Raw genomic sequence first — 56,699 nt, forward strand, 5'->3', positions numbered from 1 at the left:
GGGGCTACGGCACGCACGGGCCTCCGACCCCAGCGGTCGGAGGCCCGTCGTCGTCCCGGCCCGGCCGCGGCTTCGAGTGGCCCATGATCAACATCCCCGTTAACGTCGTCCCCCGGCGGCCGCGCCGGCCGCCCGGCCGCCCGGCCGCTCCGGGACGGAGGTGCAGCGGGTGATCCGGACGGCCCGCCGGCTGGCCGACGGCCGCGAGCTCCTCTACTTCGACGCCGACGCCGACGCCGACGCCGACGCCGACGCCGGGTCCGGGCACGCCGACGCCGACGCCGCTCCCGGGTCCGGGCACGCCGCCGAGGGCGCGCCCGGGTCCGGGCACGCCGACGCCGACGCCCCGGCCGCTCCCGGGTCCGGGCACGGCGCCGCGGACGGCCGGGACCTGCCCGCGGTGAGCACGCGGTCGCAGCTGCGCCGCGACGCCCTGCTCGGCGAGTGGGTGACCGTCGCCGCGCACCGGCAGACCCGCACGTTCCTGCCGCCCCCCGACCAGTGCCCGCTGTGCCCCTCGCGCCCGGGACGGCCCACCGAGATCCCGGACGCCGACTACCAGGTCGTCGTCTTCGAGAACCGGTTCCCCTCGCTGGCCACCGGCGTCGAACGGGACGTCGCGCCCACCGCTCCGGGTGCCCCGCTGGCCGAGCTGCGCCCGGGCTTCGGCCGCTGCGAGGTGGTGTGCTTCACCAGCGACCACGACCGGATCTTCGCCGAGCTCGGTCCGGAGCGGGCGCGCCTGGTGGTCGACGTCTGGGCGGAGCGCACCGAGGAGTTGAGCCGGCTCGCGGGCGTCGAGCAGGTCTTCTGCTTCGAGAACCACGGCGAGGAGATCGGCGTCACGCTGTCGCACCCGCACGGTCAGATCTACGCCTACCCGTTCGTGACGCCGCGCGTGGCGACGGTGCTCGCCTCCGTGCGCCGCCACCGGGAGGCCACCGGCCGGGACCTGTTCGCCGATGTCGTCGAGGCCGAGCGTGCCGGGCCCCGCGTCGTGCGCGCGAACCGGCACTGGACGGCGTTCGTGCCCGCCGCGGCCCGCTGGCCGTACGAGGTGATGCTCTACCCGCACCGCAGGGTGCCCGACCTGCCGGCGCTCCACGGCGCCGAGCGCGACGCCTTCGTCGAGGTCTACCTCGACGTCCTCGGCCGGTTCGCGCGCCGGTTCGACACCCCGATGCCCTACATCGCGGCGTGGAACCAGGCGCCGGTGCGCGACGGTCGGAACGACTGGTGGCTGCACCTGCAGCTGTTCTCGCTGCGCCGGGCGCCGGGCAAGCTCAAGTACCTGGCCGGCTCGGAGTCCGGCATGGGCTCGTTCGTCACCGACACCGATCCGGAGGACGTCGCCGAGCAGCTGCGCGCCGTGGTGGTCGAGGGGTGAGGAGCGACGACCACGCGGCCGCGCGGGCGCGGGACGCCTTCCTCGCCCGCTTCGGCGCCGAGCCGGAGGGGGTCTGGGCCGCGCCCGGCCGGGTCAACGTCATCGGGGAGCACACCGACTACAACGGCGGCTTCGTGCTGCCGGTGGCGCTGCCGCACACGACCCGCGCCGCTGTGGCGCGCCGCCGCGACGGCCGGCTCGTCCTCGGCTCGCTGCAGGACGCCGCCGGCCCGGTCGAGGTGCCGCTGACCGACCTGGCGCCCGGCGTCCCGCCCGGCTGGGGCGCCTACCCGGCCGGCGTCGTCGCGGAGCTGCGCGAGGCGGTCACGGCCGCGGGGGGTGTCACGGTCCTCGTCGACGGCGACGTGCCGCTCGGTGCCGGCCTGTCCAGCTCCGCCGCGCTGGAGTGCGCGGTGGCGCTGGCCCTGCGCGACGTGCTCGAGCTCGACCTCGCCGCGACCGACCTGGTTGACGTCGCCCGCCGGGCGGAGAACGACCACGTCGGCGCCCCGACCGGCATCCTCGACCAGTCCGCCGCGATGCTCTGCCGCGAGGGCCACGCGCTGTTCCTCGACACCCGGGACCGCAGCGCCGAGCAGGTCCCCTTCGACCTGGCGGCGACCGGCCTGGCGCTGCTCGTCGTCGACAGCGGCGTGACGCACGACCATGCCGAGGGCGGCTACGGCGACCGCCGCCGCGAGTGCGAGGAGGCGGCACGCCGCCTGGGGGTCCGGCTGCTGCGGGAGGTCGACGACGTCGGGCGGGTCGACGAGCTGGCCGACGGTTCCGCCGAGGGGCAGGTGCTGGCCCGCCGCGCCCGGCACGTGGTCACCGAGGACACCCGCGTCCTCGCGGTGGTCGACGCGCTGCGCTCCGGTGCCGACCCGCGGTCGATCGGGCCCGTCCTGACCGCTGGCCACGCGTCGCTGCGCGACGACTTCGAGATCTCCGTGCCGGCCCTCGACGCCATCGTCGACACCGCCCTCGCCGCCGGAGCCCACGGCGCCCGGATGGTCGGCGGCGGCTTCGGCGGCAGCGCCCTCGCCCTCGTCGACGCCGACCGGGTCGACGCCGTCGTCACCTCCGTGACCGAGCGCTTCGCGACCGAGCACCGCGACCCGCCGCGCACGTTCACCGCCGTCCCCTCCGCGGGGGCCCGGCGGATCGCCTGAACCGCAGCCTTCCGGAGCGAGGGAGCCCCGTGGACGACACCCTGAGACTCGACGCAGCGTTCGTCGACTACGCCCTGGTCGCGGTCTACTTCGCCGTCGTCCTGCTCATCGGCGTCGCCGCCCGGCGCAGCGTCTCCGACAGCCTGGACTTCTTCCTCTCCGGCCGCTCGCTGCCCGCGTGGGTCACCGGCCTGGCGTTCATCTCGGCCAACCTCGGCGCGGTCGAGATCATCGGCATGTCGGCCAACGGCGCGCAGTACGGCATGCCGACCATGCACTACTTCTGGATCGGCGCCGTACCGGCGATGCTCTTCCTGGGCGTCGTGATGATGCCCTTCTACTACGGCTCGAAGGTCCGCAGCGTCCCGGAGTTCATGCGGCGGCGGTTCGGCACCGGCGCGCACCTGGTCAACGCGCTCAGCTTCGCCACAGCGCAGGTGCTCATCGCCGGCATCAACCTCTACCTGCTGGCCACCATCGTCGAGGCGCTGCTCGGCCTGCCGCTGTGGGTGTCGCTGATCGTCGCAGCGGCGGTCGTGCTCGGCTACATCACCCTCGGCGGCCTGTCGGCGGCGATCTACAACGAGGTGCTGCAGTTCTTCGTCATCGTCGCCGCGCTGCTGCCGCTGACGCTCATCGGGTTGGACCGGGTGGGCGGCATCAGCGGGCTGGTCGAGGGGGTCACCGACGGGCCCGGCGGGACCGCTGAGCTGTCGACCTGGCCGGCCACCGACCTGTCCGGCTTCGAGAACCCGGTGTGGTCGGTGGTCGGCGTCGTGTTCGGGCTCGGCTTCGTGCTCTCCTTCGGCTACTGGACGACGAACTTCGTCGAGGTGCAGCGGGCGATGGCGACCAACTCCATGTCGGCCGCCCGGAGCACGCCGATCATCGGCGCCTTCCCCAAGATGTTCATCCCGTTCCTCGTCGTCGTCCCGGGCATGATCGCCGCCGTCCTGGTCGAGGAGGTGGTGGCGCTCAAGGCGGACACCGGCGAGGCGCCGCCCGGCGTCGACTACAACGACGCAATCCTGCTGCTCATCCGCGACGTGCTGCCCAACGGCCTGCTCGGGGTGGCGATCGCGGGGCTGCTGGCCTCGTTCATGGCCGGGATGGCGGCGAACATCTCCAGCTTCAACACGGTCTTCAGCTACGACCTGTGGCAGCAGTACGTGATCAAGGACCGGCCGGACGAGTACTACCTGCGGGTCGGCCGCTGGGCGACGGTCGGCGCCACCGTGGCCGCGATCGGCACGGCGCTGATCGCCGCCGGCTACAGCAACCTGATGGACTACCTGCAGACGCTGTTCGGCTTCTTCAACGCGCCGCTGTTCGCCACGTTCATCCTCGGCATGTTCTGGAAGCGGATGACGCCGACCGCCGGGTGGATGGGGCTGGTGTCGGGGACCCTCGCGGCGATCGCGGTGTTCGTCGCCAACGAGGTCGGCATCCTCGACTTCCCCGGTCAGGGTGGCGCCTTTGTGGCGGCCGGCGCGGCCTTCGTGGTCGACATCGCGGTGAGCGTCGGGGTCAGCCGGGTGACCGCCCCCAAGCCGGCGCGCGAGCTGGTCGGTCTGGTCTACTCGGAGACACCGGAGGCGGACCGGACCGACCCGGACGCGGCGAAGCTGCCGTGGTACCGGTCGCCGACGAAGCTGGCCGGGATCGCGCTGGTCCTGGTCATCGCGCTGAACGTGGTCTTCGCATGAACGCCGGTCCGGTGGAGGAGGAGCTCCGGTGAGCAGCAGCGGGAAGGGCCGGCCCGGGCGGCGACGCTCGGCCGGCGCGTTCGACGTGCGCAACGTGATCGCCGAGCTGATCGGGCTCTACGGGCTCGTCCTCGTGGTGGTCGGTCTGATCGACCGGTCGGAGGCGACGCTGGCCAAGACCGACGGCGTGAACGCCAACCTGTGGGCGGGTCTGGGCATGCTCGTGTTCGCGGCCGCGTTCGCGCTGTGGTCGCGGCTGCGCCCGGTCGTGGTCGACCGCGGCCGCGACGACCGGCCGGGGGAGCAGGGCGGGGCGTAGCCGCGGAGCCCGGCGGAGCCGCGCCCGCCGGAGCTGCGGAGCCCGGGGAGCAGGGGGTGGCCGCGGAGCCCGGTGGAGCCGCGCCCGCCGGAGCCGCGGTCAGGGCAGCACGGTCACCGGCACGCGCTGCACCAGGTTGTTGGCCATGCCCTGCCGGTTCCACTCCTGCTCGACCGGCTGCCCGCCCTCGGCGTCGGCGGCCCGCACGACCAGCTCGGCGCTGCCGGGCCGCGCCGTCCACTCGAACCGCCACGCACGCCAGGCGAACGGGTGCGCCGGGTCGGCCGGTGCCAGCTCGGCGGCCGCCCACGTCGCGCCGCCGTCCGTGCTGACCTCCACCGACGTCAACGGCGCCCGGCCCGACCAGGCGCGGCCGGTCAGCGGCACCGGGCCGGCGTGCACGAACCGCTCGCGGGTCATGAAGTCCGGCCAGCCGGGCGGTGCCAGGAGCGCGCGCGGGCGGATGCGGGTGACCGGCACGCCGCCGTCGTCCGCGTCGGCCTTGAGGCGGTAGGCGGTCGCGTTCTGGAAGCCGTCGAACGGCCGGTCGAGCACCTCGATCCGGCGCAGCCACTTGACCTGCGCCATGCCGTACCAGCCGGGCACCACCAGGCGCAGCGGCGCGCCGTGCTGCGGCGGCAGCGGCGCGCCGTTCATCGCGTGCACGAGCAGGGTCTCCGGGCGCATCGCCTCGGCGAGCGGGAGCCCGCGGGCGTAGTCCTGCTCGACGCCGCGCTCCACGCCGTGGTCGGCGCCGGTGAAGACGACGTCGACGGCGCGGGGGGAGACGCCGGCCTCCTCCAGCAGCGGAGCCAGCGGCGTCCCGGTCCACTCCGCCGTCCCGACCGCCTCCAGCAGCCACGGCTGGCTGACCGGCCGCGGTTCGTAGCGCGCCCGCCCGTTGCCGGCGCACTCCAGCAGCACCCGGGAGGTGACCGACGGGCGGGCCGTCAGGTCGGCCAGCGACAGCCGCAGCGGCCGCTCGACCGCCCCGGTGATCTCCAGCTCCCACGTCGCGGCCTCGGTGGCGGGGATGTCGTAGTGCACCAGGACGTAGTGCAGCCCGGGCGGCGTGACGTCGTAGCGCAGCGCCTCCAGCGGCATCCCGTGGTTGCGGGTGGCCAGCGCGAGCTCGTCGAGCCCGATGCCCTCGCCCGGCTCGGCGATGCGGGCCCGCCCGCGGTAGGTGCTCTCGGTGGCGGTCATGCGCGCCAGTCTCCGCCCGGGCCGTCGGCGGAGGGAAGACGAGCACCGTCACCGAGGTGGCGCGAGGCGACCCGCCGCCCGCAGTGCCCGACCTCGTGCTGCAGGGTGAGGTCGGGCACCGCGCGGCGAGGGTGACCGTGCGCCCGGACGCGCGGCGCGCGACTCGGGCGCCCCCCGACGGGGCATAGGAAGCTTTGCCTGCACATCGGGCCCCGAAAACGGGGGCAAAGCTTCCTATGCCCTGGTCAGCGGGGGGCGGCGCGGGCGATCGCGGCCGCGGCGTCGAGCACGGCGCCGATCACCTCGGACGACGGCCGCCGGCCCAGCCGCTCCAGCGGACCGGACACCGACACCGCCCCGAGGACCGCGCCGGAGGCGTCGCGCACCGGGGCCGACAGCGAGGCGACACCCGGCTCGCGCTCGGCCACGCTGTGCGCCCAACCGCGGCGGCGCACGTCGAGCAGCGTCCGCGCGGTGAAGCTGGCGTTGGGCAGCAGCCGGTTGACCTCGTCGGCGGGGGTGAAGGCCAGCAGCGCGTGGGCCGCCGACCCCGCGGTCATCGGCAACCGGGCGCCGACGGGCACCGTGTCGCGCAGTCCGCTGGCCCGCTCCGCGACGGCGATGCACACCCGCGTGGCGCCGTCCCGCACGTAGAACTGGGCGCTCTCGCCGCTGGTGTCGCGCAGCACGGCGAGGTGCCGGCCGACCAGGCCGGCCAGGTCGGGGGCGGCGCGGTTCAGCTCGGCCAGCGCCGGTCCGGGCGCCCAGGCGCCGGCCGCCGTGCGCCGGACCAGCCGGTGCCCCTCGAGGGCGACGGCCAGGCGGTGCGCGGTCGCGCGGGGCAGGCCGGTCCGCTCGACCAGCTCGGCGAGGGTCGCCGGCTCGTCGGCGACGGCGTGCAGGATGGCAATCGCTTTGTCCAGTACGGCGACCGGGTTAGGCTGTCCCACACAGCAATACTGACATCCCACTCTGTGAGATGGCCAGCCCGATGCGGAGGGACGAGAGCCCGTGCCCAAGACCCTGGCGGAGAAGGTCTACGAAGCCCACGTGGTGCGCCGCGCCGACGGCGAGCCCGACCTGCTCTACATCGACCTGCACCTGGTGCACGAGGTCACCAGCCCGCAGGCGTTCGACGGGCTCCGCGCCGCCGGCCGGACGGTGCGCCGTCCGGACCTGACGATGGCGACCGAGGACCACAACGTGCCGACGCTGGACATCCTCGCCCCGATCGCCGACCCGGTGAGCCGCGCGCAGGTGGAGGCGCTGCGCCGCAACGCGGCGGAGTTCGGCATCCGGCTGGCCCCCATGGGCGACCGCGACCAGGGCATCGTGCACGTGATCGGCCCGCAGCTGGGGCTGACCCAGCCCGGCACGACCATCGTCTGCGGCGACAGCCACACCTCCACCCACGGCGCGTTCGGTGCGCTGGCGTTCGGCATCGGCACCAGCGAGGTCGAGCACGTGCTGGCCACCCAGACGCTGCCGCAGTACCGGCCCAAGCAGATGGCGGTCACCGTCGACGGCGAGCTGCCCCCCGGCGTGTCGTCGAAGGACATCATCCTCGCGGTCATCGCGCGGATCGGCACCAACGGGGCCCAGGGGCACGTCATCGAGTACCGCGGCAGCGCCATCGAGGCGTTGTCCATGGAGGCCCGGATGACGATCTGCAACATGTCGATCGAGGCCGGCGCCCGCGCCGGCCTGGTCGCCCCCGACGAGACGACGTTCGCCTACCTGCAGGGGCGCCCGCACGCGCCGCAGGGCGCGGACTGGGACGCCGCGCTCGAGCACTGGCGCACGCTGCGCACCGACGAGGACGCCGTCTTCGACCGCGAGGTGCGCATCGACGCCGCCTCGCTGACGCCCTACGTCACCTGGGGCACCAACCCCGGCCAGGGCCTGCCCATCAGCGAGCGGGTGCCCGACCCGGCCGACCTCACCGACGAGGACGAGCGCCGCGCCGCCGAGCAGGCGCTGGCCTACATGGGGCTGACCCCGGGCACCCCGCTGCGCGAGATCGAGGTGGACACGGTCTTCCTCGGCTCGTGCACCAACGGCCGCATCGAGGACCTGCGGATCGCCGCCGAGCTGCTCCGCGGCCGGCGGATCGACCCGGGCACCCGGATGCTCGTCGTCCCCGGCTCGGTCGGCGTCAAGACGCAGGCCGAGGCCGAGGGGCTGGACCGGGTGTTCGTCGAGGCCGGCGCCGAGTGGCGCGGCGCCGGCTGCTCCATGTGCCTGGGCATGAACCCCGACCAGCTCTCGCCGGGGGAGCGGTCGGCCTCGACCAGCAACCGCAACTTCCAGGGCCGGCAGGGCAAGGGCGGGCGCACCCACCTGGTCTCGCCGTCGGTCGCCGCGGCGACCGCGTTGACCGGGAAGCTGACCGCTCCGGCCGACCTCGACTTCACCGCCCAGCTCGAGACCGCGGGGGTCTGACACCGATGGACGCCTTCACCACGCACACCGGCACCGCCGCCCCGCTGCGCCGCAGCGCCGTCGACACCGACCAGATCATCCCGGCGGAGTACCTCAAGCGGATCACCCGCACCGGGTTCGAGGACGGCCTGTTCTCCGCCCTGCGGCGCAACGAGCCCGACTTCGTGCTCAACCGCCCGGAGCACGCCGGTGCCTCGATCCTCGTGGCCGGGCCAGACTTCGGCACCGGTTCCTCTCGCGAGCACGCCGTCTGGGCGCTGCTGGACGGCGGCTTCCGGGTGGTGATCAGCTCGCGGTTCGGCGACATCTTCCGCAACAACTCGACCAAGTCGGGGCTGCTGACCGTGCTCCTCCCGCAGGAGGAGGTCGAGCGCCTGCAGGCCGCGGTCGAGGCCGACCCGGCGCTGCCGGTGACCGTCGACCTGCAGGACAGGGCGGTCTCCTACAGCGGGACGACGGTGCCGTTCGAGATCGAGGACTACACCCGGTGGCGGCTGCTGGAGGGGCTCGACGACGTCGGCCTGACCGAGCGGCACCTGTCCGACGTCGAGGCCTACGAGGCCGATCGCCCGTCCTGGCTGCCGCGGGTGCTCCCCGTCCCCTGATCCGCCGCGACGGGATACGGCGCGTCCGGGCGCGCCGCCACGGGGGAGGGCGCGTCGGAGGACGGCGCGTCGGGGGACGGCGCGTCGGGGTCGGCGCGGAAGTTGCGGTAGTAGTCGGCCGCCAGCGCGCCGGGCCGGCCGCCGAGCACCCAGACGCTGCCCTTGGCCGCGGGCGGGTGCAGCCGGCCGGCCACCTCCTCCCGCCGGACGCCGAGCGCCAGCAGCAACGACGGGATGGCGCCGCCCTGGCTGCAGACCACGGTCACCCCGGGCGCGCCGTCCCCGGCCCGGTCGAGCAGCCGTTCGACGGCCGCCAGCCCGGACCGGGGGTCGGCGGCGAACTCCTCCTCGCCCATCTCCGGCAGCGGCTCCACCGGCAGGCCGAGGCGCTCGGCCAGCGGGGCGACGGTGTCACGGCAGCGGGTCCGCTCGGCGGACATCACGGCCACCGGCGCGAACAGCGGCAGCACCTCGGCGAGCCGCCGGGCCTGGTCGCGCCCCTTGCGGTCCAGCGGGCGGGTGTCGTCCGGCCCGTCCCAGCCGGACCTGTCGCCGGCGCTGCCGTGCCGCACCAGCAGCAGCGCCGGCTCCCGGGGGACGTCGGTCCGCGCCAGATCGGCGATCACCGCGCGGTCGTGCTCGTGGGTGCACCGCTCGGCGGCGGCCTGCGGCGCGAGCCAGTCCAGCTCGTCGACCTCGTGGTTGGCCGTGAACCCGCCGCCGGACGCCCGCATCAGCCAGTAGTCGACCCGCTTCTCGCCCGCCTCGACCGGGTAGTGCGTGCGCAGGCTGCGCCGTCCGACGACGACCGACAGCCCGGTCTCCTCCTCGACCTCCCGGACGGCGGCGACGAGCGCGTGCTCCCCGGCGTCGAGCTTGCCCTTGGGCAGCGACCAGTCGTCGTACTTGGGGCGGTGCACCAGCGCCGCCTCGATGCCGCCGTCCGGCCCCGGCCGCCAGACCACCCCGCCCGCCGCGGCGACGGTGCGGACGGCGGTCGCGGCCTCGCCGGCGGCGGCCTCAGACAGCGCCCTCACCGGCCCACGCCATGAGCCCGGCCTGGTAGTCGCGCTCGCCGGCCCGGGTCCAGACCGCGTCGCTGCCCAGCTCCCAGCAGCGGACGCCGGCGGCCATGGCGGCGTCCAGGACGGCGCACAGCCGGTCGCGCAGCGCCTCGTCGCCCACGCGGAGCAGCACCTCGACGCGGCGGTCGAGGTTGCGGTGCATGAGGTCGGCGCTGCCCAGCCAGATCTCCGGGTCACCGCCGTTGACGAACGACAGCACCCGCGAGTGCTCGAGGAAGCGGCCGACGATCGAGCGCACGGTGATGTTCTCCGACAGCCCGGGCACGCCGGGACGCAGGGAGCAGATGCCGCGGATCAGCAGCTCCACCGGGACGCCCGCGCACGAGGCGGCGTAGAGCGCGTCGATGACCTTCTCGTCGACGAGCGAGTTGACCTTGATGCGGATGCCGGCGGGCCGGCCCTCGGAGGCGTGCCGGACCTCACGGTTGATCTTGTCGATGAGGCCGGTGCGGACCCCGTGCGGGGCGACCATCAGGGTGCGGTACGCGGTCTGCCGCGAGTAACCGGTCAGGGTGTTGAACAGGTCGGTGAGGTCGGCCCCCACCCGGGGGTCGGCGGTGAGGATGCCCAGGTCCTCGTAGACCCGCGCCGTCTTGGGGTTGTAGTTGCCGGTGCCGATGTGGCAGTAGCGCCGGATGACACCCTGCTCGCGCCGCACCACCAGCGCGGTCTTGCAGTGCGTCTTCAGGCCCACGAGCCCGTAGACGACGTGGCAGCCGGCCCGCTCCAGCGAGCGGGCCCAGGTGATGTTGGCCTCCTCATCGAAGCGGGCCTTGATCTCGACCAGGACGACGACCTGCTTGCCGGCCTCGGCCGCCTCGATCAGCGCGTTGACGATCGGCGAGTCGCCGGACGTGCGGTAGAGCGTCTGCTTGATCGCGAGCACGTGCGGGTCGGCGGCGGCCTGCTCGATGAAGCGCTGCACGCTGGTGGCGAACGAGTGGTAGGGGTGGTGCACCAGCACGTCGCCGTCGCGCAGGGTGGCGAACACGCTCTTGGGCGTCTCGCCCTCAGACAGCCGCGGGTGGGTGGCCGGCACGAACGGGTCGTCCTTCAGCTCCGGCCGGTCGAGGCCGTACAGCGCCCACAGCGCCGCGAGGTCGAGCAGCCCCGGCACCGTCAGGACGTCGTCGGCGGCCACCTCCAGCTCCGACAGCAGCACCTCGAGGATCGCCGGGTCCATCGACTCGGTGACCTCCAGCCGCACCGCCGGGCCGAACCGCCGCCGCGCCAGCTCCCGCTCCAGCGCCTGCAGGAGGTCCTCGTCGCGGTCCTCCTCGACCTCCATGTCGGCGTTGCGGGTGACCCGGAACAGGTGGTGCTCGAGCACGTCGAGGCCCGGGAACAGCTGGGTGAGGTGCGCGGCGATGAGGTCCTCGAGGGGGAGGAACCCGGTCTCGGCGCCGGGCACGCTGACCGGCACGAACCGCGGCACGTTGTTGGGCACCTTGACGCGGGCGAAGCGGGGCACCCCGGTGTCGGGGTCGCGCACGGAGACGGCGAGGTTGAGCGAGAGCCCGCTGATGTAGGGGAACGGGTGCGCCGGGTCGACGGCCAGCGGGGTCAGCACGGGGAACACCTGGTCGCGGAAGTACTCGCGCAGCCGCATGGCCTCGGCGTCGGCCAGGTCGTCCCAGTGCACGATGCGGATGCCGGCGTCCTCCAGGCGCGGGGTGACGTCCTTGGTGAACGTGTCGGCGTGCCGCTGCACCAGCTCCTGGGTGCGCGCGTTGACCAGCGCGAGCTGCTCCTTGATGGTCAGCCCGTCGGGCGAGCGGACCGACAGGCCGGTGCTCTGCCGCCGCTTCAGCCCGGCGATGCGGACCATGTAGAACTCGTCGAGGTTGCTGGCGAAGATGGCGAGGAACTTGACCCGTTCCAGCAGCGGCAGCGTGTCGTCCTCCGCGAGCTCGAGCACCCGGGCGTTGAAGTCCAGCCAGGAGAGCTCCCGGTTCAGGAATCGGTCGGCGGGCAGCCGCTCGGCCGGCCCGGTCGCCGTCCGGGACACCATGTCGGAGACCACCGGGCCATCGTGCCGCACCGGGGGAACCCGCGGTGGGTCGGCGCCGGGCCGCCGGGGTCGGCTCCGGCGTGCCCGGTGCCAGCACGCCGCGTGGTCCCGGCCGGCCGAGCGGCCGACCCCGGCGGTACGCGCACGCCACGGAGGGCAGCCGGTCGCGGCCGCCACGCCCGGTACGTCCCAGCGGGCGGTCGTCAGGCCGTCGGTCGGGACCCGCGGGCCCGGGTCCCCCGGACGGGGTGGGCACCCCACCGGCCGAGCACGGCGGCGGTCCGCGGCCCCAGCCCGAGCCGGGCGGCGGTGGCGAGATCATCGGGGGAGTCGACGTCGCGACGCAGACCGGGCCAGCCGCCGCCCAGCGCGAGGGCGCCGCTGGCGGCGTGCGCGGCCGCCGATCCGCGGCCGAAGCGCGGGTCGAGGTCTCCGCCCGCGGCAGCGAGCAGCGTCGTCCCGGTGCCCTGCGCGTCGGCGACGAACGAGCGCCGCACCGGGACCACGCCGGCGGCGCCGAGCGCGCCGGCCAGCTCCTCCGGCCGCAGCGCCGGGAGGTCCGAGGAGAGCGCGGCGACCGCCGCGCTCCCGGTCAGCGCGGTGGCCGCCGCGGCGCCGTGGGCCAGCGCCGGGTTGAGGCCCCGGTCCGGGACGTCGGGCACCGGGACGGCCCCGAGGCCGCGCGCGAGGTCGGCGGCGGCCGGGTCGTCGGTCACCACGACCAGGGCGGCGACGGCGGGGCACGCCAGCGCCGCGGCCAGCGTGTCGGCGAGCAGCGCGAGCACCAGGTCGGCGTGCGGGTCGGCGGGCGCCGGACCGGCGTCGCCGCCCGTCCGGGCGGTCAGCGGCCGCAGCCGCGTCTTGGCGGCGGGCAGCCGTTTCGCCGGGACGACGACCGACCACGGACCCACGCCGACAATGTCAGCACACCGCCGGGCCGCCGTCCCCGTCGCAGGCCGGACGGCCGGGGCCGCCGTCCCCGTCGCGGGCCGGACGGCCGGGGCCGCCGTCCGGCTCCTCGCCCGGTCGGAGGACCCGGTGCGGCCGGGCGGACCGGTCAGGGTCGATCATGAGCGCATCCGACGACGAGGGAGGTGGGCCGGTGACGCCGCAGGACACGTCGCCGCGACGTGCTCGGCGGGCGGGTCGGCCCGGGCAGCGGCGCGCGCGCGGACGGCTGCCGTTCGCCCTGTGGCTGTGCGTCCTCGTCGTCCTGCCGCTGTCGTCGCTGCTGTTCCGGTTGCGCTACCGGCACGGCGAGCGCATCCCGGCGGAGGGGCCGGTGCTGCTGGTCGCCAACCACGTGTCCGTCCTCGACCCGCTGGCCTGCGCCCGGCTGGCGTGGGACAACGGCCGGGTGCCGCACTTCCTGGCCAAGCAGTCGGTGTTCACCGGCCCGGCGGGCACCATCCTGCGGGCGGCCGGGCAGATCCCCGTGGCCCGCTTCTCCGCCGACGCCCACGAGGCCCTCGACGCGGCCCGGGCCGACCTCGCGGCGGGCAACGTCGTCGTCATCTACCCCGAGGGGTCGGTCACCCGTGATCCGGCGTGGTGGCCGATGCAGGCGCGCACCGGGGTCGCCCGCCTGGCGCTGACCACCGACGCCGTGGTGGTCCCGGTCGCTCAGTGGGGGCCGCAGCGGGTGCACGACTACCACGCGAAGAAGCTGCACCTGCGGCTGCGGACACCCGCCGACTACATGGTCGGCGAGCCGGTCGACCTGTCCGCGCTGCGGGCCGAGGTGCGCGCCGGCCGCCCGCTCAGCGGCGACCTGCTGCGACAGACGACGGACCTGATCATGGTCCGGGTGCGCGACCAGCTGGCCGAGCTGCGCGGCGAGCCGGCCCCGACGACCTTCCACCCCCGGCCGGCGCGCGAGCTGCCGGGCGACGTGTCGGGGAGCGCGGCGTGACGGGGCCGACGCGGCTGCTCCGGAGCGTCCGCGGGTCGGGCCCGGCGACCGGGGAGCACCCGTGATCCGGGCCGCGGTGCTCGGCGCGGGGTCGTGGGGCACGACGTTCGCCAAGGTGCTCGCCGACGCCGGCTGCCGGGTCACCCTGCTCGCCCGGCGGCCGGAGCTGGCGACGGCGATCTGCGACGTCCGGGAGAACCGCGACTACCTGCCCGGCATCCGCCTGCCCGCCGCGGTCATGGCGACCGCCGAGGCCGCCGAGGCGCTCGCCGGTGCCGACGTCGTGGTCCTCGCGGTGCCTTCGCAGCTGCTGCGGGAGAACCTCGGTCGCTGGGCGCCGCTGCTGCCCCCCGACGCGACCCTGCTGTCGCTGATGAAGGGCATCGAGCTCGGCACGACCAAGCGGATGAGCGAGGTCATCTGCGAGGTCACCGGTGCGGGACCGGACCGGGTGGCCGCCCTGACCGGCCCGAACCTCGCCCGCGAGATCGCCGAGGAGCAGCCGGCGGCCACGGTGATCGCCTGCACCGACACCGACCGCGCCGCGGCGCTGCAGGCGGCGTGCCACACGCCCTACTTCCGGCCCTACACCAATCCCGACCTCGTCGGCTGCGAGCTCGGCGGCGCGGTCAAGAACGTGATCGCGCTCGCCTGCGGGGTCGCCGAGGGGCTCGGCTTCGGCGACAACACCCGGGCCTCGCTGATCACCCGCGGGCTGGCCGAGACCGCCCGGCTGGGCCTGGCCCTGGGCGCCGAGGCCGCCACGTTCGCCGGACTGGCCGGCCTGGGCGACCTGGTGGCCACCTGCAGCTCGCCGCTGTCGCGCAACCGCACCTTCGGCGAGAAGCTCGGCCGCGGGATGACCCTCGAGGAGGTGCAGCGGAGCACGCGGCAGACCGCCGAGGGCGTCAAGAGCTGCCGGTCGGTGCTCGACCTGGCCCGCGCGCACGACGTCGACGTCCCGATCACCGAGGCCGTCGTGCGGGTGTGCCACGAGGGCGTGCCGGCCGCGGCGCTGGTGAAGGAGATCATGACCCGCGAGGCGAAGCCGGAGTGACCGCCGGCGGGCCGGCCCGGCCGTGGGGTGACGGCACGCGGTCGGTGCGGGCCGGCGAGGCCGCGCCCGTGCCGGGCGCGCCGCTGCGCCCGTCCCCGGTGTTCGCCGCGCCGTTCCACCTCGGGGACCGGCCGCCGGGTGCCGACGGCGCCGACGGCTACGCGCGCACCGGCCAGCCCACGCTGCGCGCCTTCGAGGCGGCGGTCGGCGAGCTCGACGGCGGCCGCTGCCTGTCCTTCGCCACCGGCATGGCGGCGATCACGGCGGTGCTGCTGGCCTGCGCCGGGGCCGGCGACCGGGTCGTGCTGCCGTCGGACGGCTACTACACGACCCGGCTGCTGGCCCGCGACGAGCTCGCCCGGCTGGGGCTTCGCGTCGACCTCGTGCCCACCCCCGAGGTGGAGGCCGTGGCCGCCCGCGGCGACCTGGGAGGAGCGCGCCTGGTGGTGCTGGAGACGCCCAGCAACCCGCAGCTGGACGTGTGCGACATCGCCGCCGTCGCGCGGGCGACGCGGGCGGCCGGGGCGCTGCTCGCCGTCGACAACACGACGGCCAGCCCGCTGGGCCAGCGCCCGCTCGCCCTCGGCGCCCAGGTGACCGTGGGCAGCGACACCAAGGCGCTGACCGGGCACAGCGACCTGCTGCTCGGCCACGTGAGCACCACCGACGAGGAGGTGCTCGCCCGGCTGCGCTCCTGGCGCGACCACACCGGCAGCACCCCGGGGCCGTTCGAGGCCTGGCTCGGTCACCGGTCGCTGAGCACCTTCGACCTCCGGCTCGCCCGCCAGGCCGCCAACGCCGCCGCGGTCGCCGAGCTGCTCGCCGCCCACCCGGCGGTGTCCGGCCTCCGCTGGCCCTGGCGGCCGGGGGACCCCTCCCACGCGGTCGCCTCGCGGCAGATGCTGCGCCCCGGCGGCGTCCTCTCGGCGGAGCTGCCCGACGCGGCGGCGGTCGGCCGCATGCTCGGCGCCGCCCGGCTCTGGACGGCGGCGACCAGCTTCGGCGGTGTGCACAGCACCGTCGACCGGCGCGCCCAGTGGGGCGGCGACGACGTGCCGCCGGGGTTCGTCCGCTTCTCCTGCGGCATCGAGGACACCGACGACCTGGTCGACGACCTGCGGGCGGCGCTGGACCGGGTGTGACCGGCCGAGCCCGGCGTCGGCGGCGGCGCCCCGGCCGTCGCCTCGGCGGCACGCGCCGGGCGCTCGATTAGTGTCAGCCGCGATGAGCGGGAACCCGGAGAAGCTGCGCGTCGCCGTCCTCTTCGGGGGGCGCAGCGCCGAGCACGCGATCTCCTGCGTGTCGGCGGGCAGCGTCATCGCCGCCCTGGACCCACAGCGCTACGAGGTCGTGCCGGTCGGCATCGCGCCCGACGGCCGGTGGGTGCTGCCCGATCCGGACCAGCGGATGACCATCACCGACGGCCGGCTGCCCGAGGTGTCCGGGGGGACGGCGGTGTCGCTGGTGGGCGACCCGGCGGCGCGCGGGCTGGCCGTGCTCGACCCCGGCGCGGCCATCGGTCCGGCGCTCACCGAGGTCGACGTCGTGTTCCCGGTGCTGCACGGCGCCTACGGCGAGGACGGCACCGTGCAGGGCCTGCTGGAGATGGCCGGCGTGCCCTACGTCGGCTCGGGCGTCTTCGCCAGCGCGGCCTCCATGGACAAGGAGTTCACCAAGAAGCTGCTCGCCGCGGCGGGGCTCCCGCAGGGCGACCACGTGGTGCTGCGCGACGCCACCGGAGCGGTGCGGGCCGACCCGGCGCTGCTGTCGGCGGCCGACCGGGACCGGCTGGGCCTGCCGGTGTTCGTCAAGCCCGCGCGGGCGGGGTCGAGCATCGGCATCACCAAGGTCACCGACTGGGAGCAGTTCCCTGCCGCGGTGGCCGCGGCGGCCGGCGTCGACCCCAAGGTCATCGTCGAGGCCGCCGTCCCCGGGCGGGAGATCGAGTGCGGCGTCCTGGCCGGGCGCTGCGACGCGGCGCCCGAGGCGAGCCTGCCGGCGGAGATCCGGCTGCGGAAGGGCGTCGAGTGGTACGACTTCGCCGCCAAGTACCTCGACGACGCCGCCGACTTCGACGTGCCGGCCGAGCTGACCCCCGGCCAGACCGCGGCGGTGCAGGAGGCCGCCCGCCGGGCCTACCTCGCGCTGGACTGCCGAGGGCTGGCCCGTGTCGACTTCTTCCTCGGCGCCGGCCCCGACGGCGGCGACCGGCTGGTGATCAACGAGGTGAACACGATGCCGGGCTTCACGCCCATCTCGATGTTCGCGCGCATGTGGGCGGCCAGCGGCGTCGACTTCGCCGAGCTGGTCGACCGGCTGGTCGCCAGCGCGCTGCCGGTCGGTGGCGCGTCCTCCGCCGCCCGCGCCGGCGACGCGGGCAGGCCGGCCGCGCGGTGAGCCGCCGGCGGCCCTCGCGGGGGGTGTGGGCCGCCGCTGCCGTGCTGCTGCTGCCGGCGACCGGCTGCGACCGGGCCGTGGACGGCGTCGCGTCCGCCGCGCCGGTGGACGACGTGCCGGAGGCGCCGGCGGACCTGGAACCGCTGATCGTGTCCCACGTCCCCTCCGAGCTGCCGCGCCTGGCCGACACCGAGGTCGAGCCGCCGGCCGGCCCCAAGACGGTGGAGGACGTCGCCCAGTACGCCGACGACCCGGCGCGGGAGCGCGCGGTGCTCGCCGAGTACGGCTACCGGTGGGGCTGGGAGCGGTTCTGGGGGACCGGTAGCGGCGCGCTGACCGGTGTCTTCGTCGACCAGTTCGCGCACCGCGTGGGCGCGGACGCCTACGCCGCGGACCTCGCCGCCAACGAGGCCGACCGGTACGGCGGCCTGCTGCAGGACGACCCACCGGAGCTCCCCGGGGGGTGCTGGCTGCTCGTCGTGGACGGCGACCCGCCGCCGCCGGGCCTGACCGGCCCGGCCGCGCTGTCGTGGTGCGGGCACGGGGTGTTCAGCGTCTCGGTCACCGCGGTCGCCGGGACGACCGACGCGGCGCGGGAGGAGGTGCGCGCGGTCCTGCGCGCCCAGCTGCAGCGGCTGCCGCCGCGCTGAGCCGAGCAGCCGCTCAGCCGGCCGGCGCCGGCTCGCGCGCCTCCAGCGTCCGGCCGATCGGCACGGTCAGCTGGGTGACCCCGGCGCTGTCGACGGCCGCCGGCACCTGCACCTCGACGTAGACCGGCCGGTCGACGGCCGTCCAGACGGTGAGGTCGGGGTCGTCGGTGTCGACGAACCACTGGACGCCGTTGATCTGGATGAGGCTCGCGCCCAGGTCGAAGCCCTCCGGCCGGTCGACGCCGCAGACCAGCACGAGCGGCGGCTCGCCCCAGGCGTAGGCGTAGGGCGTGTCGGAGTCGACCCGCCGGGACGGTTCCCCGGCCAGCTCCAGCGGCAGCTCGGCCATGAGCCCCGGGCAGGCCGCCTCGGCCTCGGGCGTGACGGGCGGCACCGGGACCGGCAGCACCGGCAGCTCCGCCCGTGGCGTCGGCACGGTGCCCCCGACCTCGGCCGGCGCGCCGTCGCCGGCGGGCCGCGCGTCGCCGTCCGGGCCGAGCACGTTGACCAGGACGGCGACCACCACGACGACGGGCAGCACCACGGCGGTGGCGATCAGCGCGGCGCGGCGGAGCGGGTCGTCGGTCCGCCGGGCGCCGTTCCCGGCGCCTTTCCCGGCACCGGGGCCGGCGCCGGGGCCGTCCCTGGCGCCGTCGCCGGGATCGTCGCCCGCGCCCGGGGGGTGCTGCTCGGTCAGCGGCTCAGAGGTTGACGACGGGGCAGGTCAGCGTGCGGGTGATCCCGTCGACCGACTGGACCCGGGCCACGACCAGCCGGCCCAGCTCGTCGACGGTCTCGGCCTCGGCGCGGACGATGACGTCGTACGGGCCGGTGACGTCCTCGGCCTTCGTCACGCCGTCGATCTCGCTGATGGTCGCCGCCACCTGGGCGGCCTTGCCGACTTCGGTCTGGATGAGGATGTAGGCGTGGACCACGGGAGACCCTTCCTCGGGCAGCGCTGCCGGTACGTCGTCCCCGCCGGGTGGCGGACCGATCGGGAACCTACCCCAGCGGCGGGAGGGCGCCGGTGACTCGGCCCCGCCCGCTGCTGCCGCGGGACGACCCGGCCGACAGCGTGCGCGTCGTGGGCGAGTTCGGCGTCATCGCGCGGGTGCTCGCCCGGTCCGGCGCGGCCGCGGTCAGCGAGGTGGGACCGGGGGACGACGCCGCTGTGCTGCGCGCGCCGGACGGCCGGGTGGTGGCCACCACCGACGTCCTCGTGGAGGGCCGGCACTTCCGCCGCGACTGGTCCTCGCCGGAGGACATCGGGCACAAGGCGGCGGCGGCCAACCTCGCCGACGTCGCGGCCATGGGCGGCACCGCCACCGCGCTGCTGGTCGGGCTGGCCTGCCCGCCCGACACTTCGACCACGTGGCTGGAGGGCGTGGCGGCCGGGCTCGCGGCCGAGTGCGCGCCGCTGGGGGCGGCCGTGGTCGGTGGCGACACCGTCGGGGCGGCCCCGGGCAGCGACGCGGTCGTCCTGTCGGTGACCGCGCTGGGCGACCTCGGCGGCCGCGCGCCGGTGCTGCGCTCGGGCGCGCGGCCGGGTGACGTGGTGGCGCTGGCCGGGCGGCTGGGCTGGTCCGCGTGCGGGCTGGCCGTGCTCCGGCGGGGCTTCACCAGCCCGCTCGCGGCGGTGGCCGCGCACCGCCGTCCGGAGCCCCCGTACGCCGCCGGCCCGGCCGCCGCGCTGGCCGGTGCCACCGCCATGTGCGACGTGAGCGACGGTCTGCTCGCCGACGTCGGGCACCTGGCCGCGGGCAGCGGGGTGGACGTCGACCTGGACCGCGCCGCGCTGGTGCGCGCCTGCCTGGAGCCGGTCGGACCGCTGCAGCACGTGGCCGCGGCGCTCGGCGGCGACCCGATGGCCTGGGTGCTGACCGGTGGTGAGGACCACGCCCTGGTGGCCGCCTTCCCGCCCGGGGCCGAGCTGCCCGACGGGTGGACGGCGGTGGGCGCGGTGCGGGAGGCGCGGCAGGATCCGGCCGTGACGGTGAGCGGTGAGCCGGCCGCGGCGGTGCTGCGGTCGGTCGGTGCGGAGAGGGCGGGCCATGTCCACTTCGGCTGAGCGGGTGCTCCGCGACGAGCGGGGCCTGCGCGACGGTGCGCGGGTGGTGCTGCGGGCGCTGCCCTACGCCGACCCGCTGGCGCAGCACCTCGTCGAGCAGGTGCAGCAGGAGTACGTCGTCCGGTACGGCGGCCGGGACGCGGCCGTGGTCGACGCCGCGGAGTTCGACCCGCCGGCGGGGTTGTTCCTCGTCGCCGAGGTCGACGGCGTGCCCGCGGGCTGCGGGGCCTGGCGCGCCGTCGACGGGGAGGTCGCCGAGATCAAGCGGGTGTACGTGGCGCCCGGCTTCCGCCGGCGGGGGATCGCGCAGGTGGTCGTCGACGCGCTGGAGCGCAGCGCGCGCGGGGCGGGGCACCGTCGGATGGTGCTCAACTCGGGCGACCGGCAGCCCGAGGCGCTCGCGCTCTACGCCGGCCGCGGGTACCGGCCGGTGCCCGGCTACGGCGTGTACGCCTGCGCGCCCGGCGCGGTGTTCCTGGGCAGGGAGCTGGCCCCGCCCGTCACGCAGGCGGGCCGGGCGGACGCCGTCCCGGCCGGATCGGACGCGCCGGGCACGATCGGCGAGGAGGGGCGACCGTGGGCGTGGTGACCGTCTCGGCGTCGTACGGCGCCGGCGGGGCCGAGGTGGCGCCCGCCGTCGCCGAACGGCTCGGTCTGCCGTTCCACGACCGGGCCATCCCGGCCCAGGTGGCCGGCCGCCTCGGCGTGCCGGTCGCCGATGCGGAGGCCAACGACGAGACCGTGGTCCGGGGGTTGTGGCGGCTGGTGGCGTCGCTGGGTTCGATGCCCGACCCGGTCGGCGGGATGATGCCGACGACGGCCATCCCCGACGAGCGGGCCTACCGGCAGCAGACCGAGCGGGTGCTGGCCGAGATCGCCGACGGCGGCGGCGTGGTGCTCGGGCGCGCGGCCGCGCTGGTGCTCGGCCGCCGGGCCGACACCCTGCACGTGCGGCTCGACGGGCCGGAGGAGCGTCGGCTCGAGGCGGCGGTCGCCCGGTCGGGCCGGCCGTGGGAGGAGGTGCGCGGCGAGATGGTGGCCAACGACCGGGCCCGGCAGGCCTACGTGCGGCACTTCTACCGGTGCGACCCGGCCGAGGCGCGGCACTACCACCTGGTGGTGGACAGCACCGCGCTGCCGCTCGGGACCGTCGTCGACCTCGTCGTCACCGCAGCGCGGGCCCGTGGCATCGGCCGGGCCTGATCCGTCCGCGGGCCGCCGGACCGTGCCGTCGGGACCGGTGGCCGGAGGCGGCCGGAGGCGTGGGGAAGGGTGGTCCTCCCTCAGGCGCGGACGACCTTGCCCGCCCGGATGCACGAGGTGCAGGCGTGGATGCGCTTGCGGTTGCCGGGGGCGACCAGCGCCCGCACGGACTGGATGTTCGGGTTCCAGCGGCGCGACGTCCGCCGGTGCGAGTGCGACACCGACATGCCGAAACTCGGCCTCTTGCCACAGACATCGCACACGGCAGCCACGGTGGATCACTCCTAGGGTTTCGCTCACGGACGGCGGGGCAGACGGACACCCGCGTCAGGACCGCCCAGCAGTCTAACCGCTCGCGTGGTCACCCGCCCTCGCGGCCCTGCCTGCCGGGCCGGGCTGCCGCCGCCCGCCCGGCGGGCAACGCGCGCGGCCCGGGTCGGTCGTCCCCGCCGGGTAACCTCCGCCCGTGCTGCCGGCGCTGGACGACGCCGCGGTCGGCGCGTGGTGCCGGGCCGCGGTCACCGCGCTGTCCGCGGGTCGCGCGCGCCTCGACGACCTCAACGTCTTCCCGGTGCCCGACGGCGACACCGGCACCAACCTGCTGCTCACCGTCGAGGCCGCGCGCGACGCGCTCGACGCGGAGACCGGCGAGCCGGCCTGGGCGCTGGTCGCCCGCGGGGCCGTCCTCGGCGCCCGCGGCAACTCCGGCACCCTCCTCGCCGAGCTCGTGCGCGGCATGGCCGACCAGCTCGCCGACCAACCGCCGGCCGACGGACCCGCGGTCGCCGCCGCGATGCAGAAGGCCGCCGCCGGCGCCTACACCGCGGTCGCCGACCCCGAGGAGGGCACCTTCCTCACGGTCGCCCGCGCGGGCGCCGACGCCGCCGGCGCCGCGGTCGACGCCGGCCGCACCGGGCTCGACGAGGTCGTCCGCGCGGCGGCCGACGGTGCCCGTGCCGCGCTGGAGGGCACCGTCGACCAGCTCGACGTGCTGCGGGCCGCCGGGGTGGTCGACGCCGGCGGCGCCGGTCTCTGCGTGGTCCTCGACGCGCTGGTCACCACGGTCACCGGCGTCGAGCCCGCCCGCCCGCCGCTCCAGCGCCGGCGGGCCCGCCGCGCCGCCGCCGACCGCCCGCACCAGCCGCCCGCTGGTCCCGGCAGCGAGGTGCAGTACCTGCTCACCGACACCGACGAGGCCGCCGTCGCGCGGTTGCAGGAGCGGCTCGCCCGGCTCGGCGACAGCCTGGTGGTCGTCGGCGTCGACACGCCCGCCGGCCGCGCGTGGAACGTGCACGTGCACGCCGCCGACGTCGGTGCGGTCATCGAGGCCGGCATCGAGGCCGGGCGGCCCTACCGCATCACCGTCTCGCCGCTGGCCCCGGTCCGCCCGGCCGAGCCGGTCGCCGGGCGCCGTGCCGTGGTCGCCGTCGTCCCGGGCGACGGCCTCGCCGCGCTGTTCTCCGGCGAGGGCGTGCGGGCGGTCCCCTGCGGCCCGTCCGGGATCACCGAGGACGACGTGGTGCGGGCGGTGCTCGCCTCGGCGGCGCGGGACGTCGTCGTCCTCCCCAACGACGAGGCCCTCACCGCGGTCGCCGCCACCGCTGCCGAGCGGGCGCGGGAGACCGGGCGCGACGTCGTCGTCGTCCCCACCCGTGCCGCCGTGCAGGGGCTGGCGGCTGTCGCCGTCGCCGACCCGGGCCGCCGCTTCGCCGACGACGTCGTCGCGATGGCCGAGGCGGCCGCCGCAACCCGCTGGGCCGAGATACTGGTCGCCCGGCACGAGGCGCTGACCTCCGCGGGCCGCTGCCGCTCCGGCGACGTGCTCGGTCTCGTCGAGGGCGACGTCGTGGTCATCGGCCCGGCGCTCGACGCCGTCGCCTGCGACCTGCTCGACCGGCTGCTCGGGGCCGGCGGCGAGCTGGTCACCCTCGTCGTCGGCCACCCCGCGCTCGGGAACGCGGTCTGCGCGCACCTCGCCCGCGCGCACCCCACCGTCGAGGTCACCCGCTACGACGGGGGCCCGCCCGGCGTCCCGCTGCAGGTGGGCGTCGAGTGACCGTGAGCCTGGAGACCCCGCTCGACCGGGTGCTCGGCGCGCGGACGGCCGGGCCCATGGCCGAGTCGCTCGGGCTGCGCACCGTCCGCGACCTGCTCCGGCACTACCCGCGCCGGTACGCGAGGCGCGGCGAGATGGCCGACCTCACCAGTCTCGAGGTGGGCGACCGGGTCACCGTGCTGGCGCAGATCCGCAGCGTCGAGTCGCGGCGCATGCGCAACCGCAAGGGCACGCTCACCGAGGTCACCGTCGGCGACGGCCGGGGCCGCATGCGGCTGGTCTTCTTCAGCCACAAGCACGGCAAGCTGGTCCCGGGTGCCTGGGGGCTGTTCGCGGGCACGGTGAGCACGTACAAGGGCCAGCTGCAGTTCACCCACCCCGACATGCACCTGCTCGACGACCGCGACGCCGCCGACGACGACGAGTGGGCGCGCGCGCTCATCCCGATCTACCCGGCGAGCAAGGAGGTCTCGAGCTGGGTGGTGCAGCGCTCGCTGCGGACGCTGCTCGGCCCCGAGGGCCGCCTCGGCTCCCTCGTCGACGACCCGCTGCCCGAGGAGGTCCGCACCCGCCACGGGCTGCTGCCGCTCGCCGCCGCCCTGCTCGACATCCACCGCCCCACCTCGACCGAGGACGTCGCCCGTGCCCGCGAGCGGCTCAAGTGGGACGAGGCGCTGGTTCTCCAGCTCACCCTCGCCGCCCGCCGCCGCGCCGCCGCGCTGGAACCGGGCGTCGCCCGCCCCCGGCGGGCCGGCGGCCTGCTCGACGCCGTCGACGCCCGGCTGCCCTTCGCCCTCACCGACGGCCAGCGCGAGGTGGGCGAGCAGCTGGCCGCCGAGCTCGACCGGGAGCAGCCGATGCACCGGTTGCTGCAGGGAGAGGTGGGGGCCGGCAAGACGGTGGTCGCCCTGCGCGCGATGGCCCAGGTGGTCGACGCCGGGGGCCAGGCGGCGCTGCTCGCGCCGACCGAGGTGCTCGCGGCCCAGCACGTGCGGGGCATCCGCGCGCTGCTCGGCCCGCTCGGCCGGGCCGGCGAGCTCGATGGCGACCCCGCGGGCACCCGGGTCGTCCTGCTCACCGGCTCGCAGAGGGCCGCCGCCCGCCGGGAGGGCCGGGCCGACGTCGCCGAGGGCCGGGCCGGCATCGTCGTCGGCACGCACGCGCTGCTCCAGGAGGGTGTCGAGTTCGCCGACCTCGGCCTGGTCGTCGTCGACGAGCAGCACCGGTTCGGCGTCGAGCAGCGCGACGCCCTGCGCGCCAAGGGCGACCGACCGCCGCACGTGCTGGTCATGACCGCGACGCCGATCCCGCGCACCGTCGCGATGACCGTCTACGGCGACCTGGAGGTCTCCACGCTGCGCCAGCTGCCCGGCGGCCGCGGCGGCGTGGCGACCTCCGTCGTCCCGGTGTCGGACAGGCCGGCCTGGCTCGACCGGGCCTGGGAGCGGCTGCGGGAGGAGGTCTCCGCCGGGCGGCAGGCCTACGTCGTGTGCCCCCGGATCGGCGAGGGGGCCGACGCCGACGACGCGCCCGACGACGCAGACGGCGCCCCGGCCGACGGCGGTGACGACCGGCGCCCGCCGCTGGCCGTCCTCGACGTCGCCGAGCAGCTCCGCGAGGGCCCGCTCGCCGGCCTGCGGCTCGACGTCCTGCACGGCCGCCTGGCGCCGGACGAGAAGGACGCGCGCATGCGCGCGTTCGCCGCCGGGGAGACCGACGTGCTGGTCTCCACCACGGTCATCGAGGTGGGGGTCGACGTGCCCAACGCAACCGTGATGGTGGTCATGGACGCCGAGCGCTTCGGCGTCAGCCAGCTGCACCAGCTCCGCGGCCGGGTCGCCCGGGGCCGGCACCGCGGCCTGTGCCTGCTGGTCACCGAGGCGTCGGAGGGCTCGCCGTCCGGGCAGCGGCTGGCCGCGGTCGCCGCCACCTCCGACGGCTTCGAGCTCGCCCGCCTGGACTTGGAGACCCGGCGCGAGGGCGACGTGCTCGGCGCCGCCCAGTCGGGACGGCAGTCCACGGTGCGGATGCTGTCGCTGCTGGAGGACGAGGAGCTGATCGCCGCCGCCCGCGCCGAGGCCACCGCGCTGCTGGCCGGCGAGCGCGGCCTGGCCGACCACCCCGGCCTGGCCGCGGAGGTCGCCGCGCTCAACCTCGACGAGCGGGCGGACTGGCTCGAGAAGGCATGACCCGGCTGATCGCGGGGCTGGCCGGCGGCCGGCGCTTGCGGGTGCCGCCCGCCGGGGTGCGGCCCACGGGCGACCGGGCCCGCGAGGCCCTCTTCAACAGCCTGGGCACCCTGCTCGACCTCGAGGGCGCCCGCGTGCTCGACCTGTACGCCGGCTCCGGCGCGCTGGGCCTGGAGGCGCTGTCCCGCGGCGCGGTGGCGGCCGTCTTCGTCGAGAACGCGCCACGGGTGCTGCCGGTGCTGCGGGCCAACCTGGCCGCGGTCGGCCTGCCCGGCGGCCGGGTGGTGGCCCGCTCGGTCCCGGAGTACGTCGCCGGCCCGCCGCCCGGGCCGTTCGACCTCGTCCTCGCCGACCCGCCGTACGCCACGCCGGCCGCGGAGGTGCTCGGCGTGCTGGCGGGGCTGACCCGCGGCGGCTGGCTGGCGCCCGCGGCGGTCGTCGTGGTCGAGCGTTCCAGCCGCGAGCCGCCGTGGGAGTGGCCGACACCGCTCTCCGGGTTGCGCGAGCGCCGCTACGGGGAGGCCGTGCTCCGGTACGGTCGCTCCCCGTGAGGCGTGCCGTCTGCCCGGGTTCGTTCGACCCGGTCACCAACGGTCACGTCGACGTGATCACGCGGGCGGCGGCGCTGTACGACGAGCTGGTCGTCGCCGTCCTGGTCAACCCCGGCAAGGCCGGGCTGTTCGGGGTCGAGGAGCGCATGGAGCTGCTCCGCGACGCCGTCGCCGACCTGCCCAACGTGCGCGTGGACAGCTTCTCCGGCCTGCTCGTCGACTACTGCCGGGCGCACGACGTGCCGGTGATCGTCAAGGGCCTGCGCGCGGTCAGCGACTTCGAGTACGAGCTGCAGATGGCGCAGATGAACCGCGAGCTGGCCGGGATCGAGACGCTGTTCGTGCCGACCGCGCCGCAGGTCGGTCACCTGTCCTCCAGCCTGATCAAGCAGATCGCCGGCTTCGGTGGCGACGTGTCCCGGCTGGTGCCCAAGGCGGTCCTGGAGCGGCTGCTGGCCGCCCGCGACCGGTCCGGGGCGGCGGGGGAGGGGCCGTGACGGAGGTCGTCTACCGGCTGTACGAGACCGTCGACGAGCTGTCCACGGTCATCGAGAACGCCCGCAGCGTGCCCATGTCCGGCTCCTGCATGGTGCCCCGCGACCACCTGCTCGACCTGCTCGACGACCTGCGGGAGTCGCTGCCCGAGGACGTGCAGGCGGCCGGCGCAATCGTCGAGCAGCGCACCGAGATCCTGCAGCAGGCGCAGGAGGAGGCCGAGCGGATCGCCGGCCGCACCCGCGGCGAGAGCGAGCAGCTGGTCGCCCAGGCGCGCCGCCAGCGCGAGGAGATCCTCGGCACCGCCCGCCGTCAGCGCGACGAGCTGCTGACGTCGGCGCAGGGCGAGGCGGAGCGGCTGCTGGCCGAGGCCGAGGAGGAGGCCGGCCGGCTGGTCGCCGAGGGCCGCCGCCGCCGTGACGCGCTGATCGCCGAGGCGCGGGCCGAGCACGAGCGCCTGGTCACCGAGACCGAGGTGTACCAGCGGGCGCTGATCCAGGCCGACGAGCTGGGCGCGCAGACCCAGACCGAGGTCGCCCGCATGCGCGCGGAGGTCGACGAGTACGTCGACACCCGGCTGGCCGACTTCGGCGCGACGCTCGAGCGGATGCTGCGGTCGGTCGAGGCGGCCCGCAGCACGCTGCGCGACGGCTGATCCGGCGGGCTGCGGGGTCCGGCCCGTCCCCGGCGTCCGCCCGCCACGGCGACCGGGGAGGGCGATCGGGTAGTCTCGGCAACCGGTCCGACCGCCGGTGGCGCCCCGTCCCGGCCGACCACCCCCGCTCCCGACCGCGAGTACCGACATGCCTGCCGCTTCTCCGCACCGCCCCGGCGCCGCGCCCTCCGACGCGCGGCGTCCCCGGGGTGTGCCGTCGGGCGCCCGCCGGTCCGACAGCGCCGCGTCCGGCGCGCGGCCGGCCGGCGCCCGGCGCGCCGGGCCCCACCCGTGGGTCGTCGAGCTGCGCGAGCTCGGCCGCTGCGCCGGGTCGATGCAGCAGCTGGAGCGCACGCTGCCGGCACCCCCCGGATGGGGGGTCGAGCTGATCGGCGTCCCCGAGGGGGGTGAGGTGCGGCTGGACCTGCGGCTGGAGTCGGTCATGGAGGGCGTGCTCGTCTCCGGCGAGGTCGACGTCCCCGTCACCGGGTCCTGCGCCCGCTGCCTCGACGCGATCGAGGACTCGCTGGTCCTCGACGTGCAGGAGTTGTTCGCCTACGAGGGCAGCACCACCGAGGCCACCAGCGAGGAGGACGAGGTCCGGCTCGTCGAGGGCGAGCGGATCGACCTCGAGCCGATGGTCCGCGACGCCGTCGTCCTCGCCCTGCCGCTGGCCCCGTTGTGCACCGACGAGTGCGCGGGCCTGTGCGCCGACTGCGGCCAGCGGCTCGACGACCTGCCGCCCGACCACTCGCACGACCAGCTCGACCCCCGCTGGGCCGGGCTCGCCGCCCGCGTCCCCCCCTCGCCGGACGCCTCCGGCGGGGACAACCGATCCGAGGAGAACTGACCGTGGCCGTCCCGAAGCGGCGCATGTCGCGCAGCAACACCCGCTCCCGCCGGTCGCAGTGGAAGGCCACCGCCCCGACGCTGTCGCCCTGCCCCAACCGGGCCTGCGGCCAGCTGAAGCCGCCGCACCAGGCCTGCCCGAACTGCGGCCAGCACGCCGGTCGCCAGGTCCTCTCGGTCTGATCGCCACGACGCCGGTCCGCACGATCCCCGGCTCCGCGCCGATCCGGGACGTGACCGCGCCCCCGGACGACGTCGTCCCGGCCGAACCGCACTCGCCGGCCGGTCCGGAGCACGCCTCCCGCGCGGCCGCCTGGCTGCTCGACGCCCTCGGCGTCGCGCTGCCGGGCGGCCTGCTCGCGCTCGCGCTGACCCACCGGTCGTGGTCCTACGAGAACGGCGGGGTGCCCACCAACGAGCGGCTGGAATTCCTCGGCGACTCCGTGCTCGGCCTGGTCGTCACCGACGAGCTCTACCGCAGCCAGCCCGACCTGCCCGAGGGGCAGCTGGCCAAGCTGCGCGCGTCCGTGGTGAACATGGCCTCGCTGGCCGGCGTCGCCCGCCGCCTCGGCGCCGGGGGGATCGGCCCGCACCTGCTGCTCGGCCGGGGCGAGGAGGCGACCGGCGGCCGGGAGAAGGACTCCATCCTCGCCGACGCCCTCGAGGCGCTGCTCGGCGCCGTGCACCTCGGCCTCGGGCTGTCGGTCGCCGGTGACCTCGTGCACCGGCTCTTCGACCCGCTGCTGGCCGAGGCCGCCACCCGCGGGGCCGGCCTGGACTGGAAGACCAGCCTCCAGGAGCTGGGCGCCGCCCGGGGTCTCGGTGCGCCCACCTACGCGATCGAGGACGACGGTCCCGACCACGCCAAGACCTTCACCGCGGCCGTGCTGCTGTCCGGCACCGTCTACGGGACCGGCACCGGCCGCACCAAGAAGGCCGCCGAGCAGGTCGCCGCCGAGGCGGCCTGGCGGACGCTGTCGGCCGACGCGCCCGCCGCGGGGCCGGCCGCCCCACGCTGACGTGCCCGAGCTGCCCGAGGTCGAAGTCGTCCGGCGCGGCCTGGAGCGCTGGGTCGCCGGCCGCACCATCGCCTCCGTCGAGGTCCGCCACCCGCGCGCGGTCCGCCGCCACCTCGAGGGCGCCGACTCCTTCGTGGCACAGCTGACCGGCCGCACCCTCACCGCGGCCCGCCGCCGCGGCAAGTACCTCTGGCTGCCGCTCGCCGAACCCGGGGACGGCCCGGCCGGCACCGCCACGGGCACCGCGCTCGTCGCCCACCTCGGGATGAGCGGGCAGCTGCTCGTCGAGAAACCGTCGACGCCGGACGAGACCCACTTGCGCGCCCGCGTCACCTTCTCCGACGGCGGTCGCGAGCTGCGCTTCGTCGACCAGCGCACCTTCGGTGGGCTCGCGGTCGAGGAGGCCGGTCCCGGCGGAGCGCTGCCGCACCGACTGGCGCACATCGCCATCGACCCGCTCGACGGCTCCTTCGACGCGGCCGCCTTCAGCGCCGCCCTCCGCCGGCGGCGGACCGAGGTCAAGCGGGCGCTGCTGGACCAGACGCTGATCGGCGGCGTCGGCAACATCTACGCCGACGAGGCGCTCTGGCGGGCGCGGCTGCACGGCAGCCGGCCGACCGACCGGCTGACCCGCGCGCAGGTGCACGACCTGCTCGAGGGCGTCCGGGACGTGCTGGGGGAGGCCCTCGCCCAAGGCGGCACCTCGTTCGACTCGCTGTACGTCGACGTCAACGGGCAGAGCGGCTACTTCTCCCGCTTCCTCGCCGTCTACGGTCAGGCCGACCGGCCGTGCCCTCGCTGCGGGACCCCGATCCGACGGGAGTCGTTCATGAACCGCTCGAGCTACAGCTGCCCGCGCTGCCAGCCGCCGCCCCGCCGGCGGGCCCCGTGAGCGGGAGCAGCGGCGTCGTCCGGGTGGTCGCCCTGGTCGACGGCGTCGTCCAGGGCGTGGGCTACCGGTGGTTCGCCCGGCAGCGCGCCGAGGCCGCCGGGCTGTCGGGCACCGCGCGCAACCTCCCCGACGGCCGAGTCGAGGTCGTCCTCGAGGGACCGGAGGACCTCGTCCGCGCGACGGTCGGCGCGCTGAGCGGCCCGGACGCCCCGGGCGCCGTCCGCGACGTGCAGCAGCGGGACGAGCCGGCGCGCGGGGTGCGCGGGTTCACCACGGAGTGACGAAGACGACATCCCCCGGACACAGCAGCACGCCGGTCCCCGCGTTGACCTGCACGTCCAGGCCTGTCACCCTGGAGGTACCACAGCCCACGCCGACCCGTCGACCGGGGCGTCGGGCTCACCTCACGTCGTCGGAAAGGCCGCTTCCGCCATGGCCAAGGCCCTGTTCGGTCACGTCGTCGCACCCGCGGAGCTCCGAGTAGCCGAGGAGAACGCCGTCCTCCGCGCCCGGGTGCGTCGCCTGGAGCGCGAGCTCGAGCAGCTGCGCGCCGAACGGGACGCCGCCATCGCCCACGAGCTGCTGGCCTACGCCGGCGAGAAGGCCGAGCCCGCCCTGGCGTGACGGCCGCCTCGGCCGCCTCGGGAGCAGCGAGCGGGGCGTGGTCCGAGGCGCGGAGGTCCGCCGGCGGCATCGCGTGACGCCGCGGCGCCCTGTGACGGACGCCGCCGACCTGTCACCCCCGCACCACGCTGCACGGATGCCCCGCGGTTGCGCGGAACGGACCGCTCCGTCCGGTACCGTGCCTGATCCGTGCACCTGTCCAGCCTGACGCTGAAGGGCTTCAAGTCCTTCGCGTCCGCGACCACGCTCCGGCTCGAACCGGGCATCACCGCCGTGGTCGGCCCCAACGGCTCGGGCAAGTCCAACGTCGTCGACGCCATCGCCTGGGTCCTGGGCGAACAGGGCGCCAAGAGCCTGCGCGGCGGCAAGATGGAGGACGTCGTCTTCGCCGGCACGGCCGGGCGCCCGCCGCTCGGCCGGGCCGAGGTCACCCTCACCATCGACAACACCGACGGCGCCCTGCCGATCGACTACACCGAGGTGTCGATCACCCGCCGGATGTACCGCTCCGGCGAGAGCGAGTACGAGCTCAACGGCGACAAGGTCCGGCTCCTCGACGTCCAGGAGCTGCTCAGCGACGCGGGCATCGGCCGGGAGATGCACGTCATCGTCGGGCAGGGGCAGCTCGACGCCGTCCTCTCCGGCCGCCCGGAGGACCGCCGCGCCTTCGTCGAGGAGGCCGCCGGCGTCCTCAAGCACCGCAAGCGCAAGGAGAAGGCGCTCCGCAAGCTCGACGCGATGCAGGCCAACCTCGACCGGCTGGCCGACCTCACCACCGAGCTGCGCCGCCAGCTCAAGCCCCTGGGCAAGCAGGCCGAGGTGGCCCGCCGCGCCGCGTCGGTGCAGGCCGACCTCCGCGACGCCCGGCTGCGGTTGCTCGCCGACGACCTCGTGCAGCTGCGGGAGGCCCTCGACCGGGACGTCGCCGACGAGGCCGCGGCGCGGCAGCGGCGGGCGGCGGTCGAGGGCGAGCTGGCCGAGGCCTCCCGGCGCGAGGCCGAGCTGGAGCGGGAGCTGGCCGACGGCGCGCCACGGCTGCAGACCGCGTCGGACACCTGGTACCGGTTGTCCGCCCTGGCCGAGCGGTTCCGGGGGACCGGCCAGCTCGCCGCCGAGCGGCACCGGCACCTGTCCGCCGCCGCGCCGGCCGCGGCGGCACCCGGCCGCGACCCCGACCAGCTGGACGCCGAGGCCGACCGCGTCGCCGCCACCGAGGGCGAGCTCGCGGCCGGGCTGGACGCCGAGCGTGCCCGGCTGACCGCCGCCGTGCGGGACCGCGGCGAGCTGGAGACCGGCCTCGCGGCGGCCGAGAAGGCCTGGGTGGCCGCCGCCCGCGCGCTGGCCGACCGCCGGGAGGAGCTCGCCCGGCTGTCCGGGTCGGTCGAGGCGGCCCGGTCGCGCGCCGTCGCGGGTCGCGCCGAGGTCGAGCGGCTGGCGCTGGCCGCCGGCGAGGCCACCGACCGCGCCGAGGTCGCGGCCGATCGATTGGCGCAGCGCCGCGACGCCGCCGGCGAGCAGGAGGACGCCGACCTGGCCCTCGTCGCCGCGCACGAGGAGGCCCTCGCCGCCTCGGCCGCCGCCGCCCGCGCGGTCACGGAGCTCACCGAGGCCGAGCGGGCCGCCGAGCGGGACCGTGCCTCGTGGCAGGCCCGCCGCGAGGCGCTGGCGCTCGGCCTGGCCCCGGACGACGGGGCGGCGACGGTCCTGTCCGCCGACCTCGACGGCGTGGTCGGTCCGGTCGCCGACCAGCTGACCGTCGCCCCCGGCGACGAGGTGGCGGTGGCCGCGGCGCTGGGCGGGATGGCCGACGCGGTCGTCGTCTCCGGGGTGCCCGAGGCCGCCGACGTCCTGCGCCACCTGGTCGACGTCGACGGCGGCCGCGCCGGGCTGCTGGTCACCGCGGGGCTCCCCCCGGTGCCCCGGGACGGCTGGCCGGACCTCCCCGAGGGCCTGCGCTGGGCCCTGGACGCCGTCGACGCCCCCGAGCCGCTGCGCCCGGCGCTGGCCCGCGCGCTCGACCGGGTCGCGCTCGTGCCCGACCTGGCCGCCGCCGCCCGGCTGGTGGGTGTCCACCCGCGGGTCCGCGCGGTGACGGCGGCCGGTGACCTCGTCGGATCCGACTGGGTCGTCGGTGGGCAGCGCGAGCGGCCCTCGCACCTGGAGGTCCGCGCCCGCGTCGAGGAGGCCGACGGCGAGCTCGCGGCCGCCGCGGCCCGCGCCGCGCAGCTGGCCGACCGGCTCGCCGCCGCCCGGGTCGCCGCCCGCGAGCGCTCCGCCGACGTCGACGCCGCACTGGCCGCCCGGCAGACCGCCGACCGCACCCGCTCCGCCGCCGCCGCCGCGCTCGCCGAGCTGGGCGCCGCCGCCCGGTCGGCGGCGGCGGAGGCCGAGCGGTCCGCCGCTGCCCGGGTGCGGGCCGAGCAGGCGCTCGAGGTGGCGCTGGCCGGTTTCGCGGAGCTGGAGGCCCGGCTCGCCGCGGCGCAGGCCGCACCGGTGGAGGAGGAGCCGCCGACGGAGGACCGCGACCGGCTGCGCGCCGAGGTGGCGGCCGCCCGGCAGGTGGAGACCGAGGCACGGCTCGCCGTCCGCACCGCCGAGGAGCGCGCCCGGGCCCTGCACGGCCGCGCCGAGTCGCTGCGCCGGCAGGCGCGGCAGGAGCGGGCCGCGCGGGAGCGGGCGGCGGCCGCGCGGGCCGCGCGGGAGCGCGGAGCCGCCGTGGCGGCGCGGGTGCGTGCCGACGCCGAGCGGGCGCTGGCGGCCGTGGGGACCTCGCTCACCCGGGCCGCGGCCGAGCGGGACGAGCTCGCCGCCGCCCGCAGCGCCCAGGAGGCCGAGCTGCTCGACGTGCGCGCCCGCGTGCGCGCCGCGACCGCCGAGCTGGACCGGCTCACCGACGAGGTCCACCGCGACGAGGTCGCCCGCGCGGAGCAGCGGTACCGCATCGAGGCCCTGGAGGCCCGCGCGGCCGAGGAGTTCGGCGTCGACCGGGCCACGCTGCTCGCCGAGTACGGACCCGCCGCCCCGGTGCCGCCGGGCGCCCAGCAGGTGGCCGCGGCCGAGGCCGCCGACGAGCCGGCCCCCGCGGCGGTGCCGTACGACCGCGCCGTCCAGGAGCAGCGGGCTGCCCGGGCCGAGCGCGACCTGGCCGCCCTGGGCAAGGTCAACCCGCTGGCGCTGGAGGAGTTCGCCGCGCTGGAGGAGCGGCAGACCTTCCTGGCCACCCAGCTCGAGGACCTCCGGGCCACCCGCCGCGACCTGCTCACCGTCGTCCGCGAGGTCGACGACCGCATCCACGACGTGTTCTCCGCCGCGTTCGCCGACGTCGCCCGCGAGTTCGAGACGGTCTTCGCCACGCTGTTCCCCGGCGGTTCCGGGCGGCTGGTGCTCACCGATCCCGACTCGATGCTCACCACCGGCGTCGAGGTGGAGGCGCGGCCGCCGGGCAAGAAGGTCAAGCGGCTGTCGCTGCTCTCGGGCGGCGAGCGCTCGCTGACCGCGGTGGCCCTGCTGGTCGCGATCTTCCGCGCCCGACCCTCGCCGTTCTACGTGCTCGACGAGGTCGAGGCGGCGCTGGACGACGTCAACCTCGGCCGGCTGCTCACCCTGATCGGCGAGCTGCGCGCCACGTCCCAGCTGATCGTCATCACCCACCAGAAGCGCACCATGGAGATCGCCGACGCGCTGTACGGCGTGAGCATGCGCGGCGACGGCATCACCGGCGTGATCAGCCAGCGGCTCCGCGAGCTCGAGACCGCCTGAGCGGGGGCCCCCTCCTCGGACCCGCCTGCAGGGACGACGGACCCCGGTCGGCTGTCCGGACCCCGTCTTCCCTGCACCGGGTCGGTGGCCGAGCGCCGGGGTCAGACGCCGCTGCGGACCTCGAGGTCGACGACGACGGGCAGGTGGTCGGAGGCCCCGGCGGCGCCGACGACGTGCGCCGCCGTGACCGCGACGCCGTCGGAGACCCACACGTGGTCGATGCGCCGGTGCGGCGCGCGGGACGGGAACGTCAGCCCCTCGTCGCGGTGCCAGAACCGCCAGCCGGACCGGTCGCCGCGGGACCGCGCCAGGTCCCAGGCGTCGGTGAAGCGCTCGCGCAGCGGGGCGAGCTCGGGGGCGTCGGGCACGGTGTTGAAGTCCCCGACGACCACGCCGGTGTCCATCGGTTCGGTGTGCAGCGCGGCCACCGCCGCCACCTGCGCCGCGCGCCGCTCGGGTGCGCCGGTGCTCAGGTGGGTGTTGGTGACCCACAGCGCGGCACCGTCGAGCTCCACGAGCGTGCGCAGGGCGCACCGCGGCTCCCCGCCGCCGGGGAGCCGGTGCACGTCGCTGACCAGGATCGGCAGCCGGGAGAGCAGCGCGTTGCCGTACTGCTTCCGCGGGCCGCCGTCGGGACGCGGCTCGTCGATGGCCGGGCCCCACGCCAGCTGCACGTCCAGCGCGCGCGCGAGCAGCGTCGCCTGGTCGACGTCCTCGCTGCGCGGCCCGAAGTGCCGGTCGACCTCCTGCAGGCAGAGGACGTCGGCGTCCAGGGACTGCAGCAGCGAGGCCAGCCGCGGGAGGTCGTGCCGGCCGTCGGGGCCCACCCCGTGGTGGATGTTGAAGCAGGCCAGCCGGACCGGGATCGGCGGCTGGCCGGGGCCCGGGGCCGGCTTCGGCGCCGGGCCTCCTCCGGGGGTGGGCTGGGGGACGTCGCGCACCCCTCCAGCCTGTCAGGCCGGGGCGAGCTCCATGTCCGCCACCTGGCGCCATTCGTCGCGGCCCTGCCCGTCCCGGCCCGTGGCGTACAGCAGGAACCTGGCCTGGCGGCCGTCGAGCACCAGCTCGCCGATCTCGTTGCCGAAGTACGGGCCCGCCTGCTTCTCCCACTCCAGCGAGGTCGGTTCGACCCTCGCCAGCCGACCCACCCCGTCGGTCAGGCGCCGGGCCCAGCGGCTCCAGCCGATCCGGAAGCCGACCTTGATGGGGTGCGGCGCCTGGTTGTGCAGCGGTGAGACGGTCAGCTGGTGCACCCGGCTGCTCAGGCCGTCGGGACGCACCAGCTCGGCGCAGTAGGCGTGGTGGACGTCTCCGGAGAGCACCAGTGCCGTCGCCGGCGGCCGTCCGTGCTCGCCGCGGGCCACCGACAGCAGGGCCCGGCCGAGCCGTTCGAAGGAGTCGTGGAACGCCGACCAGTGCTCCAGGTCGGCGGCCTGGCGCAGGAGCTCCGCCAGCGCGCCGAGGGGGCCGCCGACGTGCCGCTGCTTGAGGGTCTCGTTCCAGCGCTCGATGTTGTGGACGGCGTGCGGCAGCAGCCACGGCAGCGAGGTGCCGAGGACGAGGTGCTCCACGCCGTCGCCGACGGCGTTGCGCATCGCCGCCTCGACCCACGCGAACTCCTCGTCGTCGAGCATCGCCCGCTGCCTCTCCTCGAGCACCCGGCCGGCGCGGCTGTCGATCATGATCAGCCGGGTCGGGCCCCAGTGCCGCACGAAGCTCCAGCGGACGGTCGTCGGTTCGGCGTCGGCGCGCTCGGCCATGTCCCGCAGCAGCGGCTCGGCGTCGTCGTCGTCCTCGGGCAGGCCCAGCACGGCCTGCCAGGTCTTGTTCTGCGCCAGCTCGTCCGGGCTGAGGTTGCCCAGGTGCTGGTAGACCCAGTAGCTGATCAGACCGCCGAGGATGCGGTCGGACCACCACTCCTTGCCCAGCATCTTCTGCCGCCAGGCCGCCGAGGTGTTCCAGTCGTCGATCATCTCGTGGTCGTCGAAGATCATCGACGACGGGATCGTCGACAGCAGCCAGCGGACCTGCGGATCGCTCCAGGACTCGGCGTAGAGCCGCGTGTACTCCTCGAAGTTCGCCGCCTGCTCGCCGGGCGCCCGGTCGAGGTCGCGGCGGCGCGCCAGCCACCGCTTGGTGCCGGGGGTCAGCGCGTCGGCGTAGACCTGGTCGCCGAGCATCACCAGCGCGTCGGGCCATTCGCCCTCCGGCCGCGTCGCCATCTGCGTCGCGTAGCTGTCCAGGGCGTCGGGTGGGATCTTCGCGTCCGCCTCGACGCTGCCGCGCGTGGCGTAGCGGCAGGAGCCGAAGGCCAGGCGGAACGGGCCGGGCCCTCCTGGCGTGCGGATCCGGCAGGCCGGGAACGGGTCGTGCTCCTCGGGCCAGACCCGGCGGCCGTCGAGGTGCACCTCGTAGGGCGTGGTGCTGCCGGGTGCCAACCCCTCCACCACGACCAGGGCGAAGTGGTGCCCACCGACGCAGAACGTGCGGGCGCGGCGGCCGAGCACCTCGACGGTGCACGACCGGTCGGTCTCCACCCAGATGGTGGCGGACACGGGGTCGACGTGCCGCAGCAGCGGGCCCAGACGCAGCGCCGGGTCCGGTCCCCGCGCCGCCTCCTCGGAGGGGTTCATGGCGCCCAGCCTGGCCCATCGACCTCGCAAACGCCCGCGTCCCACGCGCGGTCCGGCGGGGAGGGGCCGGCTGGGAGGATCGGCGGCATGGAGTTCGTGCTGATCGCGATCGCGATCCTGCTCGTCGCCCTCATCGCCGTCGCCGGCCTGCTGGTGGGGCGCGGGCGCCGGACCACCCGGCTCGACGAGGACGCCGCCGCCGGCACGACGCTGACGCGGCCGCGCCCGCCGACGACCGGGGACGAGCAGGCCGACCGGGGCTCCGGCGCGACGGCGTCCGGGCTGCTCGAGCCCCCGGCCGTCGAGCCGCCGGTGGCTCCACCGGCGGAGGCGCCGGTCGAGCTGCCGCCGGCCGAGCCCGAGCCCGGACTGGTCCTCGAGACCCCGCCGCCGTCGGCCGGCCGGCTCGTCCGGCTGCGGTCCCGGCTGGCCCGCTCCCAGTCCTCGCTCGGCCGCGGGCTGCTCACCGTGCTCGCCCGCGAGCGGCTCACCGAGGACGACTGGGAGGAGATCGAGGAGACGCTGCTGGCCGCCGACGTCGGCGTCGCCGCGACGCAGCACATCGTCGACCGGCTGCGCACCCAGTCGATGGTCCTGGCCACCGCGTCCGGCACCGAGCTGCGCGAGCTGCTGGTCCAGGAGCTGGCCACGGTGCTCGGTCCCGACCTCGACCGGCGCCTGGGCACGCGGCGTCGCGAGGGCCGCCCCGGCGTCGTCCTCGTGGTGGGCGTCAACGGGGCCGGCAAGACGACCACGGTCGGCAAGCTCGCCCGCGTGCTCGTCGGAGACGGGCACAGCGTGGTGCTCGGCGCGGCCGACACGTTCCGCGCCGCGGCCGCCGACCAGCTCGAGACCTGGGGGGAGCGGGTCGGCGTCCTCACCGTCCGCGGGCGCGAGGGCGGTGACCCGGCGTCGGTCGCCTTCGAGGCGGTGCGCACCGGCATCGAAGGGGAGGCCGACACGGTCGTCATCGACACCGCCGGCCGGCTGCACACCAAGGCGGGCCTGATGGACGAGCTCGGCAAGGTCAAGCGGGTCGTGGAGAAGCAGTCCCCGGTCACCGAGGTGCTGCTCGTGCTCGACGCGACCACGGGGCAGAACGGCGTCGTCCAGGCCCGCGTCTTCACCGAGGCGGTCGACGTCACCGGCGTCGTCCTCACCAAGCTCGACGGGACGGCGAAGGGCGGCATCGTCGTCTCCGTGCAGCGGGAGCTCGGCATCCCGGTCAAGCTGGTCGGCCTGGGGGAGGGCCCCGACGACCTGGCCCCGTTCGAGCCACGGGCCTTCGCCGAGGCGCTGGTCGGCGGGGCGGACGCCGCGGCCGCCTGAGGAGGGAGCTCCGGCCTCCCCGCCCGGGGCAGGCCCGGGACGGGCCGACCGGACGCGTCCTCAGGTCCGGGTCGGGTCGAACCCGTAGGGCAGCTCGAGCCGGTGGGCGGTGAGCAGGTCGGCGTCGGCGAGCAGCGCGCGCGTCGGCCCGTCGGCCACCACGGTCCCGCGGTCGAGGACCACCGAGCGCGGGCACAGCTGCAGGGCGTAGGGCAGGTCGTGCGTGACCATCAGCAGGGTCACCGGCAGCGCGTCGAGCACCTCGGCCAGCTCCCGCCGCCCGGCCGGGTCCAGGTTGGACGACGGCTCGTCGAGCACCAGGATCTCCGGGTGCATCGACAGCACGGTGGCGACGGCGACGCGGCGGCGCTGGCCGAACGACAGGTGGTGCGGCGGCCGGTCGGCGACCCCGGCCATGCCCACCCGGTCGAGCGCCTCGGCCACCCGCGCGGCGACCTCGGCCTCCGGCAGCCCGAGGTTGCGCGGACCGAAGGCCACGTCCTCGCCGACGGTCGGCATGAACAGCTGGTCGTCGGGGTCCTGGAAGACGATGCCCACGCGGCGGCGGATCTCCCGCAGCGCGGGCTTCGCGACGGGCAGGCCGGCGACCTCCACCCGGCCGCGGCCGGCCTGCAGGATGCCGTTGAGGTGCAGGACCAGGGTGGTCTTGCCGGCCCCGTTGGGCCCGAGCAGCGCCACCCGCTCGCCCCGCTCGATGCGCAGGTCGACACCGAAGAGGGCCTGGTGGCCGTCGGGGTAGGCGAAGGCCAGGTCCTCGACGAGCAGGGACGGGACGGGCCGATCGCTCGGCGACGACGGGGGAGCGCTCACCCGAGCAGTGCGCCGGTGAGGAGGGCGGCGGCCGCGCCCAGCGGCAGGGCCAGCGCCGTCCACCACTGCCGCGCGGGCACCGCCTCGGACGAGCCGCCGGGGAGCCGGCCGGCGTAGCCCCGCGACAGCATCGCCAGGTGCACCCGCTCGCCGCGCTCGAAGGAGCGGACGAACAGCGCACCGACCGCCGGGCCGAGCACCCGCAGCGCGCCGAGGTGGCGGCCGCGGAAGCCGCGCGACTCGCGGGCCACCCGCATCCGGCGCAGCTCGCCGGCCACCACGTCGGCGTAGCGGATCATGAACGACAGGATCTGCACCAGCAGCGGCGGCAGGCGCAGCCGCTCCAGCCCGCGCAGCAGCGCCCGCGGCTCGGTCGTCGCGGCCAGCACGGTGGCGGCGAGCACCGAGAGCGTGGCCTTCGCCAGGATGCCGCCGCCGACGGCCAGCCCGTCGGCCGACAAGGCCAGGCCGAGCACCTCGACCCGCGGCCCGCGGGAGACGAACGGCAGCAGCAGCGCGAAGGCCACGAACGGCAGCTCGACCAGCAGGCCCCGGGCCAGCCGGGCCGGCCGGACGCGCGCCACCGCGGCGGCGGTGAGCACGAGCAGCAGGTAGCCGGCGTAGGCGGCCGGCGCCCAGGCCGCGTGCACCGGGGTCGCCACGACGACCAGCGCGAACGCGAGGACGGCGACCAGCTTCGGGTGCGCCGCCAGCCGGTGCACCGGGCTCGCGCCGGACCCGGTGCCGGTGCCGGGCCCGAGCAGGCCGACCGCGGCCACGTCAGCGCCGGGGGGTGCGGTCGCCGCGGCGACGCAGCAGCAGCGCCAGACCGCCGGCCAGCACCAGGGTCACCAGCACGCCGGCGACCCCGGCCAGGCCGCCGGACAGCCGGCCGCCGTCCACCCCGCGGACGGAGTAGTCGGCCAGCGGCGACCCGGCGGCGGCGCTGTCCTCCGCCGTGCCGAGGAAGCCCGCCCGTCCGGCGGCCCACTCCAGCCCGTCGGGGGAGCCGCTGGCGTACCAGCTGGCGACGCCGGCGACCAGCAGCGCGACGGCGACGCCGACGAGCCAGACGGTGCGCGTGCGGGGACGGCGGCTCACCGTGCGCTCCCGGTCGGGTCGAGCCGCCCGGTGTCGGTGCGCACGGTGTCGGTGCGCACGGTGTCGGTGCGCCCGGTGTCGGTGCGCGGCGCCAGCCCCGTCCGGGCCAGGTGCCGGGCGCCGCGCACCAGGTCCGGCCGCACCGCCACGACCGCGCCGAGCACCGCCACGGTGATCGCCGCCTCGCCCAGACCGATCAGGCCGTGGACGCCGGTCATGAACGCCGCGACCGTGCCGACCGGGACGTCGGCGACCCCGCCGGCCGCGAACAGCGCGGTGAACACCAGCGCGGCCGCGGGCACCGACAGGAAGGCGCCCAGGCCTGCGCCGGCGAGCACCGCCGTGCGCGACCGGGACCACACGGCGGTCGTCGCACGCAGCAGCCCCCAGCCCACCAGGACGGTGACCAGCCCGACGAGGACGACGTTGGTGCCGAGCGCGACCAGGCCGCCGTCGGCGAAGAAGACGGCCTGCACCAGCAGCACGACCGTCATGCACAGGACCGCCGTCCACGGACCGACCAGGGCCGCCGTGAGCGCGCCGCCCATGAGGTGGCCGCTGGTCCCGGCCGCGACGGGGAAGTTCATCATCTGCACCGCGAAGACGAAGCAGGCGGTCAGGCCGGCCAGGGGAGCGGTGAGGTCGTCGAGCTCGCGGCGCGACTGCCGGAGGGCGACGGCCACGGTGCCGGCGGCCAGCGCTGCGGTGGCCGCCGAGGTCGGGACGTCGAGGAACCCGTCGGGGACGTGCACGCTGCCTCCTGCGGATGCGCGGTCGGACCCCGCGGAGCTTATTGCACCTCGTTTGCAACTGCAGGTGGTTCGCAGCCGCGGAGGGCGGCGAGCGGCGATCCGGGGGGCGCGCAACACGGACGCAACGTGCGGCGGGGACACGCGGCGCGGAGTTCACGACGCCGAAACGTGCGCGTGCCGCCGTCGGAAACAGTCGGACGGCACGGTGGTCGCCGACCCCACCAGCCCGTTTCCGGGCCTCTCGACGCGGCCGCAGGCCGACGACCCCGACAGGAGGTTGCCGTGGTCAACACCGGCGACACCGCCTGGATCCTCACCAGCGCCGCCCTCGTGCTGCTGATGACCCCGGGCCTCGCGCTCTTCTACGGCGGCATGGTCCGCGCGAAGAGCGTGCTGAACATGATGATGATGAGCTTCGGTGCGCTGGCGCTGATCAGCGTGCTCTGGGTGCTCTACGGCTACTCCATCGCCTTCGGCAACGACGTCGGTGCCGGCCTGCTCGGCAACCCGGTGGAGTTCCTCGGCCTCAACGGGCTGATGGAGGACCTCACCAGCGAGGAGGGCGGCCTGCCGGCGATGGCCTTCGTCGGGTTCCAGGCGGTCTTCGCGATCATCACCGTGGCGCTCATCAGCGGTGCGATCGCCGACCGCGCGAAATTCGGCGCGTGGATGGTGTTCGCCGGCGTCTGGGCGACCGTCGTCTACTTCCCGATCGCCCACTGGGTGTTCGACTTCACCCTCACCGACGACAGCGGCGCGGTCACCCACGTCGGCGGCTGGATCGCCAACAACCTCGCCGCGATCGACTTCGCCGGTGGCACCGCCGTCCACATCAACGCCGGCGCCGCCGGCCTCGCGCTGGCCCTCGTGCTCGGCAAGCGGCGCGGCTTCGGCCGTGAGGCCATGCGGCCGCACAACCTGCCGCTGGTGATGATCGGTGCCGGCCTGCTGTGGTTCGGCTGGTTCGGCTTCAACGCCGGCTCTGCCGTCGCCGCGAACAACGCCGCCGCCGTCGCGTGGGTGAACACGCTCGTCGCCACCGGTGCCGCGGCCCTGGGCTGGCTGGCCACCGAGAAGATCCGCGACGGGCACGCCACCTCCCTCGGCGCGGCGTCCGGCGTGGTCGCCGGCCTGGTCGCCATCACGCCGGCCTGCTCCTCGGTCTCACCGGTCGGCGCGATCGTGGTCGGTGCGATCGCCGGCGTCCTGTGCGCGCTCGCCGTCGGCCTGAAGTACCGGCTCGGCTACGACGACTCGCTCGACGTGGTCGGCGTCCACCTCGTCGGTGGGCTGTGGGGCACCATCGCGATCGGCTTCCTGGCCACCGATGCCGCTCCGGCCGGGGTGAGCGGGCTGTTCTACGGCGGCGGGGTCGACCAGCTGTGGCGCCAGGTCGTCGGCGCGGTGGCGGTCCTGGCGGTCTCCTTCGTGGCCACCTGGATCATCGGCACCGTCATCCAGAAGACCATGGGCTTCCGCCTGCCGGAGGAGGACGAGGTGACCGGCATCGACACCGTCGTGCACGCGGAGTCCGGGTACGACTTCACCAGCCTGGGCGGGGGCAGCGGTAGCGCCGGCCCGTCGCTCACCGGCCAGGCACGGGCCGCGTCCGCCGGCACGGCCCGCAACACGGAAGGGATCGGGGCATGAAGCTCGTCACCGCCATCGTCAAGCCGTTCAAGCTCGACGACGTCAAGAACGCTCTGGAGCTGATCGGCATCGCCGGGCTCACCGTCAGCGAGGTGCAGGGCTTCGGCCGCCAGCGCGGCCACACCGAGGTCTACCGCGGTGCGGAGTACCAGGTCGACTTCGTGCCGAAGGTGCGCATCGAGGTCGTCGTCAGCGAGCTCGACGCCGCCCGGGTGGTCGACGCGGTCGTCGAGTCCGCCTCCACCGGGCAGATCGGCGACGGGAAGGTGTGGGTCACCACGATCGACGAGATCGTCCGCGTCCGCACCGGTGAGCGCGGGGACGACGCCCTCTGAAAGGACCCTCCTGCCCCCCGCCACTCGCAGGCTCGCGGCGGGACCTTGCAGGAGGGCCGTCCCGCCCCCCGCCACTCGCGGCGGGACCCTGCAGGAGGGCCGGATTCTCGGCCCGCTGAGCTCCGCCGGCCGGGGTGGTGGTCCGTCCACCACCCCGGCCGGCGCCGTCCGGCCGGCGTCCGGGACCGGACGGCGACCTCGAGGGGGAGACGTGCTGGACCAGACGGCCCTGCCGGGCATGACCCGCGCCGACCGCGTCGCGGCGCTCGACGGGTGGCTCGCGACGCTGCTCGACGACGCCGTCGCCGGCACCCCGCCACCGCGCCGCCGCCGCGGCGGCCCGCCGCCGCGGACCGGCACCGACGGCATCGCGCTCGTCGCCGTCGGCAGCCTCGGCCGCCGGGAGCCGGCGCCGCACGGCGACCTCGACCTGGTGCTGGTGCACGACGACCGCCCGGAGATCGCCGCCGTCGCCGACGCGCTGTGGTACCCGATCTGGGACGCCGGCCTGCGGCTGGACCACTCCGTGCGGTCGGTCCCCGAGGCGGTGGCGGTGGCCGGCACCGACGTCAAGGCCGGGCTCGGGCTGCTCGACGCCCGGTTCGTGGCCGGGGATGCCGGGCTCGCGGGGGCCCTGCGGTCGGCGACCCTCGCCGGCTGGCGGCAGTCGGCGTCGCGGCTGCTGCCGCACCTGCGCGACCTGCGCCGCGATCGGGGCCGCGTCGTCGGCGAGCTCGCCTTCCTGCTCGAGCCGGACCTCAAGGAGGCCTACGGCGGACTGCGGGAAGGGCAGGTGCTGCGGGCCGTGGCCGCCGCGCAGCTGGCCGACGAGCCGCCCGCCGAGGTCGAGGCGGGCTACGCCTTCCTGCTCGACGTCCGCGACGAGCTGCGCCGGCGCACCGGCCGGGCGGGTGACGTGCTGGTGCGCCAGGAGCAGCGGCCGATCGCCGCGGCGCTCGGGCTGCCCGACGAGGACGTCCTGCTGCGCGAGGTCAGCCTCGCCGGCCGCCGGCTGGCCTTCGTCGCCGACGAGACGTGGCGGCGGGTCGAGGCCGCGCTGGTCCGCCGGCCGCGCGGGCGCTACCGGCGGGTGCGGCGCGAGCCGCTCGCCGAGGGCGTCGTCCGCCAGGGCGACGAGGTCGTGCTCGCCCGCGACGCGAAGCCGGCGGCCGATCCCGGCCTGCTCGTCCGGGCGGCGGCCGCCGCCGCCCGCGCCGACCTCCCGCTGTCGCCGTACACGCTCAAGGTGCTCGCGGTGCACACCGCGCCGCTGCCGGAGCCGTGGCCCGCCGAGGTGCGGTGGTCGTTCCTGCGGCTGCTGGCCGGCGGCCGGTCCGCGGTGGCCGTGCTCGAGCAGCTGGACCAGGAGGGTCTGCTCTCGCGGCTGCTGCCGGAGTGGGACCGGGTCCGCTCGCTGCCGCAGCGGCACCCGTGGCACCGGTTCACCGTCGACCGGCACCTGGTCGAGGCGGCCGCGGCGGCGGCCGAGCTCACCCGCGACGTCGACCGGCCCGACCTGCTGCTGGTCGCCGCGCTGCTGCACGACATCGGCAAGGGCTGGCCGGGTGACCACAGCGTCACGGGCGAGCCGGTGGCCGCCCGGATCGCCACCCGGATGGGCTTCGCATCCCCCGACGTCGCCGTCCTGGGGACGCTGGTGCGCCACCACCTGCTGCTGCCCGACACCGCGACGCGGCGCGACATCGACGACCCGGCGACGGTCGACCGGGTGGCGGCCACCATCGGGCACGACCCCGCGGTGCTGCAGCTGCTGCACGCGCTGGCCCAGGCCGACGGCGCGGCGACCAGCGCGTCGGCCTGGTCGCCGTGGAAGGCCCACCTCGTCGCGGCGCTGGTCGCCCGCGTGCAGGCCCGCCTCGGCGCGGCGGTCGCGACCGAGCCGGAGCCGGTCCTGTCGCCGAGCCCGCCGCAGGTGGTCGCGGCGGCCGGTCCGACCGGGGAGTCCGGCGCGGTGGCGGTCGGCATCCAGGACGTCGCCGACGGCCAGCAGGTCACCATCGGCGCGCCCGACCGGCCCGGCATGCTCAGCTGCTGCGCCGGGGTGCTGGCGCTCAACCAGCTCGACGTGCGGGCGGCCAAGCTGTCGGTCACCGACGGCTACGGGACGGCGGTGTTCGCCGTCCGGCCCCGCTTCGGCCGGGCGCCGGTGCCGCAGCTGCTCGCCGACGGCGTCCGCGCCGCCCTCGACGGGACGCTGCCGCTGGCCGAGCGCCTGCGCCAGCGCGAGGCCGACTACCGGCAGGACGCGGGGCGGTCGGCGCCGCCGCGGATCTCCTGGCACGACGCCGAGGTCTCCGGCGACGCGGCCGGGATCGTCGAGGTGCGGGCCGCCGACGGGGCGGGACTCCTGTACCGGATGACCGCCGCGCTGGCCGCCGAGGGGCTGGACGTGACCTCGGCGCGGGTGGAGACGCTCGGCGGCGACGCCGTCGACTCGTTCTACGTGTGCTCCCCGGACGGCACGCCGCTGGATCCCGAGCACCGGGGCAGGATCGAGTCCGCCCTGACCGCCGCCGCCCGCGGCGTGGTGCCCGACCTCCCGGCGGTGCCGTCGGGGGTCGGGGCGGACGCCGACACGCCGCGCTGAGCCCGCCGTCCCCGGTTCTGTCGGTGGTCCGTGCCAGGTTCGCAGACCAGCGGGACGGAACGGTCCCACCTGGCGAGAGGAGTCCCGGAGTGGACGGCCGGCTGTGGACCTGCCCCACGTGCGACGACGTCCGCGAGTTCGTGCAGCCGCCCTGCCCCGACGGCCACACCGACGACCGCGGCGAGTGCCCCGAGTGGGCTTGCGCCGGGTGCGGTTACGCGTACCTGCTCGGCGACGTCCCGGTGGGAATCGCGGCGCGGCCGGTCGGCCGGGCGGCCTGAGGGCGGACCTCGCTGCCCCACGCCTCGCGAGCACGCCGTTGGGCCCCGCGCCGAGGCGGGACCCGGACGACGGCGGCGGCCGAGTTCCTCCTCGATACCCTGGCAGCAGGGTGCGCGGCCCGCCGCGCCCAGTGACTCCCGAGGACGTGTTGTGTTCGAGACCCTCTCCGATCGCCTCGACAAGGTCTTCACCGGCCTGCGCGGCAAGGGCCGGCTGAGCGACGCAGACATCGACGCCACCGCGCGCGAGATCCGCATCGCGCTGCTGGAGGCCGACGTCGCGCTCCCGGTGGTGCGCGCCTTCATCACCGCGGTCAAGGACCGGGCCCGCGGGGCGGAGGTGTCCCAGGCGCTCAACCCGGCCCAGCAGGTCATCAAGATCGTCAACGAGGAGCTCATCAGCATCCTCGGCGGCGAGACCCGCCGGCTGCGCCACGCCAAGACCGCGCCGACGGTCATCATGCTCGCCGGCCTGCAGGGCTCCGGCAAGACCACCCTGGCCGGCAAGCTGGGCCGCTGGCTGAAGAGCCAGGGGCACACGCCCCTGCTGGTGGCGGCCGACCTGCAGCGGCCCAACGCGGTCAACCAGCTGTCGATCGTCGCCGGCCAGGCCGGGGTCGACGTGTTCGCCCCCGAGCCCGGCAACGGCGTGGGCGATCCGGTGCGGGTGGCCGCCGAGTCCATCGAGCACGCCCGGCGCACGATGCACGACGTCGTCGTCGTCGACACCGCGGGCCGGCTGGGCATCGACGCGGAGCTGATGCAGCAGGCCGCCGACATCCGCGACGCCGTCCGGCCCGACGAGACCCTGTTCGTGGTCGACGCGATGATCGGCCAGGACGCCGTCACCACCGCGACCGCCTTCCAGGAGGGAGTCGGCTTCTCCGGCGTCGTGCTCACCAAGCTCGACGGCGACGCCCGCGGCGGCGCCGCGCTGTCGGTGCGGCACGTGACCGGCCAGCCGATCATGTTCGCCTCCACCGGCGAGAAGCTCACCGACTTCGACGTCTTCCACCCCGAGCGGATGGCCTCGCGCATCCTCGGCATGGGCGACGTGCTGACCCTGATCGAGCAGGCCGAGCAGGCCTTCGACGCCGACCAGGCCGAGAAGATGGCCGGCAAGCTGGTCAGCCGGGAGGGTTTCACGCTCGAGGACTTCCTCGAGCAGATGACCGCCATCCGCAAGATGGGTCCGATCGCCAACCTGCTCGGCATGCTGCCCGGCGCGGGGCAGATGAAGGAGCAGCTCAAGCAGGTCGACGACCGCGACCTCGACCGCACCGCGGCGATCATCCGGTCGATGACGCCGGAGGAGCGGGTCAACTCCAAGATCATCAATGCCTCGCGGCGGGTGCGGATCGCCAACGGCTCGGGGGTCAGCGTCACCGACGTCAACCAGCTGCTGGACCGCTTCGCCCAGGCCCAGAAGATGATGGGGCAGATGGCCGGCAGCATGGGTCTGCCCGGCATGGGGCCGATGTCGAAGAAGGCCCGGGGCCGCCAGATGCAGGCCCAGTCGCGCGGCAAGGGCAAGAAGGGCAAGGGCAAGAAGGGTGGCCCCTCCCGGCGCCCGGTGGGCGCGCCCGGACTGCCGCCCGGCGCGGGCCTCCCCGGCGGTGGCTTCCCCGGCGGCTTCCCCGGTGCGCCGGGGGCGGGCGGGCCGGGCGGGATGCCCGGGCTGCCGCCCGGCCAGGCGCTGCCCGACCTGACCAAGCTGCGGTTCGACCAGCCCGGGGACGAACGGCCCTCCCGGTGACCGGGCCGGAGGACGCGCCCGCGCTGCACCTGTCCGGCGTCGTGCTCCCCGACGGCGAGCACCGCGACGTGTGGGTGCGCGGAGGCCGGTTCACCTTCGAGCCCGTGCCCGGCGCCGAGACCGTCGTCCGGGGTGGGTGGCTGGTCCCGGGCCTGGTCGACGCGCACTGCCACGTCGGCATCGCGACCGGCGGCACGCCGGTCGACGACCTGGCGGCCGCCCGCGAGCAGGCGCTCGCCGAGCGGGCCGCCGGCGTGCTGGCGTTGCGTGACTGCGGCTCCCCGGTCGACACCCGGGCCCTCGACCAGGAGCTCGACCTGCCCCGGATCATCCGGGCCGGCCGGCACCTGGCCGCGCCCCGGCGGTACATCCCCGGGCTGGCGATCGAGCTGGAGCCCGACGCACTGGCCGAGGAGGTCCGGGTGCAGGCCCGGCGCGGCGACGGCTGGGTCAAGCTGGTCGGCGACTGGATCGACCGGGCGGTGGGCGACCTGGCGCCGGAGTGGCCGGCGTCCGCGGTGCGCGCGGCCATCGCCGCCGCGCACGAGGAGGGCGCGCGGGTCACCGCGCACACCTTCGGCACCGAGGCGCTGCCCGACCTGATCGACGCGGGCATCGACTGCATCGAGCACGGCACCGGGCTGACCGAGGAGCTGATCGGCCGGATGGCCGCGCGCGGGACGGCGGTGGTGCCGACCCTGCTCAACGTCGCCAACTTCCCCCGCTTCGCCGAGGCCGGGGAGCAGCGGTTCCCGACCTACGCCTCGACGATGCGGCGACTGCACGCATCGGCCGGCGCGGTCGTGCGGGCGGCCCACGACGCGGGCGTCCCGGTGTTCGCCGGCACCGACGCCGGGGGCGGCATCCGGCACGGCGTCATCGCCGACGAGGTGCGGGCGCTGCACCAGGCCGGGCTGCCCGCCGAGGCGGCGCTGGCCGCGGCGTCCTGGTCGGCGCGCGCGTGGCTCGGCCTGCCGTGCATCGAGGAGGGCGCATCGGCCGACGTGGTCGCCTACGACACCGATCCGCGCGCCGACCTCGGCGCGCTGGCGAAACCGGGGGTCACGCTGCTGCGCGGCCGCGTCGTCGCCTGACCCGGCTGGGACCGGCGTCGCCCTGCGCGGGAGGCGCCGCGTGGCGGGGCCGGAGGCTCCCGCGCGGTGGCGCGGGACACGCTCGACGCCGCGCCAGGGGGCACCTGGCCGCGTCGCCGGCCGGTAGGCCGACAATGTCGTCGTGCTCCTTCGGATGTCCTCGCTGTTCCTGCGCACCCTGCGCGACGACCCGGCCGACGCCGAGGTGCCCAGCCACCGGTTGCTGGTGCGCGCCGGCTACATCCGCCGCGCCGCCCCGGGCGGCTTCACCTGGCTGCCGCTGGGCTACCGGGTGTTCCGCAACGTGGAGCGCGTCGTCCGCGAGGAGATGGACCGGATGGGCGCCCAGGAGGTGCACTTCCCGGCGCTGCTGCCGCGCGAGCCCTACGAGGCCACCGGCCGCTGGACCGAGTACGGCGACAACGTGTTCCGGCTCACGGACCGCCGCGGCGCCGACCACCTGCTCGGCCCGACGCACGAGGAGATGTTCACGCTCCTGGTGAAGGACCTGTACTCGTCGTACAAGGACCTGCCGCTGTCGCTGTACCAGATCCAGACCAAGTACCGCGACGAGGCGCGGCCGCGCGCCGGACTGCTGCGCGGCCGCGAGTTCACGATGAAGGACAGCTACTCCTTCGACGTCGACGACGCAGGGCTGGACCGCTCCTACGCGCAGCACCGCGAGGCCTACGTCCGGATCTTCGACCGGCTCGGGCTGGACTACGTCATCGTCTCGGCGATGTCGGGAGCGATGGGCGGGTCGAAGAGCGAGGAGTTCCTGCACCCGACGCCGATCGGGGAGGACACCTTCGTCCGCTCCCCGGGCGGGTACGCCGCCAACGTCGAGGCCGTCACGACCGTCGTCCCGGACGCCGTGCCGCTCGACGGGCTGCCGGAGGCCCACGTCGAGGACACCCCCGACACCCCCACCATCGAGACGCTGGTCGCCGTCGCCCAGCAGCTCTTCCCGGACGCCGGCTACACGGCGCGGGACACGCTGAAGAACGTCGTCGTCACGCTCGTGCGCCCCGACGGCACGCGTGAGCCGCTGGTGGTCGGCCTCCCCGGCGACCGCGAGGTCGACGCGAAGCGGCTGGAGGCGCAGGTCGCCCCGGCCGAGGTGCAGCCGTTCACCGAGTTCGACCAGCACCCGCTGCTGGTCAAGGGCTACCTCGGGCCGCAGATCCTGGGCAGCGGGTCGAAGACCGGCATCCGCTACCTGGTCGACCCGCGCGTGGTCGAGGGCACCCGGTGGATCACCGGCGCCAACGAACCGGGCAAGCACGTCTTCAACCTGGTCGCCGGCCGCGACTTCGGGTGGGACGGCGTCATCGAGGCCGCCGAGGTGCTGCCCGGCGACCCGGCGCCGGACGGCTCCGGCCCGCTGGAGCTGGCCCGCGGCGTGGAGATCGGGCACATCTTCCAGCTCGGCCGCAAGTACGCCGAGGCGCTCGGCCTCCAGGTGCTCGACGAGAGCGGCAGGCTCGTCACGGTGACCATGGGCTCCTACGGCGTCGGCGTCTCCCGCGCGGTGGCCGCCATCGCCGAGTCCACGCACGACGAGCTCGGCCTTTGCTGGCCGCGCGAGGTCGCCCCGGCCGACGTGCACGTCGTCGCCACCGGCAAGGACCCGGCGATCTTCACCGCGGCCGAGGAGCTGGTCGCCGAGCTGGTCGACGGCTGGGGGCTGACGGTGCTGTTCGACGACCGGCCCAAGGTCAGCCCCGGGGTGAAGTTCAAGGACGCCGAGCTGCTCGGCGTGCCGACGATCCTCACCGTCGGCCGGGGGCTGGCGGACGGCGTCGTCGAGCTGCGCGACCGGGCGAGCGGCGAGCGGACGGACGTGCCGGTCAGCGGGGCACGGGACGCCGTGCTCGCCGCCGTCCGGGGCGGGTCGCAGCCGGCCACGGAGACCGGCGCGCCCGGCGCGGAGCTCGCCTGGTCGCCGACGCCGGGGGCCTGATCGGCTCCCGGTCGGGCGCCGCGCGCCGGTCTGGCACAATGGTCGGTCGAACACGGCGGTGGGCGGCCCTCTCACCGTTGCCGGCCGTGTCCTGAGGCTCCGCCCCGGCGTACCCCCACGCGCCGCTCCGGCGAGCAACCACGAACGCGTCCGAGGAGTACACCACCCACCGTGGCCACCAAGATCAAGCTCATGCGCCTGGGCAAGATGCGCGCGCCGTACTACCGCATCGTCGTCGCCGACGCCCGCACCAAGCGGGACGGTCGCGTCATCGAGACGATCGGCAAGTACCACCCGAAGGAGGAGCCCTCCTTCATCGAGGTCGACACCGAGCGCGCCCAGTACTGGCTCGGCGTCGGCGCGCAGCCGACCGAGCCCGTCGCGGCGATCTTCCGCGTGACCGGTGACTGGCAGAAGTTCAAGGGCGAGCCCGCGCCGCCGCCGATGAAGACCGCCGCGCCGAAGCCGGACAAGAAGACCCTCTACGAGGAGGCCGTCCGCTCCGCCGGTGGCGAGGAGCCGGCCGCCGGCGCCACCACGCCGAAGAAGAAGGCCGCGCCGAAGAAGGCCGCCGCCGAGTCGCCGGCCGGATCGTCCGCCGAGACCGAGGCCGCCGGTGCGGGCGGCGAGGGTCCGGCCGCGGGCGCCGGCGCCGCGCCCGCCGAGTAAGACGTGCTCGAAGAGGCCCTCGAGCACCTGGTCAAGGGCATCGTCGACCACCCCGACGACGTCACCGTCGACCTGCTCACCAGCCGCCGCGGCAAGACCCTGGAGGTCCGGGTGCACCCCGACGACCTCGGCAAGGTCATCGGCCGCGGCGGCCGCACGGCCAAGGCGCTGCGCCAGGTGATGACCGGTGTCGGCGGGCGCGGCCTCCGGGTCGACGTCGTCGACACCGACGGGCGCTGAGCACGGCGAGCCCTCCTCCGGACACCGTGGTGGTCGGCCGCATCGGCCGGCCGCACGGCGTCCGCGGCGAGGTAACCGTCGAGGTGCGCACCGACGACCCCGACCAGCGGTTCGCCGACGGGGCGGTGCTGCTCACCGAGCCGGCCGACCGCGGGCCGCTCACCGTGGCCGGCGCCCGCTGGCACCGGGAGATCCTCCTGCTGTCGCTGGACGGCGTGGACAGCCGCGAGGAGGCCGAGGCGCTCCGCGACACCGAGCTGCACGTCCCCGTCGCCGACCTGCCCGCGCTCGACGACCCCGACGCCTACTACGACCACCAGCTGGTCGGCCTCCGCGCGCAGCTGCCCGACGGCTCGCCGGTGGGCGAGGTGGTCGCCGTCCGCCACGAGGGCGCCGATCTGCTCGTGGTGCGGCGCCCGGAGCGGCGCGAGCTGCTCGTCCCGTTCGTGGCCGCCATCGTCCCGACCGTCGACCTGGCCGGGGGCGTCGTCGTCGTCGACCCGCCCGAGGGCCTGCTGGAGCTGTGACCGGGATGCGCGGCCCCTTCGACGTCCGGATCATCACGATCTTCCCCGAGTACCTCGCGCCGCTGCGCCAGTCGCTGCTCGGCAAGGCCGCGGAGCGCGGCCTGGTCGGCATCGCCGTGCACGACCTGCGGACCTGGACCGACGACGTGCACCGCACCGTCGACGACGCCCCCTACGGCGGCGGCCCGGGGATGGTGATGCGTCCCGAGCCGTGGGGGCGGGCCCTCGACGCGGTGCGGCCGCCCGGCACCCGGCTCGTGGTGCCCACCCCGGCGGGCCGGCCCTTCACCCAGGCCACCGCCGCGCAGTGGGCGGCGGAGCCGGGGCTGGTCTTCGCCTGCGGGCGCTACGAGGGCATCGACCAGCGGGTCGCCGACTGGGCGGCGTCGGCCGGGCCGGTGTCGGAGGTCTCGCTGGGCGATTACGTGCTGGCCGGCGGGGAGTCCGCCGTCCTGGTGATGGTGGAGGCCGTCACCCGGCTGCTGCCCGGGGTCGTGGGCAACCGCGAGTCGGTGCAGTTCGACTCGCACGCCGACGGCCTGCTCGAGGGCCCGGCGTACACCCGGCCGGCGTCGTGGCGCGGGCACGACGTCCCGGCCGTGCTGCTGTCGGGTGACCACGCCGCGATCGCCCGGTGGCGGCGCGAGCAGTCGCTGCGGCGGACCGCGGCCCGCCGTCCGGACCTGCTGGCGGCGCTGCCGCCGGACGCGCTGAGCGACGCGGACCGCGCCCTGCTGGAGGGCGGCGGGCGGTGAGCGCCCGGCCCTGGGTGCGCCCGACGGCCCGGGTCGTGGTGCTCGACCCGGACGGCCGGGTGCTGCTGCTCGGTGCTCGCCTGACCGACCCAGCGGTGCCGCCGGGTGAGGTGCTGTTCTGGTACACGCCCGGCGGGGGAGTGGAGGACGGCGAGAGCACGCGGGACGCCGCGGTGCGGGAGCTGGCCGAGGAGGTCGGTCTCGTCGTGGCGCCGGGGGCGCTCGAGGGCCCGGTGTGGGTGCGCCGGCACGTCGGGCCCTTCGCCGGGGTGCAGATCGACTCGCGGGAGACGTTCTTCGCGCTGCGTGACGTCGTGCACGAGGTCGACGCCTCGGGGCGGACCGAGCTCGAGGTGCTCGGGAACGAGCCGCACCGCTGGTGGTCGCCGGCCGAGATCGCCGCCGCCGACGTGGTCTTCGCCCCGCGCGAGCTCGCCACGGTGCTGCCCGAGCTGCTGACCGGGCCCTGGGCAGGGCCGCCGCGCATCGTCGACTGAGGATGTGGCACAGTAGAGAGCTGCTGCAGACCGGTGGCGCACGCCGACCGGTGCTCCCCGCCGGAGCCGCAGCTCCCCGGACCGGACAACCGGGGCGTTCCGCTGCCCGCACCGAGCACGAGCCCCGCCAATACTGAGGACTGCCGCGATGAACACCCTCGACGCACTCGACGCCGCCTCGCTGCGCGACGACATCCCGGCCTTCCGGCCCGGCGACACCGTCAAGGTGCACGTCCGCGTGGTCGAGGGCAACCGCTCCCGGATCCAGGTCTTCCAGGGTGTCGTCATCCGCCGTCAGGGTGGCGGCATCCGCGAGACCTTCACCGTGCGCAAGATCAGCTTCGGCGTCGGGGTGGAGCGCACCTTCCCGGTGCACACCCCGGTCGTCGAGAAGATCGAGGTGCTGACCCGCGGCGACGTGCGCCGCGCGAAGCTCTACTACCTGCGCGAGCTGCGCGGCAAGGCCGCCAAGATCAAGGAGAAGCGCGAGACGGTGTCGCGCTGACACCCCGGCCGGGTTCGCCCGGCTGCCGTCGCGGCGGGCTTCCCGCGCCGTACGCTGGCTCCCGATGAGCAGCGACCGGCCTGGGGGGCCCGCCGACACCGTTCCGGGGGGCGCCGATGGTGGGGATCCCGGTCGTCCGGACGACGCCGGTCGGAGCGGTGGCTCCCGGGCCCGCCACCGGGAACGGGATCCCAAGAGGGGCTCGCTGCTGCGCGAGCTGCCGGTGCTGCTGCTCGTGGCGTTCGTGCTCGCCGTGCTGGTCAAGACCTTCCTCGTGCAGGCGTTCTTCATCCCGTCCGGTTCGATGGAGCAGACGCTGCACGGCTGCCCGGGGTGCACCGGCGACCGCGTCCTGGTGAACAAGGTGCCGTACTGGTTCGACGAGCCCCAACCCGGCGACATCGTCGTGTTCACCGGCCCGGACACCTGGACGCCCGAGGTGAGGGTGTCCGAGCCGACCAACTGGGTCACCGGCGCGCTGCTGTGGCTCGGTCGCACCGTCGGCGTCGCGCCGCCCAGCGAGGACGACTTCATCAAGCGGGTCATCGCCGTCGGCGGGCAGACCGTGCAGTGCTGCGACGCCGAAGGCCGGGTGACCGTCGACGGCAAGCCGCTCCACGAGCCCTACATCTACGAGAACAAGCCGCTGGAGGGCCGCACCTTTCCTCCGGTCACCGTCCCGGAGGGTCGGCTGTGGGTGATGGGCGACCACCGGTCGGCCTCGGCCGACTCCACCGTGCACATCGGTGACCAGTACGCGGGGACCATCTCCGTGGACGACGTCATCGGCAAGGCCGCCGTCATCGTCTGGCCACCGAGCCGGATCGGGCTGCTCGACTCGCCCGCCATCCAGGCCGCCGGGTCCGCCGGGCAGGGGGTCGACGCCGGCCCCGCGTCCGCAGGGGTCCAGGCGGTCGCGCCCGCGATGGCCGCGACGCCCGCCGTGGCGGCGGCCGCGTCGCCGGGCGCGGTCGGTCTGGCTGCGGCGCTCCCGGTCGCGGCCTGGCGCGCGGCGCGCCGCCGCACGCGCTGACCTGGGCGCTCGGTTCCCCGTTGCGTCCGGCGCGGCACCGCCGCGTCCCTGCTCGCCGCCCCGTGTCCCTGCTCGCCGCCCCGCGTCCCTGCTCGCCACCAGTCCTGCCCGGCGCTCCGGATCGGTGGTGAACCGATCGACGGATGACATTTCCGCCGATTTGTCGACACGCGGTGCAGTTGTGACCGGCTCGGTCATTCACCGAGCACTTCCAGTCGTGAAAAGAAATCACCGAAAAGTGTTCAAGCAATCGCTTCACCCTTCCGATGGAGGTCGTGCAAGCTTCCGAAAAGCGAAATGGAGTCAGCTGTGTCTGCACCGATGGCGAGCACCGCCCGCGGCGTCACCCGCGTGCTCCTCCTCGCCGACGCGCCGGTCCTGCGCCGCGGCCTGGTCAGCATGATCAACGAGACGGCTGGCATGCAGTCGGTCGGCACGCCCGGGGAGATCCGGCGGGCCCTGACGCTGGTCGAGACCGCACGCCCCGACGCCGTCGTGGTGGAGCTGGGCGCCGGTCGGGCAGCGACCCTCAACGCCTGCCGCGACCTGCGCCGCCGGTTCCCGCGGGTGTCCATCGTCGCTCTCGCCACGTCGGAGGACCCGGCCGTGGTGAACGAGGCGCTGGCCGCCGGCATCCGCGGCTACCTCATGATCAACACCTCGCCGACCCTGCTCGGCTGGGCGATCCTCGCCGCCCGCGCGGGCCGGGTCGTGGTCGACCCGCAGATCCGCCGTGTGGAGCCTTCGGCCGTGCCGGTGAACAAGCCGTTCACACCCGAGGTGCCGCTCACCCGGCGGGAGTCGGACGTGCTCGACGAGCTGCTCCAGGGCCAGTCGAACCGGCAGATCGGTCGCAACCTGTTCATCAGCGAGGACACCGTCAAGAGCCACGTCAAGGCGATCCTGCGCAAGCTGGGTGCGCGTGACCGGGCGCACGCGGTGTCGCTGGTGCTGTCCAGCCGCAACCCGGCCGCCTGCACCTGCGGCGCCCACAACCTCTCGGCGGCGGTCGAGGCCTGAGCGACCACGCCCCGCTCCCCGGGCCGGCTCCGAACGGAGCCGGCCCGGCGTGCGTCCGGGGTCGGCGGACGTGGCGGTGGCCGCGGACCGGATCGGACGTCCGTCCCGACGGACCTCGTCGATGGCGGTGGCCGGCACGGGCAGCGGCCCGTTCTGCGGGACCGTCCCGCCCCGCGCGGCGGAGATCCGGGCCCCGGCGTCGGGGCCCGGCCGTCGTAGATTCGGACGGCGATGGCTGCGCCGACTCTTCCCCGTCCCGCCCGCCCCGCGCCGTCCCGAGCCCCCCGGAGCGCCGCCCTCGACGGCGACCGGCTGTGGGACCTCGAACGGTCGCTGCGCCGGCGCGGCTTCTCCACGATCGCCGGCGCGGACGAGGCCGGTCGGGGCGCCTGCGCCGGTCCGCTGGTCGCCGCCGCCTGCGTGCTCCCCGCCGGGCGCCGCGGACGCGTCCCGGGTCTGGCGGACTCCAAGTTGCTCACCGCGGCAGTGCGCGAGCGGGTGTACGCGGAAGTAGTCGCCCGGGCGGAGGCGTGGTCGGTGGTCGTCCTGCCCGTCGCCGACCTCGACGCCCGTGGGATGCACGTGACCAACATCGAGGCCCTGCGCCGGGCGGTGGTCGCGTTGGACCCCGGACCTGACTACGTGCTCACCGACGGCTTCCCGGTCAGCGGGCTCGCGCAGCCCAGCCTCGCGGTGTGGAAGGGCGACCGCGTCGCGGCCTGCGTCGCCGCGGCGTCGGTGCTGGCCAAGGTCACACGCGACCGGATCATGCTGCAGCTGCACGAGCGGTGGCCCCAGTACGACTTCGCCG

57 protein-coding genes (1 of these 57 running past the window's edge) are annotated in these 56,699 nt (G+C 76.0%); 43 read left to right on the plus strand and 14 right to left on the minus strand.

Going from position 1 to position 56,699, the window contains the following annotated elements; translation table 11 throughout:
* Nucleotides 1–169: 169 nt before the first annotated feature.
* From galT to OF117_RS06010, 4 genes are read left to right on the plus strand one after another with little or no spacing between them, the layout of a single operon-like run.
* Nucleotides 170–1,387, plus strand: a complete 1,218-nt coding sequence (gene galT, locus OF117_RS05995) for a galactose-1-phosphate uridylyltransferase (protein ID WP_263551891.1) — start codon at nt 170–172, stop codon at nt 1,385–1,387.
* Nucleotides 1,384–2,559 carry a galactokinase gene (gene galK / locus OF117_RS06000; RefSeq protein ID WP_263551892.1) on the plus strand — a complete coding sequence of 392 codons (1,176 nt, stop codon included), beginning with the start codon at nt 1,384–1,386 and terminating at the stop codon, nt 2,557–2,559. The genes galT and galK overlap by 4 nt, the downstream gene beginning before the upstream one ends.
* A gap of 29 nt (nt 2,560–2,588) precedes the next feature.
* Nucleotides 2,589–4,265, plus strand: a complete 1,677-nt coding sequence (locus tag OF117_RS06005; protein WP_263551893.1) for a sodium:solute symporter family protein — start codon at nt 2,589–2,591, stop codon at nt 4,263–4,265.
* A gap of 28 nt (nt 4,266–4,293) precedes the next feature.
* Complete coding sequence (locus tag OF117_RS06010; protein WP_263551894.1) at nt 4,294–4,584, plus strand: phosphoethanolamine transferase CptA; 291 nt, start codon at nt 4,294–4,296, stop codon at nt 4,582–4,584.
* 99 nt (nt 4,585–4,683) lie between these two features.
* Here OF117_RS06010 and OF117_RS06015 read toward each other — a convergent pair whose 3' ends face one another.
* Complete coding sequence (locus tag OF117_RS06015) at nt 4,684–5,790, minus strand: sulfite oxidase (RefSeq protein WP_263551895.1); 1,107 nt, start codon at nt 5,788–5,790, stop codon at nt 4,684–4,686.
* Nucleotides 5,791–6,035: 245 nt separating this feature from the next.
* On the minus strand, nt 6,036–6,740 hold the full coding sequence (locus OF117_RS06020) for an IclR family transcriptional regulator (RefSeq protein WP_263551896.1): 705 nt from the start codon (nt 6,738–6,740) through the stop codon (nt 6,036–6,038).
* Between the two features lie 61 nt (nt 6,741–6,801).
* Between OF117_RS06020 and leuC the strand changes: the two genes are divergently transcribed.
* Nucleotides 6,802–8,232 carry a 3-isopropylmalate dehydratase large subunit gene (gene leuC, locus OF117_RS06025; RefSeq protein ID WP_263551897.1) on the plus strand — a complete coding sequence of 477 codons (1,431 nt, stop codon included), beginning with the start codon at nt 6,802–6,804 and terminating at the stop codon, nt 8,230–8,232.
* A gap of 5 nt (nt 8,233–8,237) precedes the next feature.
* Nucleotides 8,238–8,837: a 3-isopropylmalate dehydratase small subunit gene (leuD, locus tag OF117_RS06030; RefSeq protein ID WP_263551898.1), complete on the plus strand. Its 600-nt coding sequence runs from the start codon at nt 8,238–8,240 to the stop codon at nt 8,835–8,837.
* Here the strand turns inward: leuD and OF117_RS06035 are convergent.
* From OF117_RS06035 to cofC, 3 genes are all read right to left on the minus strand, one after another.
* A complete protein-coding gene (locus OF117_RS06035) occupies nt 8,786–9,874 on the minus strand; it encodes an NUDIX hydrolase (RefSeq protein ID WP_263551899.1) in 1,089 nt (362 codons plus the stop codon). The genes leuD and OF117_RS06035 overlap by 52 nt on opposite strands.
* On the minus strand, nt 9,858–11,945 hold the full coding sequence (locus OF117_RS06040) for an RNA degradosome polyphosphate kinase (RefSeq protein WP_263551900.1): 2,088 nt from the start codon (nt 11,943–11,945) through the stop codon (nt 9,858–9,860). Before OF117_RS06040 ends, OF117_RS06035 begins: the two co-directional genes overlap by 17 nt.
* A 191-nt stretch (nt 11,946–12,136) precedes the next feature.
* Nucleotides 12,137–12,844 carry a 2-phospho-L-lactate guanylyltransferase gene (cofC, locus tag OF117_RS06045; protein WP_263551901.1) on the minus strand — a complete coding sequence of 236 codons (708 nt, stop codon included), beginning with the start codon at nt 12,842–12,844 and terminating at the stop codon, nt 12,137–12,139.
* Nucleotides 12,845–13,002: 158 nt separating this feature from the next.
* On the opposite strand from cofC, the gene OF117_RS06050 reads away from it, so the two are divergent.
* From OF117_RS06050 to OF117_RS06070, 5 genes are all read left to right on the plus strand, one after another.
* Entirely contained in the window at nt 13,003–13,845 is an 843-nt protein-coding gene (locus OF117_RS06050) for a lysophospholipid acyltransferase family protein (protein WP_263551902.1), read from the plus strand.
* A gap of 61 nt (nt 13,846–13,906) precedes the next feature.
* Entirely contained in the window at nt 13,907–14,902 is a 996-nt protein-coding gene (locus OF117_RS06055) for an NAD(P)H-dependent glycerol-3-phosphate dehydrogenase (protein ID WP_263551903.1), read from the plus strand.
* On the plus strand, nt 14,899–16,044 hold the full coding sequence (locus OF117_RS06060) for a cystathionine gamma-lyase (protein WP_263551904.1): 1,146 nt from the start codon (nt 14,899–14,901) through the stop codon (nt 16,042–16,044). The genes OF117_RS06055 and OF117_RS06060 overlap by 4 nt, the downstream gene beginning before the upstream one ends.
* A gap of 82 nt (nt 16,045–16,126) precedes the next feature.
* Nucleotides 16,127–17,299, plus strand: coding sequence for a D-alanine--D-alanine ligase family protein (locus OF117_RS06065; RefSeq protein WP_263551905.1), 1,173 nt, complete (start codon nt 16,127–16,129; stop codon nt 17,297–17,299).
* Between the two features lie 23 nt (nt 17,300–17,322).
* A complete protein-coding gene (locus OF117_RS06070; protein WP_263551906.1) occupies nt 17,323–17,949 on the plus strand; it encodes a hypothetical protein in 627 nt (208 codons plus the stop codon).
* A gap of 13 nt (nt 17,950–17,962) precedes the next feature.
* On the opposite strand, the gene OF117_RS06075 is transcribed toward OF117_RS06070, so the two are convergent.
* Entirely contained in the window at nt 17,963–18,493 is a 531-nt protein-coding gene (locus OF117_RS06075) for a DUF3515 domain-containing protein (RefSeq protein WP_263551907.1), read from the minus strand.
* A gap of 157 nt (nt 18,494–18,650) precedes the next feature.
* Nucleotides 18,651–18,884, minus strand: a complete 234-nt coding sequence (locus tag OF117_RS06080; RefSeq protein WP_263551908.1) for an Lrp/AsnC family transcriptional regulator — start codon at nt 18,882–18,884, stop codon at nt 18,651–18,653.
* A gap of 92 nt (nt 18,885–18,976) precedes the next feature.
* On the opposite strand from OF117_RS06080, the gene OF117_RS06085 reads away from it, so the two are divergent.
* Genes OF117_RS06085 through OF117_RS06095 form a run of 3 tightly spaced genes read left to right on the plus strand, consistent with a single transcriptional unit; the run spans nt 18,977 to nt 21,220 of the window.
* Nucleotides 18,977–20,017, plus strand: coding sequence for a thiamine-phosphate kinase (locus OF117_RS06085; RefSeq protein WP_263551909.1), 1,041 nt, complete (start codon nt 18,977–18,979; stop codon nt 20,015–20,017).
* Complete coding sequence (locus OF117_RS06090) at nt 20,001–20,606, plus strand: GNAT family N-acetyltransferase (protein ID WP_263551910.1); 606 nt, start codon at nt 20,001–20,003, stop codon at nt 20,604–20,606. The genes OF117_RS06085 and OF117_RS06090 overlap by 17 nt, the downstream gene beginning before the upstream one ends.
* Nucleotides 20,594–21,220, plus strand: a complete 627-nt coding sequence (locus OF117_RS06095; protein WP_263551911.1) for an AAA family ATPase — start codon at nt 20,594–20,596, stop codon at nt 21,218–21,220. The genes OF117_RS06090 and OF117_RS06095 overlap by 13 nt, the downstream gene beginning before the upstream one ends.
* 80 nt (nt 21,221–21,300) lie before the next feature.
* Here OF117_RS06095 and rpmB read toward each other — a convergent pair whose 3' ends face one another.
* Entirely contained in the window at nt 21,301–21,492 is a 192-nt protein-coding gene (gene rpmB, locus OF117_RS06100) for a 50S ribosomal protein L28 (RefSeq protein ID WP_263551912.1), read from the minus strand.
* 194 nt (nt 21,493–21,686) lie between these two features.
* On the opposite strand from rpmB, the gene OF117_RS06105 reads away from it, so the two are divergent.
* From OF117_RS06105 to smc, 12 genes are all read left to right on the plus strand, one after another.
* On the plus strand, nt 21,687–23,276 hold the full coding sequence (locus tag OF117_RS06105; protein ID WP_263551913.1) for a DAK2 domain-containing protein: 1,590 nt from the start codon (nt 21,687–21,689) through the stop codon (nt 23,274–23,276).
* The gene (recG, locus tag OF117_RS06110) at nt 23,273–25,465 is read left to right on the plus strand and encodes an ATP-dependent DNA helicase RecG (protein ID WP_263551914.1); all 2,193 of its coding nucleotides are present in this window, start codon (nt 23,273–23,275) and stop codon (nt 25,463–25,465) included. Before OF117_RS06105 ends, recG begins: the two co-directional genes overlap by 4 nt.
* Nucleotides 25,462–26,016, plus strand: a complete 555-nt coding sequence (gene rsmD, locus OF117_RS06115; RefSeq protein WP_263551915.1) for a 16S rRNA (guanine(966)-N(2))-methyltransferase RsmD — start codon at nt 25,462–25,464, stop codon at nt 26,014–26,016. The genes recG and rsmD overlap by 4 nt, the downstream gene beginning before the upstream one ends.
* On the plus strand, nt 26,013–26,513 hold the full coding sequence (gene coaD, locus OF117_RS06120; protein ID WP_263551916.1) for a pantetheine-phosphate adenylyltransferase: 501 nt from the start codon (nt 26,013–26,015) through the stop codon (nt 26,511–26,513). The genes rsmD and coaD overlap by 4 nt, the downstream gene beginning before the upstream one ends.
* Entirely contained in the window at nt 26,510–27,166 is a 657-nt protein-coding gene (locus tag OF117_RS06125) for a hypothetical protein (RefSeq protein ID WP_263551917.1), read from the plus strand. The genes coaD and OF117_RS06125 overlap by 4 nt, the downstream gene beginning before the upstream one ends.
* Nucleotides 27,167–27,314: 148 nt before the next feature.
* Nucleotides 27,315–28,016 (plus strand): YceD family protein, encoded by a 702-nt coding sequence (locus OF117_RS06130; RefSeq protein ID WP_263551918.1) that lies wholly within the window; start codon nt 27,315–27,317, stop codon nt 28,014–28,016.
* A 2-nt stretch (nt 28,017–28,018) separates the two neighbouring features.
* The gene (gene rpmF, locus OF117_RS06135; protein ID WP_263551919.1) at nt 28,019–28,198 is read left to right on the plus strand and encodes a 50S ribosomal protein L32; all 180 of its coding nucleotides are present in this window, start codon (nt 28,019–28,021) and stop codon (nt 28,196–28,198) included.
* Nucleotides 28,199–28,248: 50 nt separating this feature from the next.
* A complete protein-coding gene (rnc, locus tag OF117_RS06140) occupies nt 28,249–29,034 on the plus strand; it encodes a ribonuclease III (RefSeq protein ID WP_263551920.1) in 786 nt (261 codons plus the stop codon).
* 1 nt (nt 29,035) lies between these two features.
* Complete coding sequence (gene mutM / locus OF117_RS06145; RefSeq protein WP_263551921.1) at nt 29,036–29,926, plus strand: bifunctional DNA-formamidopyrimidine glycosylase/DNA-(apurinic or apyrimidinic site) lyase; 891 nt, start codon at nt 29,036–29,038, stop codon at nt 29,924–29,926.
* The gene (locus OF117_RS06150; RefSeq protein WP_263551922.1) at nt 29,923–30,207 is read left to right on the plus strand and encodes an acylphosphatase; all 285 of its coding nucleotides are present in this window, start codon (nt 29,923–29,925) and stop codon (nt 30,205–30,207) included. The genes mutM and OF117_RS06150 overlap by 4 nt, the downstream gene beginning before the upstream one ends.
* 151 nt (nt 30,208–30,358) lie before the next feature.
* Nucleotides 30,359–30,550, plus strand: a complete 192-nt coding sequence (locus tag OF117_RS06155) for a hypothetical protein (protein ID WP_263551923.1) — start codon at nt 30,359–30,361, stop codon at nt 30,548–30,550.
* A gap of 189 nt (nt 30,551–30,739) precedes the next feature.
* Nucleotides 30,740–34,309 carry a chromosome segregation protein SMC gene (smc, locus tag OF117_RS06160; protein ID WP_263551924.1) on the plus strand — a complete coding sequence of 1,190 codons (3,570 nt, stop codon included), beginning with the start codon at nt 30,740–30,742 and terminating at the stop codon, nt 34,307–34,309.
* Nucleotides 34,310–34,410: 101 nt separating this feature from the next.
* Here the strand turns inward: smc and OF117_RS06165 are convergent, their stop codons facing one another.
* Together OF117_RS06165 and OF117_RS06170 are read right to left on the minus strand one after the other, a co-directional pair.
* Entirely contained in the window at nt 34,411–35,250 is an 840-nt protein-coding gene (locus OF117_RS06165) for an endonuclease/exonuclease/phosphatase family protein (protein WP_263551925.1), read from the minus strand.
* A gap of 12 nt (nt 35,251–35,262) precedes the next feature.
* A complete protein-coding gene (locus tag OF117_RS06170; RefSeq protein WP_263551926.1) occupies nt 35,263–36,942 on the minus strand; it encodes an alkaline phosphatase D family protein in 1,680 nt (559 codons plus the stop codon).
* An 87-nt stretch (nt 36,943–37,029) separates the two neighbouring features.
* Here OF117_RS06170 and ftsY point away from each other — a divergent pair, with 87 nt between their 5' ends.
* Nucleotides 37,030–38,271, plus strand: coding sequence for a signal recognition particle-docking protein FtsY (gene ftsY / locus OF117_RS06175; protein WP_263551927.1), 1,242 nt, complete (start codon nt 37,030–37,032; stop codon nt 38,269–38,271).
* Between the two features lie 60 nt (nt 38,272–38,331).
* On the opposite strand, the gene OF117_RS06180 is transcribed toward ftsY, so the two are convergent.
* The 4 genes from OF117_RS06180 to OF117_RS06195 are packed head-to-tail and all read right to left on the minus strand — an operon-like array spanning nt 38,332 to nt 40,955.
* Nucleotides 38,332–39,102: an energy-coupling factor ABC transporter ATP-binding protein gene (locus OF117_RS06180; RefSeq protein ID WP_263551928.1), complete on the minus strand. Its 771-nt coding sequence runs from the start codon at nt 39,100–39,102 to the stop codon at nt 38,332–38,334.
* The gene (gene cbiQ / locus OF117_RS06185; RefSeq protein ID WP_263551929.1) at nt 39,099–39,881 is read right to left on the minus strand and encodes a cobalt ECF transporter T component CbiQ; all 783 of its coding nucleotides are present in this window, start codon (nt 39,879–39,881) and stop codon (nt 39,099–39,101) included. Before cbiQ ends, OF117_RS06180 begins: the two co-directional genes overlap by 4 nt.
* Nucleotide 39,882: 1 nt before the next feature.
* On the minus strand, nt 39,883–40,203 hold the full coding sequence (locus OF117_RS06190; protein WP_263551930.1) for a PDGLE domain-containing protein: 321 nt from the start codon (nt 40,201–40,203) through the stop codon (nt 39,883–39,885).
* On the minus strand, nt 40,200–40,955 hold the full coding sequence (locus tag OF117_RS06195; RefSeq protein ID WP_263551931.1) for an energy-coupling factor ABC transporter permease: 756 nt from the start codon (nt 40,953–40,955) through the stop codon (nt 40,200–40,202). The genes OF117_RS06190 and OF117_RS06195 overlap by 4 nt, the downstream gene beginning before the upstream one ends.
* 282 nt (nt 40,956–41,237) lie before the next feature.
* Here OF117_RS06195 and OF117_RS06200 point away from each other — a divergent pair, with 282 nt between their 5' ends.
* The 16 genes from OF117_RS06200 to OF117_RS06275 all read left to right on the plus strand — a co-directional run.
* Nucleotides 41,238–42,605: an ammonium transporter gene (locus OF117_RS06200; RefSeq protein WP_263551932.1), complete on the plus strand. Its 1,368-nt coding sequence runs from the start codon at nt 41,238–41,240 to the stop codon at nt 42,603–42,605.
* A complete protein-coding gene (locus tag OF117_RS06205) occupies nt 42,602–42,940 on the plus strand; it encodes a P-II family nitrogen regulator (RefSeq protein WP_263551933.1) in 339 nt (112 codons plus the stop codon). Before OF117_RS06200 ends, OF117_RS06205 begins: the two co-directional genes overlap by 4 nt.
* Nucleotides 42,941–43,151: 211 nt before the next feature.
* Complete coding sequence (locus tag OF117_RS06210) at nt 43,152–45,548, plus strand: [protein-PII] uridylyltransferase (RefSeq protein ID WP_263551934.1); 2,397 nt, start codon at nt 43,152–43,154, stop codon at nt 45,546–45,548.
* A gap of 89 nt (nt 45,549–45,637) precedes the next feature.
* Nucleotides 45,638–45,829: a hypothetical protein gene (locus OF117_RS06215; RefSeq protein WP_263551935.1), complete on the plus strand. Its 192-nt coding sequence runs from the start codon at nt 45,638–45,640 to the stop codon at nt 45,827–45,829.
* 151 nt (nt 45,830–45,980) lie between these two features.
* Complete coding sequence (gene ffh / locus OF117_RS06220; RefSeq protein ID WP_263551936.1) at nt 45,981–47,585, plus strand: signal recognition particle protein; 1,605 nt, start codon at nt 45,981–45,983, stop codon at nt 47,583–47,585.
* Nucleotides 47,582–48,679, plus strand: coding sequence for an amidohydrolase family protein (locus OF117_RS06225; protein ID WP_263551937.1), 1,098 nt, complete (start codon nt 47,582–47,584; stop codon nt 48,677–48,679). Before ffh ends, OF117_RS06225 begins: the two co-directional genes overlap by 4 nt.
* 142 nt (nt 48,680–48,821) lie before the next feature.
* Nucleotides 48,822–50,642 (plus strand): proline--tRNA ligase, encoded by a 1,821-nt coding sequence (locus tag OF117_RS06230; protein WP_263551938.1) that lies wholly within the window; start codon nt 48,822–48,824, stop codon nt 50,640–50,642.
* A gap of 171 nt (nt 50,643–50,813) precedes the next feature.
* Nucleotides 50,814–51,311: a 30S ribosomal protein S16 gene (rpsP, locus tag OF117_RS06235; protein ID WP_263551939.1), complete on the plus strand. Its 498-nt coding sequence runs from the start codon at nt 50,814–50,816 to the stop codon at nt 51,309–51,311.
* A 3-nt stretch (nt 51,312–51,314) separates the two neighbouring features.
* Nucleotides 51,315–51,551 (plus strand): RNA-binding protein, encoded by a 237-nt coding sequence (locus OF117_RS06240; protein ID WP_263551940.1) that lies wholly within the window; start codon nt 51,315–51,317, stop codon nt 51,549–51,551.
* A gap of 29 nt (nt 51,552–51,580) precedes the next feature.
* Nucleotides 51,581–52,078 carry a ribosome maturation factor RimM gene (rimM, locus tag OF117_RS06245; RefSeq protein ID WP_263551941.1) on the plus strand — a complete coding sequence of 166 codons (498 nt, stop codon included), beginning with the start codon at nt 51,581–51,583 and terminating at the stop codon, nt 52,076–52,078.
* Between the two features lie 5 nt (nt 52,079–52,083).
* Entirely contained in the window at nt 52,084–52,833 is a 750-nt protein-coding gene (gene trmD / locus OF117_RS06250; RefSeq protein ID WP_263551942.1) for a tRNA (guanosine(37)-N1)-methyltransferase TrmD, read from the plus strand.
* Nucleotides 52,830–53,330: an NUDIX hydrolase gene (locus OF117_RS06255; protein ID WP_263551943.1), complete on the plus strand. Its 501-nt coding sequence runs from the start codon at nt 52,830–52,832 to the stop codon at nt 53,328–53,330. The genes trmD and OF117_RS06255 overlap by 4 nt, the downstream gene beginning before the upstream one ends.
* A gap of 148 nt (nt 53,331–53,478) precedes the next feature.
* Nucleotides 53,479–53,835, plus strand: coding sequence for a 50S ribosomal protein L19 (gene rplS, locus OF117_RS06260; protein WP_263551944.1), 357 nt, complete (start codon nt 53,479–53,481; stop codon nt 53,833–53,835).
* A 64-nt stretch (nt 53,836–53,899) separates the two neighbouring features.
* Nucleotides 53,900–54,868, plus strand: a complete 969-nt coding sequence (lepB, locus tag OF117_RS06265) for a signal peptidase I (protein WP_263551945.1) — start codon at nt 53,900–53,902, stop codon at nt 54,866–54,868.
* A gap of 309 nt (nt 54,869–55,177) precedes the next feature.
* Entirely contained in the window at nt 55,178–55,888 is a 711-nt protein-coding gene (locus tag OF117_RS06270) for a LuxR C-terminal-related transcriptional regulator (RefSeq protein WP_263551946.1), read from the plus strand.
* A gap of 231 nt (nt 55,889–56,119) precedes the next feature.
* Nucleotides 56,120–56,699, plus strand: the 5' portion of a protein-coding gene (locus OF117_RS06275; protein WP_263551947.1) for a ribonuclease HII. 194 nt of this gene lie beyond the right edge of the window; the window shows 580 of its 774 coding nt (coding positions 1–580); the start codon lies at nt 56,120–56,122; its stop codon lies off the right edge, out of view.

Origin of the sequence: Geodermatophilus sp. YIM 151500 (genome assembly GCF_025716945.1) — a bacterium.
Lineage (GTDB): Bacteria > Actinomycetota > Actinomycetes > Mycobacteriales > Geodermatophilaceae > YIM-151500.

Bases quoted from the DNA above. Each gene is read 5' to 3' on its own strand.
- OF117_RS06015 (WP_263551895.1), bottom strand. From the start codon at position 5,790: ATGACCGCCACCGAGAGCACCTACCGCGGGCGGGCCCGCATCGCCGAG.
- leuD (WP_263551898.1), top strand. From the start codon at position 8,238: ATGGACGCCTTCACCACGCACACCGGCACCGCCGCCCCGCTGCGCCGC.
- OF117_RS06050 (WP_263551902.1), top strand. From the start codon at position 13,003: ATGAGCGCATCCGACGACGAGGGAGGTGGGCCGGTGACGCCGCAGGAC.
- OF117_RS06065 (WP_263551905.1), top strand. From the start codon at position 16,127: ATGAGCGGGAACCCGGAGAAGCTGCGCGTCGCCGTCCTCTTCGGGGGG.
- OF117_RS06090 (WP_263551910.1), top strand. From the start codon at position 20,001: ATGTCCACTTCGGCTGAGCGGGTGCTCCGCGACGAGCGGGGCCTGCGC.
- rsmD (WP_263551915.1), top strand. From the start codon at position 25,462: ATGACCCGGCTGATCGCGGGGCTGGCCGGCGGCCGGCGCTTGCGGGTG.
- OF117_RS06130 (WP_263551918.1), top strand. From the start codon at position 27,315: ATGCCTGCCGCTTCTCCGCACCGCCCCGGCGCCGCGCCCTCCGACGCG.
- OF117_RS06155 (WP_263551923.1), top strand. From the start codon at position 30,359: ATGGCCAAGGCCCTGTTCGGTCACGTCGTCGCACCCGCGGAGCTCCGA.
- OF117_RS06170 (WP_263551926.1), bottom strand. From the start codon at position 36,942: ATGAACCCCTCCGAGGAGGCGGCGCGGGGACCGGACCCGGCGCTGCGT.
- ftsY (WP_263551927.1), top strand. From the start codon at position 37,030: ATGGAGTTCGTGCTGATCGCGATCGCGATCCTGCTCGTCGCCCTCATC.
- OF117_RS06205 (WP_263551933.1), top strand. From the start codon at position 42,602: ATGAAGCTCGTCACCGCCATCGTCAAGCCGTTCAAGCTCGACGACGTC.
- trmD (WP_263551942.1), top strand. From the start codon at position 52,084: ATGCGCGGCCCCTTCGACGTCCGGATCATCACGATCTTCCCCGAGTAC.
- rplS (WP_263551944.1), top strand. From the start codon at position 53,479: ATGAACACCCTCGACGCACTCGACGCCGCCTCGCTGCGCGACGACATC.
- lepB (WP_263551945.1), top strand. From the start codon at position 53,900: ATGAGCAGCGACCGGCCTGGGGGGCCCGCCGACACCGTTCCGGGGGGC.